This is a genomic window from Pseudomonas sp. USTB-Z (assembly GCF_019691255.1).
Lineage (GTDB): Bacteria > Pseudomonadota > Gammaproteobacteria > Pseudomonadales > Pseudomonadaceae > Aquipseudomonas > Aquipseudomonas alloputida.
In genome coordinates this window covers 1-53,672 of record NZ_JAECZP010000006.1, presented here as the reverse complement: position 1 = coordinate 53,672, position 53,672 = coordinate 1, and the positions used below count along the sequence as shown (strand labels likewise).

The following is a 53,672-nucleotide window of genomic DNA, read 5'->3' as shown; positions in this document are numbered from 1 at the left end:
GCGTGTCGCGCAGGGCGTGGAGCATGGCGTTGAGGAAGTACACGGCGACTGAATCGCTTTCGCGCATGGCGGTTTTCGCTGTCTATGCTGAGTGGCAAAAAGTGCCAGGTTGTTTGAACAGATCCGGCATAGGCGGCAACAGAGCCTTTGCCTAGACTCGATCCCACTCCGGGGCCGCCCACCATTCTCGCAGAGCCTGGCCCGGTCCCGCCACGCCTTCGCAATCGGAGCCCTCATGAGCAGCGCAGAAATCTACGTCGTCAGTGCCGTCCGTTCAGCCATTGGTGGCTTCGGCGGTTCCCTCAAGGACCTGCCACTGGCCGACCTGGCCAGCGCCGTGACCCGCGCCGCCATCGAGCGTTCGGGCCTGGCCGCCGAGCAAGTCGGCCACCTGGTGATGGGCACGGTGATCCCCACCGAACCGCGTGACGCCTACCTGGCACGGGTAGCGGCAATGAACGCTGGCATCCCCAAGGAAACGCCGGCATTCAACGTCAACCGCCTGTGCGGGTCTGGCCTGCAGGCTATTGTCTCTGCGGCCCAGGGCCTGTTGCTGGGCGACACCGATGTGGCCGTCGCAGCCGGCGCCGAATCCATGAGCCGTGGCCCTTACCTGCTGCCACAGGCGCGCTGGGGTGCACGCATGGGTGACCTGCAAGGCATCGACTATACCGTCGGCGTGCTGCAGGACCCGTTCCAGCACTTCCACATGGGCATCACCGCCGAGAACGTTTCGGCCAAGCACGGCATTACCCGCGAAATGCAGGACGAACTGGCCTTGACCAGCCAGCGCCGCGCCGCGCGTGCCATTGCCGAGGGCCGCTTCGCCAGCCAGATCGTTGCGCTGGAACTGAAAACCCGCAAGGGCAGCGTGCAGTTCAGTGTCGACGAGCATGTGCGTGCTGATGTGACCGCCGAACAACTGGCCGGCATGAAGCCGGTATTCAAGAAAGACGGCACCGTCACCGCCGGCAACGCCAGCGGTATCAACGATGGCGCCGCCGGCCTGGTGTTGGCCACCGGTGACGCGGTGCGCCGCCTGGGCCTGAAGCCACTGGCACGCCTGGTGGGCTACGCCCACGCCGGGGTGGAGCCCGAGCTGATGGGCCTGGGGCCGATTCCGGCCACCCGCAAAGTGCTGGAAAAAACCGGCCTGAACCTGCAAGACCTGGATGTGATCGAGTCCAACGAGGCCTTCGCCGCCCAGGCCTGCGCCGTGGCCCGCGAGCTGGGCTTCGACCCGGAAAAGGTCAACCCCAACGGTTCGGGCATTTCCCTGGGCCACCCGGTGGGTGCCACCGGTGCGATCATCGCCACCAAGGCCATCCATGAACTGCAGCGCATCCAGGGCCGCTACGCCCTGGCCACGATGTGTATCGGCGGTGGCCAAGGCATCGCCGTCGTGTTCGAGCGCGTCTGAGGGAGACTGACACATGAGCATTGAACAGATCGCCGTGATCGGCGCGGGCACCATGGGCAACGGCATTGCCCAGGTGTGCGCCATTGCCGGCTACCAGGTGCTGCTGGTGGATGTTTCCGACGCAGCGCTCGAGCGCGGCGTGGCCACCTTGAGCAAGAACCTCGAGCGCCAGGTCAGCAAAGGCACCCTCGACGCCGATAAGGCCGCAGCCGCCAAAGCACGCATTCGCACCAGCACCGACTACACCCAGCTCAGCGCTGCACACCTGGTGATTGAAGCGGCGACCGAGAACCTGCAGCTCAAGCAGCGCATCCTGCAGCAGGTGGCAGCCAACGTTGCCGCCGACTGCCTGATCGCCACCAACACCTCGTCGCTGTCGGTGACCCAACTGGCCGCCAGCATCGAGCACCCCGAGCGCTTCATTGGTGTGCACTTCTTCAACCCGGTGCCGATGATGGCGCTGGTGGAGATCATTCGTGGCCTGCAGACAAGCGACCATACCTACGCCAAAGCGCTGGTGGTGACCGAAAAAGTCGGCAAGACCCCGATCACCGCCGGCAACCGCCCGGGCTTCGTGGTCAACCGCATTCTGGTGCCAATGATCAACGAGGCGATCTTTGTGCGCCAGGAAGGCCTGGCCAGTGCCGAGGACATCGACACGGGCATGCGCCTGGGCTGCAACCAGCCGATCGGCCCGCTGGCCTTGGCCGACCTGATCGGCCTGGACACCCTGCTGGCGATCATGGAGGCCTTCCATGAAGGCTTCAACGACAGCAAGTACCGCCCTGCTCCGCTGCTCAAGGAAATGGTCGCGGCCGGCTGGCTGGGGCGCAAGAGCGGTCGCGGTTTCTTCACCTACTGAGGACCAAGCACCATGCCCCCGGTCAATGCCGCAATGCGCTGTGCCAACTTTGAGGAGCGACGTGACCAGGCCATGGCATTGTTTGCCGAAAAGGGCTTTGGCCAGGTCAGCATGCGCGAGCTGGCGGCCCATGTGGGGCTGACCGCCGGCTCGCTGTACCATCACTTTCCCAGCAAGCAGGACCTGCTGTACGACTTGATCGAAGAGTTGTACGAAGAGCTGCAGGCCACCCTGGACCAGGCCCGCCGGGCCATGGCCCGGGGGACATCGGCATTGAGCTGCCTGATTGCTGCGCACTGGCAGTTGCATGCCGAACGGCCGCTGCAGTATCGGCTGGCCGAGCGGGATCTGTGTTGTTTGAGTGAGGCGCAACAGGCGCACCTGGCATCGTTGCGCAAGCGCTATGAGGCGGGTTTGCTGCGCTTGATCGCACCGCAAGCGAAACTGCCGGGGCAAGCGTTGGACGCTACAGCGCATGTACTGGCGACGTTTCTCAACCAGCTGCCGGGGTTGCTCAAAGCACTGCCTGAAGCGCAAGGGTTGGAGCTGATGGAAAACTTGCTGGTCGGCGGAATTGAGCGGACGCTGCGATAGCCTGCAACGGCCTCCTCGCGGGTTTGCCCCGCGAAAAGGCCGGATGCCTCAGCGCAACAGCGACTGGATCTGCTCGTGCAAGGTATCCAGGTCAAACGGCTTGGCCAGGATAGGTGCCTTGCGGGTGATCGGGCTGCCAGATTCGAGAATCTCCGCCGGGTAGCCGCTGATGAAAATCACCTTCAGGTCAGGCCGCAATTTCACCGCGGGCTCGGCAATATCCACCCCCGAGATCCCCCCCGGCAAACGGAAGTCTGTCACCATCAGGTCCAGGTGCGGTTTGCTGGCCAGGATGGCAAACGCCTGCTCGCCATCCTCAGCCACCAGGACGTGGTACCCCTCACCCGCCAGGTAATCGCGCAAAATCATGCGAATCGCCGGTTCATCCTCGACGACCAGAACCACATCTTGTGCATCTTCACTCATGTTAACGCCTTGAAATACTTACAGTTGGCCATCAGACCCCAGGCTTACACAGAGGTTGCCCGCGCCTGGTCGTTTTGTTCTTTGAATATTGCCATCGGCAATTGCAGGGTGAATGTGGCACCCTTGCCCTCCTCGCTTTCAACCTGTATCCGGCCACCGTGCGCCTGGACGATCTGCTCGGAGATGTACAACCCCAGGCCCAACCCTCCGCTGGCCTGCTGGGCAGAGACCCGCTCGAACTGCTGGAAGATCCGCTGCTGGTTGACGGCGCTGATACCGATGCCGTGGTCCTGCACCTGCACCCAGGCCATGCCGCCCTGCTCGAACACCCGTACCTGCACCGGTTTGCGCTCGCCGTAACGCATTGCATTGGACAACAGGTTGGCCACTACTTGTTCAATCCGGAATTCGTCCCACTCCCCCTTCAGCGCTTCGCAACGCTGCAATTCGATGTGTGTTTCCAGGGCCATGGCCTGCGCCGTGAAGTTTTCCACCAGCCCACGCACCAGTTGGCCCAGGTCAAACAGTTTGGGCCGCAGCGACAGTTTACCGGTACGGATGCGCGAAACATCGAGCATGTCCTCGACCAACCGGATCAGGCTGTTGATCTGCCGTTCGTCGCGCTCGACCATGGCCTGCAGCTTGTCGACACTGAAGGCGTCCAGGTTGCCCCGTGCCAGGTGCATCTTGCGCAACTGGGTTTCCAGGATCAGGCCATTGAGCGGCGTGCGCACCTCGTGGGAGACGATCGACATGAAGTCGTCACGCATGCGCACGGCGTGCTCCAGCTCACACCGTGCCACCTGCAACTGGCTGAGCAGCAGCTCCTGTTCCTGGCGGCTCTGCTCCAGGGCTTCCAGCTGCCGGCCAAGCACCTTGCGCTGGCGGAACAGGTCGACGAACACCGAGACCTTGCTTTTCACCGCCAGGGTGTCGAGCGGCTTGTGCAGAAAGTCCACGGCCCCGCTCTCGTAGCCCTTGAAGGCATAATTCATCTCGCGACCCGCCGCGCTGACGAAGACGATCGGGATGTGCTTGGTCTTGTCGGTACCGCGCATCAGCTCGGCCAGTTCAAAACCGTTCATGCCCGGCATCTGCACATCGAGAATGGCCAGTGCGAACTCGTGCTCGAGCAGCAACGACAAGGCAGCCTCGGCAGACTGTGCCTGGTGCACCTCGCGGTCCTCGCCCTGGATCAGGGCATCGAGCGCCAGCAGGTTTTCCGGCAAGTCGTCGACAATCAGCAGTTTGGCGATGGTGTGGCTTAGCATGCGCTGTATTCCAGGGTCGCGAGCAACTGCCCGATACCGCTCAGAGTAAGAATATGGTCGGGCTGGTGCAGGGCCAGGGCGGCCTCCGGCATCAGGGCAACCTGTGCGTCACGAGGGTCCTGGACAATCGTGCGCCCCCCATTGTTCTTGATGTAGGCAAGGCCCCTGGCGCCGTCTTCGTTGGCGCCGGTAAGCAGCACACCCAGCAGGCTGTCGCCATAGGCATCGGCCGCCGAGATGAACAGGAAGTCGATCGCAGGGCGCGAGAAATGCACCGGTTCTTCCTGGCTCAGCGACAGCGTCAGGTCGCGCTCCACCGACAAGTGGTAACCCGGCCCTGCCACATAGATCTGCCCGCTGCTGATCCTCTCCTTGTCACGTGCCTCGCACACCGGCCGATGCAGCCGCCGCTGCAGCACGCCGGCCAGCTGGCTGTGGCGATCGTCCGGCAGGTGCAGCACGCAGAGCACCGGTATGGCGAACGTCGACGGCAGCGCGCCGAGCACCTGGAACAATGCCGCCACGCCACCGGCGGAGGCGCCGATCACCACTGCACGTACACCGCTCATGATTTACGGAAGATCCGTTGAGGCTTGACCAGCGGCTCGAAACGATCGCTGTAGGCCGAAAAGTCCACCGACTCCTTGCTACCCAGCACCAGGAAACCACGGTGGCAGAGCGACTCATGGAACAGGCCCAGCGCCCGATCCTGCAGGTCCTTGTTGAAGTAGATCAGCACATTGCGGCACGACACCAACTGGGTCTCGGAGAACACGCTGTCGGTGGCCAGGCTGTGGTCGGCGAAGGTGACATTGTCGCGCAGGCTGCTGTCCATGATGGCGTTGCCATAGGCGGCGGTGTAGTACTCGGCGAAGTCTCGGCGGCCACCGGCCAGGCGGTAGTTTTCCTCGTATTCGCGCATGCTCTGCATCGAGTAGATGCCCTGCTTGGCCTTGTCCAGCGAATGCGGGTTGATGTCGGTGGCGTAGATGATGGTGCGCTCAAGCAGCCCTTCCTCACGCAACAGGATGGCCATGGAATACACCTCTTCCCCCGTGCTGCAGCCCGCGATCCAGACCTTGATCGAGGGCCAGGTACGCAGCAACGGCACCACTTCGTTGCGCACGGCAAGGAAGTGGTCAGGGTCACGGAACATCTCGCTGACCGGGATCGTCAGGTACTGCAGCAGTTGCATGAACATGCCCGGGTCGTGCAGCACACGCTCCTGCAGCGCAGACACCGTCAGGCAATCGAACTGACGCAGCGCGTGGAGGATCCGACGCTTGATCGAAGCGCCGGAATAATTGCGGAAATCGTAGCTGTACTTGAGGTAGATCGCCTCGATCAGCAGTCGGATCTCGATGTCGGTGTTGCGTTCGCTAGTCAAATTCGCTCCAGTTGCGGCAGCCAGACACGGATCAACGAGAACAGGCGGTCCAGGTCGATCGGCTTGGCCAGGTAGTCATTGGCACCGGCTTGCAGGCAACGCTGCTGGTCATCCTTCATGGCCTTGGCGGTCACGGCGATGATCGGCAGTTTGCGCCAGCGCGGTTGCTGGCGGATCAGCCGCGTGGCCTCGAAGCCGTCCATCTCCGGCATCATCACGTCCATCAGCACCAGGTCGATGTCGTCGTGCTGCTCCAGGCGCTCGATGGCTTCGCGCCCGTTGCGGCCGATTTCGACAATGGCGCCCTTGTGCTCCAGGGCACTGGTCAGGGCGAAGATATTACGCACATCGTCATCCACCAGCAGCACCTTGCGGCCCTCGAACACCTTGTCGCGGCTGCGCGCGGTCTTGAGCATGCGCTGACGCTCGTTGGACAGCTGCGATTCGACCTTGTGCAGGAACAGCGTCACTTCGTCGAGCAGGCGCTCCGGCGAACGTGCGCCCTTGATGATGATCGAGCGTGAGTACTTGAGCAGATCGGCTTCTTCCTCGCGGGTGAGGTTGCGGCCGGTATACACGATCACCGGCGGGAAGGCGCGGATATCCTCGGCGGTCATGCGCTTGAGCAGCTCGTTGCCGAGCATGTCTGGAAGCTTGAGGTCGATGATCATGCAGTCGTAGATGTTCTGGCGCAACAGCGCCAGTGCATCCTGGGCCATGGCGACGGCCGTGATCTCGACATCGTCGTCGCCGATCAGCCGGGCGATGCTCTCGCGCTGCAGGTCGTCGTCTTCCACCAGCAGGATGTGCTTGAGCTTTTGCGTAAGCTTGGCTTCCAGGCGAGCGAACACCTCCTTGAGCTCCTCGCGGCTGGTGGGTTTGACCGCATACCCCACCGCCCCCATGTGCATGGCCGCCTCGACGCGGTCTTCCACCGAAATGATGTGCACCGGGATATGGCGGGTGCTGGCCTGCTCCTTGAGGCGCTGCAGGACGGTCAGGCCCGAGTGGTCGGGCAGGCGCATGTCCAGCAGGATCGCATCCGGAATGTACTGGGCTGCCAGCTCGAAGCCTTCGTCGGCGCCATGGGCCACCAGGCAGCTATAGCCCAGCTCATGGGCCAGGTCGAAGAGGATGCGGGCAAAGTTGGGCTCGTCTTCGATCACCAGAATGCAACGGGTATCGAAAGGGGCCCGCTCGCGGTCGTCGGCAAAGGCCGGCGCCGGGCGCATGACAGCGGCGGCCAACGGCGCTTGCGGTGCGGGCGGCAACGCATCGACGGCCGGGCGCAGGCTTTGCGGCTCGACGTCTTCGGCCTCGGCGGCGTAGCGCTCCGGCAGAATCAGGCTGAACACGCTGCCTTGCCCAGGGCTGCTGTCGACATTGATCTGGCCACCGAGCAAATGCGCCAGGTCACGGGAGATCGACAGCCCCAGGCCAGTACCACCATAGCGGCGATTGCTGGTGCCATCGACCTGGTGGAAGGCGCCGAAGATCGCCTGCTGCTGATCGGCCGCAATGCCGATGCCGGTGTCACGGACTGCGAACACGATACCGCTGCCAGCCTGGAAGCTGACGTTCATGCTGACCTGACCACGCTCGGTGAACTTGATGGCGTTGGACAGCAGGTTCTTGAGGATCTGCTCCAGGCGCTGACGGTCGGTGAACAGCGTGACCGGTACCTGCGGCTCGACCTTGACCTCGAAGGCCAGCCCCTTGTGACCGGCAAGCGGCTGGAACATGCCGCGCAAGCCTTCGACCAGGCGCTCGACCTGGGTGGTCTCGGGCCGTACTTCGAGCTTGCCGGCCTCGACCTTGGCGATATCGAGAATGTCGTTGATAAGGTTGAGCAGATCGTTACCGGCCGAGTAGATGGATTCGGCGAACTTGACCTGCTCCTCACTGAGGTTGCCTTCACCGTTCTCAGCCAACAACTTGGCCAGGATCAGCGAGCTGTTGAGCGGCGTGCGCAGCTCATGGGACATGTTGGCGAGGAATTCGGACTTGTACTTGCTCGATCGCTGCAGGTCGTCGGCACGGGCCTGCAGCTCCAGCTGCGCCTGGCTCAGCTCATCGTTCTTGCGGTCCAGCGCATCGGTGCGTTCCGACAACTGCTCGTTGGTCTGCTCGAGTTCGGCCTGTTGGGTTTCCAGATGGGCTTGAGACTCCTTGAGCACCCGTGACTGCTCTTCGAGCTCTTCGTTGGCAGTCTTGAGTTCTTCCTGCTGCACCTGCAGCTCTTCATTGAGTTGCTGGGTTTCGGCCAGCACTTCCTGCAGGCGCTGGCGATAACGGGCGCTCTCGATCGACATGCCCAGGTTGCCGCCGACCCGCTCCAGCAGCTCTTCATCCCGTTCTTGCAAGGGGCGCAGGAAACCCAGCTCGATCACCCCGTTGATCTGCCCGTCTTCGGTCGCCGGCATCAGCAATGCACTGCGCGGCAAGCCACTGCCCAGGCCGGAACTGAAGCGATAGAAATCTTCGGGCAGTTCCTCCAGGCGCAGCAAGCGGCCTTCGCGGACCGCCTGGGCCAACAGGCCATGGTGATCCGACTCGATCTGCTCACGGGCCTGCTCTTCGGTACTCAGGCCATAACAGGCCACGCGCACCAGCCGGCCATGCTCGTCGCGCACGTACACGGCGCCCACCACGCTGCCCAGATAAGAGGCAAAGAAGCGCAGGATGTTCTCGCCAAGCATGGGCAAGGTCAGTTGCCCGAGCACCTGCTGCGCCAGCTGGGTCTGGCCGGTGCGCAACCAGGCCTGGTGCTCCAGGCGCTGCGCCGAGCGTTGCTGGGCTTGCAGGTTTTCAGCGTAGTTGGCCGAAAGTGCCAGCAGGTCACGACGGCCCAGGTAGGCCAGCAATGCACTGAGGCCGACAATGAACAGCACGAAAGCCGAAATCGCCGTCACGGTGACGGCACTGACTTTTTCGTTACGGGCCATGCGCAGTTGTTGTTCGGTAATGATCAGGTCATCGAACTCCTTGCGGATTTCATCGGTGATGCGCTTGCCCCGGCCATTGCCGATCGAGGCCTGGTAATCGCCCTGGCTGCGGCGCAGGCTGATCATCTCGTTACCGAAGTCGTTCCAGGCCCGCTGCAAGGCCATCAGCCGGTCAATACGGTCAACCTGCTGCGGGTTGTCCTCGACCATGCTGCGCAGGCTTTGCAGGCTGCCGAGAATGCGTGGCTTGGCCACCTCGTAAGGGTCAAGGAAGCGCTCGTCGCCCGTGATCAGGAAGCCGCGCATGCCCGTTTCCATGTCGATCGAGAGCTTGACCGTTTCGTTGGCGTTGCCGATCACCCGGTCGGTGTGCTCGACCCACTGCATGGCCGAAAGCAGGTAGTTGATCACCGCGACGAAGGCCACGGCCCCGAGCAGGCCAACCCCCAGGGGGAGGCCGATGTTACGGCTCAACAGCTTGCGAAAGCTTCGCTGGTCCATCGAGGCTGCTTGAATCATGAGAAAACGCCCGAGCTAGAAAAGTCCATTGAAAAGAGTGGCCGATCAGTCGTTATTGTTATCTGCCACTGCGCTGTCCTGATAAGCGAGTCTAACCAGCTTTCACGGGTCTGGCAGGGCATTTAGCCAGTATTTGAAGGTTGCATTCGGCAATCGTTCCATCTATTTGCATGGAGCGGTATCCTCGGGAACTTCTGATGCCGCGCGGTGCACAGATTAAAGACACTCATTTGTACAGGATTTGAACCATGCACCTTCTGGTAGTCGAAGACGACGACATCGTACGCATGCTGACGGTCGAAGTGCTCGACGAGTTGGGCTACAAGGTCATCGAGGCAGAAGACGCCGCAGCCGCCCTGCGTGTACTTGAAGACCCAAGCCAGACGCTGGCACTGATGATGACCGATGTGGGGCTGCCGGACATGCGAGGTGAGGTGCTGGCGGGCAAAGCGCGCGAACTGCGGCCGCTATTACCGGTGCTGTTCGCCAGCGGCTACGCCGACAGCCTCACTGTACCGGAGGGCATGCACCTGATCGGCAAGCCGTTCAGCATCGATCAGTTGCGGGACACGGTGGTGGGCATTCTGGGTAACCCTTGAGCACGGCGTTGCCTGTTTCGCTTGCCGGAGCGGGCCTGCCCGCGAAGAGGCCGACACAGGCAACCCACCTCACAGCTCTCTGCGCAGCAGATAGGTATCCATGATCCACCCTTTGCGCGCCCGCTCCCGCTCGCGCACTTCCAGTATCCGTGCCTTCACCGCCTGCAACGGCCCGGCGATCAGCACTTCATCCTCGGTCCCCAGGTACGCGCCCCAATAGATGGTCAGCGCCGGGTCATCGAGCCCGGCAAAGACGCACTGCCCGTCGAGCATCACCACCACGTTGTCGATAGCCCCCTGCCCGGCCAGGCGTCGCCCCGGCAGCACGGTCAGGGGCTCGCCGATGCGGTTGAGCGGCACCTGGTGCCGCGCCGCCAGCGCCTGCACACTGCTGATGCCAGGGATGACCTGCAAGCGCAACGTCACGCCCTGTTCGCGGACCAGGTCGAGAATGCGCAGGGTGCTGTCGTACAAGGTCGGCTCGCCCCACAGCAGGAAGGCACCTGTTTCCCCGTCGCCAATTTCCTCCTCGATCAGGCGCGCATACAGCGCAGCACGCTGCCGGTGCCAGTGCTGCACCGCGCCCAGGTAGTCATCCGCCTGCACATCGCGCAACGGGTCGACCACCGGCACCAGGCGATAGCCACCTTCGGGGCGGTAGCGCTGCAGAATGGCCATGCGCAGGCGTACCAGTTCATCTTTGTCGTCGCCCTTGTCAAGCACGAAGAACACGCTAGCGCATCGCAGCGCATCGACTGCTTCATAGGTGACCTGGCGCGGGTCACCCGCGCCGATGCCGATCAACAACAGGTCTTTCATTGCCCTGCCCTTTGCGGGAACCCGCCACCATTGTCAGGCGGCTACCGGTATTTGGCAAAGCAGCCGCTTAGAAGATCGAGAAGTTGTAGCTGACAATGACCCGCGTCTCATCCATGTCACGCGCCCACTGTTCATAGTTGCTGCGGTAGGTGGAATTACGCAGGCGTACGCTGACATCCTTGAAAGAGCCACTTTGCACCTGGTATTTGAACTCGGTGTCGCGTTCCCACTCCTTGCCTTCGGCACGGCTGCCCGGCACCTTGATATTGTCGCCGTTGATATAACGGGTGAAGAAGGTCAGGCCGGGTACACCCAATGCCTTGAAGTCGTAGTCATAGCGCACTTGCCAGGAGCGCTCCTGTGCAGCGGCGAAATCATTGACCTGGGCATAGTTGACCAGGTACGGGTTGCTACCATCCAGGTACGGCATGGCGCTGTTGCCATACATGCGCTGCCAGCCGGCGCTGAGCTTGTGGCCACCGAGGCTGTAGCCAAGCATGCCGCTGAAGGCGCGATGGTCGATTTCACCGGCACGGGCATTGCCGATGTCATCACTCTTGATCAGGCGCATGTCAGCTGACAGGCTGCCCACCGGCAGCGGCTGACTGGCCACCAGGCCGAGAAAGTGCTGACGGTAGATATTCTCCAGTTTGGCCACTTGGTACTGGGCGCTGAAACGCTCGTTGAAACGGTAGTCGACACCAGCCAGGTCGAAGTGGTCGGCTTCGGTATCGCAGGCATAACGCTTGTTCTTGCAGTGCACGCGGATGTCCTGGCGGTCGGTGGAATCCCGAGCGGTGTAGTTGTCCAGGCGAGCCAGGGTGAACTTCAGGTCGTGCAGTTCTTCAGAGGTGAGCATGGCACCCTGGAACAGAGTCGGCAGCAGACGGCCATCGTTGTACTTGAGCAACGGCACATCAGGCATCATTGAGCCGTACTTGAGCACGGTATTGGAGACCTTGACCTTGGCCGCCAGGCCCATCTTCGCATACTGGTCGGCCGAGTGCCGGGGGTCGTGGCCAGACGAGGGCAGCAATCCACTGTTACTGTCGGCCGGGCTGGAATCCAGTTTGAAGCCGAACATGCCCAGCGCATCCACACCAACACCTACCGGGCCTTGCGTATAACCGGATTGCACATTGAGGATGAAGCCTTGTGCCCACTCTTCGCGCTTGGATGCGCCCTGGCTGGAACTGCTGTAACCGTCCCGGAAGTCCCGGTTGAAATAGACATTGCGTGCTTCGATCTTGGCACTGCCGTCTTCAAGAAACCCGGCAGCCTGGGCGTTGACACCGGCACACAATAGAACCAGGCCGGTTACACGGCGCCCGGGGGCGAGGGGGAAAGGGGAAAACATGCGAGGAAACATCCAGAATGAAGACGAGTTAACAACCTGTGGCACGGGTTGGCCACGGCACTGCGGCAGGTCCGAACATGAGTCGGCCATCATCTGAAATGATCGCGCAAAGGCTCTGGCGCGGGCCATTGGACCATGGTCTAGCCCCCCTGTCGCGCAACCGCAGAAACACCGCAAAATAGCGCACGCAAAACTAGGAAAGTTCCCGGCTTACTTGCAAAAAGTTAGCAGTTTACCCAGTAGCCATGAATGACTACACTCGATATCAGCGAACAGTGGAACCCACCTGCGTGGCCGGCGTTTTTACTCTTCTTCAATGTTCGTCACGCCCTGCCACGACCGACGTACAGGAGTGATTACAGTGTCCAGACTTGCAGAGTTTCGTGCTGCCGAAAAAGCGCTCCAGGAACAGATGGCGCAACTGGAAGCGTTGAAAAAGGATGCCGGCCTCAAACGCGAAATCGAATTCGAGCAGAAACTAGTCGGCCTGATGAAAAGCTATGACAAGAGCCTGCGCGATATCATCGCCATCCTCGACCCGAAGGCTGTGGCCCGCGCTTCCAGCACACCCCCCAAGCAACAACGCCGCCCGCGGGTGGTCAAGGTCTATCAGAACCCGCACACCGGCGAACGCATCGAGACCAAAGGCGGCAACCACCGCGGCCTCAAGGCCTGGAAAGAACAATATGGGGCCGCCACGGTAGAAAGCTGGGTACGCTGATGAAATGCCCACAAAGGCTTCACGCTTTTTTCACAAGGCAAGGCTCAGTATCGAAACAGCTAAAGGATTAGCGACCCCATCACGCGCCCGCACATGCGGGCCTCTAATTTCAGCGCCCTGCCTTTGCAGGGCGCTTTCATTTGCGCAATCGGCGCACTGCCGTATCATGGCCAGCCTGTCTGTTTTGCCGGCGCCCTGCGCCCGGCCCCGTCTCAGGAGTTCCCATGAGCCTGCACGATCTGCAAACCCTGCCTGGCGTCACCGCGCAACCTGACGCCGCCACCGCCCAGTTCGTCTTCAACCACACCATGCTGCGGGTCAAGGACATCGAGAAGTCGCTGGACTTCTACACCCGCGTGCTGGGCTTCCGCCTGGTGGACAAGCGTGACTTCCCTGAAGCCGCTTTCAGCCTGTACTTCCTGGCCCTGGTCGACCCTGCCCAGATCCCCGCTGATGACACCGCACGCCACCAGTGGATGAAGGCGATCCCCGGCGTGCTGGAGCTGACCCACAACCATGGCACCGAAAACGATGCCGAGTTCGCCTACCACAATGGCAACACCGACCCGCGCGGCTTTGGCCACATCTGCATTTCGGTACCCGACGTACGCGCCGCTTGCGCGCGCTTCGAGGAACTGGAAGTACCGTTCCAGAAACGCCTGCAGGACGGCCGCATGAACCACCTGGCCTTCGTCAAGGACCCGGACGGTTATTGGGTCGAAGTGATCCAGCCAACCGAGCTCGAAGGCTAAGCGTTCGTCGCGGCGCGCTCGTCGGGCCGGGAACTCCCGGCCTCTTGCTGTGGTATATGAAGGTAACTGCTTCACATGCCACAGCGAGGTAAGGACGATGCAATCTCTTCACTGTGAATACCGCGAGCACACCATCACTGCCAGCGTGATGCCCCATCCCGACTCCCCCCTGCCCTATGCCGCCGGCTGCCTGATCACGGCACCTGACGGGCACACCAGCAAGCGCATGTCGATGCCAATGCAGTTCTTCTCCGACCTTGAGAATGCGCAGCGTGTGTCGCTGGCCCATGGCCGGGCACTGGTCGACAAACAGCTGGATAACGGGCACGAGGTGTTCTGATCCGGGTTTCGCCTGTACCCCCTTCGCCGCCGAAGCTGTGAAGGGGGTGGCATTAACTAGCTAGCCCGCGCGTATGCCACCGCCGCATCCACCTGCGCCTGCGTCGGCCTTACCCCGGTGTATAACACGAACTGTTCCAGCGCCTGCAGCGCAATGACCTCCAGCCCAGTGATCACCGGCTTGCCCAACGCCTGAGCCCGGAGAATCAACGGCGTCTGCGCCGGCATTGCCACCACATCGAACACCCGCTCCGCCGCCGCGATGGCGTGCTCGGGAAACGCCAGCTCTTCTGCCTCCTGCCCGCCTGCCATACCGATCGGCGTCACGTTCACCAGCATCGGCGGGCAGAGGTCGCCTGGCTCAGGCACCCAGCGATAACCACAGACATCCGCCAACTGACGCCCGGCCTGCTCGTTGCGTGCAACGATGATGCCTTCGGCAAACCCGGCATCGCGCAAGGCGCTGGCCACGGCCTTGGCCATGCCCCCACTGCCTCGCAGGGCAAAGGCAGTGCCCGGGTCGACCTGATGCTGAACCAACAATTGGCGCACAGCCAGGTAATCGGTGTTGTACGCCTTCAGGTGGCCATTGCAATTGACAAGGGTATTGACCGAGTCGATGGCCGCCGCCGAGGGATCAATTTCGTCGACCAAGGCCATGCAGGCTTCCTTGTACGGCATCGACACCCCGCAGCCGCGAATACCCAAGGCGCGGATCCCTGCCACCGCCGCCGGCAGGTCATCGGTGCGCATGGCCTTATAGTAGAAGTCCAGGCCCAACTGCTGGTACAGGTGGTTGTGAAAGCGCACGCCGAAGGTGCCGGGGCGACCGGCCAGAGAGATGCAAAGCACGGTGTCCCGGCTGGGAGTTGTCGGCATAACAGGCTCCTTGGTCATAACTGAAACGTTTATTCAGCGTAACAGAGTCAACCACTGGTCGTCCCTTACACAACCTTTACCGTTCCCCTGTGCTCAGCTGACAGAGACCGGAGTCATAGTAACAGTGCCCCGGACGTGGGGTTTTCCTGCGAGGTTGCTTTATGAACCGTCTCATTCCCGGAATCGTCCTGCTGGTCGGTGCCCTGGCCATCAGCGGGCCTGCAGCAGCGCACGGCGGCTATGGCGGCCATGCGCACGGTGGTTGGTACGGGCCGGGTCCACTGCTGGGTGCGGCTGTGGTCGGCGCCGTGGTTGGGGCGACGGTTTATGGCGGCCATGACCGCACAGTGTATGTCGAACGCCAGCCGGTCTATTACGCGCCGCCGCCGGTGTACGTACAACCGCCACCACAGCCGGTGTACTACCAGCCCTACTACGCACCACCCCCACCGCCACCGGGCTACCGCACCTATTATGGGCCGCCACCGGTGTACTACGGGCCACCGCGCTGGTAATGGTTGATAGGAGCAATGATCACTATCGAGGAGGTTGATTTCAAACATATCCGGCTGCTGCGTATGGTAGAGCCATGTTTCACAGGAGGTCCCCATGGCCACTATCCAGATCATGTCCGTTGTCGGTAGCGCCGTTCCCGCCTCACTGCGTGAGCAGGGCCTGCTGGCGTGCTGGTATCTGGTTCGCAACGGCGAAGCCGTGAGCGGCCCGATGCCGACCCGCGCCTCAGCCCAGGCACTGGCCGAACAGTTGCAACCAAGTACTCTGGTTGCCTGAACCGAATTTGTTGTGCGTTGCTCCCTACGCCCTTGTCGCCCGCCAATTTGGCGGGCTTTTTTTCTTCACGGATCGCCCGGGCTGCCACCTCATGTTTGGCCGCTACTGCCCAGCTTGCTGGTCAGCACCATGACCTTGCCTTGCAGCTGGCCTACGGTCATCACCAGCTCGTTTCGTTCCTTGGCGAGCAGTTCAGCTTTTGCCTGCGCCTCCCTTCGGGCATCCCGTTCGATGTCCAGCAGCTCTGTCAGGTGGCGGATGACGGCAATTTCAGCGTTGTCCATCGCGCGGTCGACTGCATCCCTGGACAACCATTTACGCAGCCACAGAAACACACCCAGCAATACAGTCCCCGTACCGCCCAGCCAAGTGACGGTACCCGGGCCGAGGTCGGTCGGATCCATGTGAACCTCATTACAGATGATGATGTGATCAGCCCTGGAGAAAAATGTCTCGTCAGCTTTCCTTGTTCGCGCGCTTAATTTAGCCTACGGCTAACAACACGACAAGAGCAGATTTAGCCATGCGCACATTTAGCAGCAAGCTAAACACTGGCATGCTTTACCCCATGGACATCTACCAAATTCGCAAGCACAACCTGGTGAAGCTGATCGGCAGCCAGAGAAAGGGCACCTGCGCAGAGCGCTGGGGGATGGCGCCTGCACACCTTAGCCAGATCCTTTCCGACAAGACAGTGAAAAACTTGGGCGATGACGTGGCCCGCCGCATCGAGGGCATCGAAGGTTTGCCACGGGGCTGGTTCGACGCGCTGTCGCCAGGCGAACACGCACAGGCGGCTGTCGAGCCAGGTGACAACAAGCTCTCTGCAGCCGACCTGGTCAAACAGATGCTTGCCCGAAGCGGCAAAGGTATCGCTGAAGAAACCCGGCAAAGGCTGCTGGCTGCGGCGCAAGAGCCTGCAGATGCCACGCTGCTGGAAGCCGAGCCGCTGCGCCCCGGCCTGGTCGGTGACGAAGTGTGGATTGCCCACTATGACGTGCGGGCAGCCATGGGCGGCGGCCAGATCCCCCACGACTACCCCGAGATGTTCAAGGACGTTCGCGTCAGCCCCAGCCACCTGCGCGAACTGGGCGTGACGTTCAGCGAGCACCATCACCTGAAGATGGTGACCGGCTGGGGCCAGTCGATGGAGCCGACCATCAGGCACCGCGACCCGCTGATCGTCGACGTCAGCATCCGAGAGTTCGTCGGCGATGGCATCTACTTCTTTTCCTGGGGCGACCACATCTACATCAAGCGGCTACAGATCGCAGACGAGGACCACTTCGAGATGATCTCCGACAACTCGCGGCACAAAGACCGCATGATTCGTCGGGAAGAGACCTACATACAGGCCAGGGTCCTGCTGGTGTGGAATGCCCACCTTGTATAAACCGAAGCCCGCCCTGACCGGCGGGCTTTTGCTGAAGCTCAGAACGGTGCAGCTTCCTCGACCTGAGCCTCGCAGTCGCGCTCGACGATAAAATCATCACGCTCTTCCACGCTACTGCGCGCCCATCGCACCGTCACGCTGGCGTCATCATTGAACGTAAGCTGCAACTCGGGCATTTCCAGCAGTTGGCCCATCACCTCCTCCCATTCCGCTTCACCGTCGGTATCCAGACGGTGCACGACTACCCAGCGCTGCGTCTGTGCGAGCGGGTGGTTGATCATTGACGATACCCGCAGGCTAAGCCGCTCTATTCCGGTCATTTCCTGGCGCTGTTGGGTTTCCGACTTCATGTGGCGTGCCATATTCTCATCCTGATAGCTGTATATTCGTACAGTACTCAGCAAAAGCTTAGCTCACTGCCAAATCCTGCGTAAAGCCCCCACTGCGGAAAAATTTCGCCAACAGGTAATTTTACGTAAAGCGAAATTAATTTAGCGATAAGCTATTGACCATGATTTAGCTTGCGGCTAACTTTGTGTTCAGCCGTCACTTGCACGGCTGCTCTGTCACTCAAACCTTTTCGCCAGGAGTTCCCCATGGCCGTAGATATCAGCCACCTCACCATCGCCACGCCGGTAGCCGTCTCCTCAACCAACCCCGTTGCTCTGGAGCTGAACGGTGCTGAAGCGATTGCCCGCTTTCCCAGCATCGTGACGGTGCTCAGCGATGGCTCGATCCAGTTCTCAGCCCCAACCAAAGGTGCTTCGAGCAAAAGTACCCACAGGACACGCTGCGAATGGACAGAAACGCAAGACTGGACGCTGGCCAGCGCCCAGGATCACTGGAATCGCCAGACCATGACGCTGACCAAGGTCAACTCGGCGCAGAAGGTGGTCATCGCCCAGATGCACGTACGCGGGGACGACGGCCCGCCGGTAAAGGTGTTCTGGAACAAGGGCAACATCACCCTGGGGTTTCGGCGCACCTTCAACCAGACCGACCCGGTGAATTCCACAGTCCTGAAGGGGGTGCCACTGGGTGCGACGTTCCACATCAGCATTCACACCACGTCTGAAGGCGTGGTAACCGTGACGGCCGAATGCAACGGGGTATCCGCCTCGTCGGGCGATTTGCAGCTCGACAGTACCTGGGCTTCGCACCTGTTCGAGTTCCACGGCGGGGTTTACAACCAGGTCGACTACACCGACGCAACCCCCGCCGAGGACGGCTCGATCTGCATCATCAGCGAGCTCTCGCTTATCCACCGCTGAACGTCGATGCCCAGCCCTGCTATCACAAGCCCTCATGGCGTCTCATGAATGCAAAAAGCCCAGCGCGGGGCTGGGCTTCTATTAGCTGGGCTGAACAGTACTTCCGCCAGCCTTTACACACTGTACTGGCAATTACTCCAGTGGGCGCTTGTGATAACTATAACGCTCGGCATTGGATGCCCGCGATGGGTCCGGCGGGCCTGGTCTCTGCTTGCCTCGAAAGGGCCGATTATGTGCGGAGTCGTCGCGATCCTCGGGCTGCTCCCGTTTACCTTCCGAGTCTTGACCGCCTGGCGGACCATTGTTTTCAGCCGGCCTGCTAACCTGCTGATCACAATCCATTCCATCCCTATCTATGGTCATACGCACCTCTCAATGCTCAGAAGCTCTGAGCTACATCAAGTGTGCGCTTACCCTGTCCAGAAAGGTTTTATATCAGATCACCGGACACGGGCGAGAACCTCAATACCGGGACCTTTCGCTGAACTGCATCCCACTATTGGTACAAAAATTGGTACGCGCCGGCTGTACGTCCATCCAGCACATCCCGGCAATGCAGCAGTAGCGTGGGAATCTAGCCTCAGACCGCACCGCAAGCGGCCTGAGCATCTGGCCTGTCTAATAGGGTTCAGCCAGTTTCAGCGACTTTGGCCCAATAAAACCGAGACGCTTTCGGGCGGTTTTAGACAGCTTTATTCCCCCATCCAGGCGTTCAGCCAACCAAGATCCGTCCTGGGTCGTCAGCTACACCCACCTCCCACAGTCCGCTGTCGACCCAAAGCGGTCTCTCGCTAAGGACAGCAAACGGTCAATAGCAGCCAGCAGCTTGAAGGAGTCTCCGAGTCTATGGTCGATTCAGGCTGCGATGCTGAGCACTTGCGTCAGTACTGCGTAGTTATCGGACGCAGCCTGTGATTCCGCTGCGAACCCTGAAGCGTAAAACCAAGCCTAGGCCAAGCTGCCCTGGAGCAATTAAATGCTTATCCACTTGCGCGGTCGCTGCGACCGTGCGCGGCTATGAACATGGCGACGGCCGACCGGCAGTAGGATTCGATTTCGTTTTCGTCCTCTGCTCTCGCCTGATCGAAGCGGGCGATCATCAGTAGATCGGACCCTTTGAAGAGCGCAGCAAACAAGCGGGCGGCTTGGAGGGAATCGGGCACGTTGAGAAGCGCCTTCGCGTGAAGTTGGCGCAGCAGGATCTCGATGTCGGCGATGACATGGGCGGCGCCTGCTTCGTAGTGGCGCTTGCTCAAGGCGTTTTGACTCGTTTTATCGGCCATGACCATGGCTTCGATACTGCTGACGTCTGGTCTCAACAGCGTGCGCAGCAGTGATGTTCCCACCGCCATAAGTTGGTCTTCGACCGAACCTTCGGCACCTTCAAGCAGGGCCTGTGGTGCAAACGACTTCTGGCAACCAGCCGTGATGGCTGCGCTGAACAGCGCCTCTTTGTTCTCGAAGCGCCTATAGATGCTGAGCTTGGATATCTTCGCCCGCTGGGCGACCTTGTCCAACGTCGTCGCTTGAAAACCCAATTCCACAAAAAGTTCGCTCGCGGCGTTGAGTATCGTTTGGGCAAGCGCCTCGTTGGTGGGCCGGCCGCGCCGGCCCTGTATGGTCTCAGTCATGATATTGGTACTTTGCAGTATCTTAATTCAAGGTATACGATACCACTCGGTATCTTAAATTTGCAATCCAAAGCCTAGGTTTGAACCTGCCCTCCAGCGGAGCCCATCACCATGAATGACGTCATCATCATCGGCGGAAGTTTTGCCGGTCTCGCCGCCGCTTTACAGCTCGGCCGTGCCCGTCGCAAGGTCATCGTTCTCGATACCGGCTGCCCGCGTAACCGTTTTGCCGGCCGTTCACATGGTCTGCTTGGTCACGATCACACACCGCCGCTGGAAATCCTGGCCGCGGCGCGGCAGCAGTTGGCGCGCTATCCAACGGTCAGGCTGGTCAATGCCCGGGCGGAGAAAATTTCTGGCGTAATCGACGATTTCTGCGTTGTCACTGACGATCACAAAAGCCTCAAGGCCCGCCGCGTAATCCTAAGCTATGGCGTCGCAGATCAGATGCCTGATGTTCCAGGCTTTGCCGAGAGCTGGGGCACGTCCATCGTCCCCTGCCCCTATTGCGACGGCTTTGAAGTCGCCGGGCAACATTGGGGCCTCGTGTGGTCCGGCCCGCAATCTCACAACCAGGTCAGGCTGTTCCTCGATTGGACCGACAGGTTGACTGTCTTTGCCGATGGTCACGACATTGCGCCTGATATCCAGGCCGATCTGGCTCACCGCAACATATCTGTCATCGACGGGCGGATCGTTGAGATCGCCCATCACCAAGGGCATATCGCTACTGTCAATCTCGACACTGGCTCCACTGTTGCGGTCGACATCCTGTTTGCTCATCCGCGCAACAAGCCATCCGCAAACCTGCATGAATCGCTGGGCCTCGCCACGATGGATACGCCAACCGGCGTCGTCCTCAAGGTCGACGAACGCCGCCAAACCAGCACACCCGGCGTCTACGCCGCCGGCGATCTCACCACGCCCATATTGCCCTCGGTCACCCAGGCATCATCGCAGGGCGCGATGGCGGGTATTTTTGCCCAGCAGTCGATGCTGGCTTGAGCGCTTAGAGAGGAAATGAACATGGCCGTCGAACCGGACAGCGCGGGGGTGCGCTTACCTCCGCCCTTCATCTATCTAGGAGCGTTGCTGTTGGGGCTGGCGGCGGATCGGTTCCTCGCCCTGAGCTACTTCGGCATCGACCGGTGGTTGCTGGTCGCGACGGGCGCGCTGCTGTTCGCTGCCGGCGCGGTGATGATGCTTGCGGCGGCGGGGCTGTTCCGGCGTCTGGGCACCAACATTCCGCCGTCGCGACCAACGACCCTCATCGCAACGACCGGCCCTTATCGGTGGACCCGCAACCCCATGTATCTCGGCATGGCGCTTGTCTATGCCGGCATTGCGGTCGGCTTCGACGGAGCAATCGCCTTGGCTTTGCTTCCATTGGTGCTGATTGTGATCCAGAAACAGGTAATCGCCCGCGAGGAGCGCTATCTCGAATCCAAGTTCGGCGACGACTACCGCCGCTACAAGGCCGAGGTTCGCCGCTGGCTCTGACTATTCCGCAACTGTTGCCTGCAGGATTTTCTGATAACCAACACCGACTTTCTTTCCACGGCTACTGAATGGGCCCTGATTTCGTAGATAATCAAGGGCCGCTTTTGGCCGGTAGCTGCCTTTCGCGAAGGGCAGCTATGGGTCGATAGCGGTCAGTCGTGAGCGGCTGCAATCGACCCAAAGCGGACGTAGTCAACCCTGATAATTTGCCGCTCGGCGAGCGACATCTTCACTTATGGAAGAGCAAGCTCTTACCCTAATGCGGCGGCAAATGCTTCTGGCGTGGGGCTCTCCTGCCATTGTGCGATTGCTCCCGGCAGCACCAGCCATGGCTGCTTGCGCCGAGTCCAGATATGCGCAACCGGCTCGAAGCGCTCAGCCCCTTCCAGGATGCCGGCCCGTACCACTCGCATGCCGGGTGCTGCCGTCGTCTCGTTGAACAGCCGGGTATGACATGTACCGCAGGCATGTTGGGTAGACGTTTGACCTTGGTGTTCATGCTCAAAGATCGCCGTTTCGCCAGACACCTGAACAGCCGAAGCCGCGCTCAGCATGTGCAGACCAAACGCACTGCCGCTCCAGCGCTGGCAGTTCAAACAGTGGCAGGCATACAGCGGCGGCAATTGCCGCGCCACGATCTCAAGGGTGACTTGCCCACATCGGCACTGACCGGTGATTCTCATGCGTTAGTTCCTTACAATGACGCCCGGAAAAATGTGGGCGAATGATCGCTTTTCACGGGCTCGGGCAGAAGATCAAATTAGGAGCAACTGTTGGCCAAGAATGTATGAGCGGTATTGAATGGGAAAGCCAGCGTGTATTTCTCGCCGTGTTGCGCTCTGGTAGCCTGAGCGGCGCGGCGAAGCTGCTGGGTATCGCCCAGGCCACTGCGCGCCGGCGCCTCGACTGTCTTGAACACGCTCTCGGTGTGAGTCTGTTCACCCGCACACCTCAAGGACTGACGCCTACTGCCGGAGCGCAGCGCCTGATCGAACATGTGGAGGCCATGGATCTGGCCGCGCAAACCTTCAACCGCATGGCCAGCTCTGAAGCGTCGATGGATCACGGTACAGTCCGGCTGACCTGTGGCGAGTTGCTTGGCGTCGAAGTCTTGCCCGACCTGCTGCGCCCTTTCCATTACGAACACGTCGGACTCAAACTTGAGCTGAGCATAAGCGATGCCCTTGAAGACATCGCCAGGCTGCAATCGGATATTGCGGTGCGGCTGATGCGGCCCAATGAAGCGGATATCACGGTGCGGCGTGTCGGCAGTTTGCAGATTGGCATCCATGCCAGTGCCGGGTGCCTGGAGCGCTACGGTAACCCAACCTCCCTGCTGTCGCTGCGCCAGCGACCGCTGATCGGGCCAGACAGACGCTCAGCGGATTTGCGTCGGTTTATCGACTCTGGTCTGTGCGATGCCGACCAGCATTTCGCCATTGCCTCTGATCATCACCTTGCTCAGCTGGCCGCTCTGAGAGCGGGCTTAGGCTTCGGGCTCTGCCCGACTCAAATCGCAAAATCGCACGGACTGGTACATGTGCTACCACACGATTTTGGCTTTGAGGTTGAGGTGTGGATCGCAATGCACAATGACCTGCGCAAAATTAACAGGATCGCTCAGGCGTTCGAGGTTCTTGGAGAGCAGTTACATCAGTATCTATGCTTAGCCGATCAGTGAGCAGCGTAGGTCGTGGCATCCACTGCTTTGTCTAAACGGCTGCAATGGGTCGAATCGCGACGGTCATACCTCGACCGTCGCTGGACGCTGTCAGACCTCCGTCTGCTCTGCCATCTCCAATGCGTCATCGACTTCAATGCCCAGGTATCGCACCGTGCTTTCAAGCTTTGTATGGCCGAGCAGGAGCTGAACTGCTCTCAAGTTCTTTGTCCTACGATAGATCAGCGATGCCTTTGTACGTCTCATCGTGTGGGTGCCGTACATAGCAGGATCTAGCCCAATAGACTTTATCCACGCTTTGACGATTCGGGCGTACTGCCGGGTGGAGAGATGCACTGAGGCGTGTAGCCGGCTTGGGAAAAGACAATCCTCGCTGTGGAGTTGGGCTTGATGTATCCAGGCCTGTAGGGCCAGCCGCATTTGCTCTGTAATTTCAAACTGTACGGGACATTGGGTTTTCTGCTGCATCACTATCGCCCGCGATGACACGTGCTCCCCATGAGCAACGTCGCGTACGCGAAGCTTGGTCAGATCGCAGGCTCGTAGTTTGCTATCGATGGCCAGATCGAAAAGGGCTAAATCACGAGTTTCCTCCGCGATTTGGAGCCTTACCCGAATGGCCCAGATATCTTTCAGTCGGAGCGGAGCTTTCTGCCCGACCAATTTTCCTTTGTTCCAAGGCTGATGGCTGCTGGTCGTAATGGCGTTCATGGCTTGTCCTCCATGTGAGGTAGGACAAGGATGGTCAACCCAATCCAGAGGCGCTAACCGACCCATTGTTGTCCTTCGTGGAGAACAGTTATCGGCCAAAAGCGGTCACTGACTGAAGACAAAGTCTGAGGAGCTCACTAAATGCCCCCGGCGGTCTGGAGTCAATTGCGTGTTATCTAAGATGCGTCAGCTTCGCTTTCGCCCTCATAATCGTAGTCAATCAAGCTTGCCGACACTTGACAAATTTCAAATTGCCCTAAGGCCCTGGTGCCAGCAGCACAGTATTCTTAATTTCGATATTGAATCCAATATCGCGACCGGGAACATCATCCTCCCTTCCTATGAGCACCGCTAGCTGAACCTTGATGTCTGTTTGAAGCCGCCGTACGCTATCGGCATTCATGGAGGAATCTGGCTGATGGCACGCGTGGGTTTGATACTGACACCGGGTTTTGCTGACTGGGAATACGCATTCATTGCTGGAACTGCGTCTCCATTTTATGGGATCGACGTCAGGTTTTTCGCACCTACTACAGGGCCGCTCCACTCGCAGGGCGGATTGGCTGTAACTGTCGATAGTGGCTTGCAACAATGCCTGGACTGGAAACCGGACGTTGTTGTCGTGATTGGAGGAATGGTCTGGGAGCGTACAGAAGCTCCGGATATTCGAGACTTTCTTCATGCTAGTCGTTCAAGTGGAGCGACAATTGCTGGCATCTGTGGTGGAACGCTGGCACTTGCGAGAGCCGGGCTACTCGACACGGTTCCTCATACCTCGAACAGCGCTGACTTTCTGCAAAAAAATGCCGTAGGTTATGACGGGCGCACGCGCTATCGAAGCAGTGCAGTAGCTGTGGTCGCAGACCGCATCATAACTGCTCCAGGCCCTGCACCCGTTAGCTTCACCTGCGCAGTGTTCGAAGGTGCCGGATTATCTTCAGCGCTCATTTCTCAGTTCAGATCAATGCTAGCAGCGGAACATGGATGACCGCCTCGTTCCACAAATCAGCCCATCAGGTAATGTCTTCGACGGTCCTCTTCTGGCCGTTAGCTGTCCTTTTTTAAAGGCAGATGTAGGTCGAATGCAGCCACTCATTGCTTGAGCGCAAACAAGTCCTCTGCCAACTCACCGGGTTGCCGCAAGTCCATCAGCAGCACCTCTGCCTTGCTGTACCGAAAACCGGGCCTGAAGATACGGTCGACCGCCTTTGAGGCAAATCGGGTCATCCGCAGCGTGTCGCAGGTTGGGTATGCGCACGGGCGAGATTATGTCGCTGCGCCGGGATGAGGTCGACGTCGAGAAAAAGACGGCTCACATCTGCCGGATCGTGGTTGAAAAGCAGGCAGTCGAGCGGACCAAGACGAAATACACCCGCACCGTAATGTTGAACAGCCGGGCTCTTGGCGCACTGGCAAGGGCCAGAGAGATCGCGCAATACCGCTCGAAGCAGAAGCGCCGCGTCTCGACGGAGTCGCCATTCATCTTCCAACCTTCTGGCTCGTCACCACGAATCCAGCGTTCATTGCTAGGTAGCTTGGGCGCTCGGTGCAGGTGCTTCTCTCGACCTACGCCAAGTGGTTGAATTCTGCCAACGATTGGACGGAACTGGCGAAGCTGGAAAAGAACGTAATGGGTACAGGATTAAATATCGTTCACCTTGCGCCCTTTAGTCATAAGGCATTCGACAGCAATTCAGCCATACTCCAAAATGCATCGGTTTTAGGGGGAAAACCCTTGCACAGCCAACGACATACCAACTTTTAGTGAGCCTCAACGTGAAAACATCCCTGTCCATCCTCAGCCTGCTGCTGTTGCTCACAGGTACCGCGACCCTTCCGTCGACTGCTGCTGCACAACCCCCGGCCCAGGTTCAACGTGACCCCTCCAAACTGCATCTGGCTTCAGGCAGCGCTCTGCTGATCGACCTGAACAGCAACCAGGAGCTGTATTCAAGCCATGCCGACCGCGTGGTGCCAATCGCTTCGGTGACCAAACTGATGACGGCGATGGTGGTGCTGGATGCCAAGCTGCCCATGGATGAAATGCTCACCATGACCATTGCCAACAACCCGGAGATGAAAGGTGTGTACTCGCGCGTGCGCCTGGGCAGCCAGCTGGACCGCCGCGAAACCCTGCTGATTACCCTGATGTCGTCGGAAAACCGTGCGGCCAATAGCCTGGCCAACGCCTACCCCGGCGGCTATCCGGCGTTCATCAAGGCAATGAATGCCAAAGCCCGCAGCCTGGGAATGGCCCACACCCGTTATGTTGAGCCGACCGGCCTGTCGACGCAGAACGTATCCACTGCCCGCGACCTGGCCAAGCTGCTGATGGCCTCGCGCAAGTACCCCATGCTGAGCGAGCTGTCGACCACCCGCGAAAAGACCGTCGCCTTCCGCAAGCCCAACTACACCCTGGGCTTCCGTAACACCGACCACCTGGTGAACAAAAGCAACTGGGATATCAAGTTGACCAAGACCGGCTTCACCAACGAGGCCGGGCACTGCCTGGTATTGCTGACCCGTATGGATAACCGCCCGGTGGCCATGGTCATTCTCGATGCCTTCGGTAAGTACACCCACTTCGCCGATGCCAGCCGCATGCGTCAATGGCTGGAAACCGGTGCCGCCAAGCCGGCACCGGCAGTGGCCATGCAGTACAAGGCCGACCGGCAGAACAAGGGGCGGTTGGCGGCCGAATGACCGCCATTTCCTGGCGCGTGCGGGCTTGTTGGCGAAACAGACAACGCGGTGGATAGTACGGGCTTCGCCCGTGTTCGCGGGTAAACCCGCGCCTACGACGGCCTGCGCCCGATCACCAATGTGTGTGTGTCCAACCCTGATCAGGTGTAGGAGCGGGTTTACCCGCGAATACGGTCGCGGCGGCAACGCTGAACGGCGGGTGGAAATTGGCCAGCAGGGCCGGCCCATTCGCGGGTAAACCCGCTCCTACAGCGGCCTGTGCATGTCCAGTCAGGCCGTAGCGCTGACCATCCCGCCCGCACTGCTGCCGCCCTCTTGCTGCAACAGTTCCAGCAACTGCGCCGTGGCCGCCATGATCTGCCCATTGAGGGTAGCAATGCTCGCCTGCTTGGCACCAACCGCTGCTGCTTTCGCAGCCTCGTCCATCTTGCTGTTCTGCAATGCAGCCAACTGTTTCTGTTCCTCTGCCAATTGCTTCTGCAGATCCTTGATCAGTTGACGCAGCTCGCTCACAGCCCCCGACTCGCCACTGCCTTCTGCGTCGATGGATTGCGCCTGGCTACCCGCCGACACCTTCATGCTGTCACTGCTGATGCTCAACGGCCCCACCGCCTCATCGGCCTGTTTCGCCTGTTCACGCTCGGTTGCTGCGTTCGCGCTCAGCGTCTGCGCTGAAACACCATTGATCATCAGGTTGCTTGCCGTGATACCGCTCATGTCGATTCCCTGCCTGAAAGATTGGTCCTTGCCGTAACCAACACATCGGCCGCCTCACGCTGTTCTTTAGCCCGCTTAAATTCCCCCTCGGCTGGCTCGTTCCAACTCATGTACTTGCGCAGGAGCCGGAGCCCCGGCGGGCGTCCATATTCGACCATTCAGGGAATCGCAGCCATGAGCCAGTCTTCACAGCAGGAAACCATCAAAGACATGATCGGCGTGGGCTTCGGCCCCTCCAACCTGGCCTTGGCCATCGCCCTGGAAGAACTCGCCGAATCCCGGGGCCATGCACTCGACGCACTGTTCATCGACAAGCAGCAAGACTACCACTGGCACGGCGAGACCTTGGCTACCCAGAGCGAGTTGCAGATCTCGTTCCTCAAGGACCTGGTGTCGCTGCGCACCCCGACCAGCCCTTACAGCTTCGTCAACTACCTGCACCAGAAGCAGCGCCTGGCCGACTTCATCAACCTCGGCACCTTTTACCCCTGCCGCCTGGAGTACAACGACTACCTGCGCTGGGCCGCCGAGCATTTCGCCTCCCAGGCGGTGTATGGGCAGGAAGTGTTGCGCATCGAACCGCACTTGCATGCAGGCCGGGTCCAACACCTGTGCGTGATCACGCGTGACAAACAAGGCCGCGAATACAGCCGCGCCACCCGCTCAGTGGTGGTGGGCAGCGGTGGCACGCCGAAAATCCCGGAAAACTTCGGCGCCTTCAAGGACGACCCGCGAGTCTTCCACCACTCGCAGTACCTGAGCAGCCTGACCAAACTGCCGTGCACGGCTGGCACACCCATGCGCATTGCCGTGATCGGCTCAGGCCAGAGCGCCGCCGAGGCGTTCATCGACCTCAACGACAGCTACCCGTCAGTCAAGGTCGACATGATTCTGCGCGGCTCGGCCCTCAAGCCCGCCGACGACAGCCCCTTCGTCAACGAGATCTTCTCGCCCGACTATACCGACCTGGTCTACAACGAACCGGCCGAACAGCGCAGCAAACTGCTGGGCGAATACCACAACACCAACTACTCGGTGGTCGACCTCAACCTGATCGAGCGCATCTACGGCATCCTCTACCGGCAGAAGGTTGCCCATCAGCACCGCCACAACGTGCTGTGCCGGCGCCAGGTGGAAGCGGTGGTGGCCACCCGCGAAGGCCTGGAACTGACCCTGCGCGACCTCGCCACCGGCCAGCAGCAAACCCACCGCTACGATGCCGTTATCCTCGCCACCGGTTACGAGCGCCGCTCGCACCGCGAATTGCTCGCGCCGCTGGCCGATTACCTGGAGGACTTCAGCGTCGACCGCAACTACCGCGTACTGGCCAGCCCGGACCTGCAAGCCTCGGTGTACCTGCAGGGCTTCTGCGAAAACAGCCACGGCCTGAGTGACACCCTGCTTTCGGTCCTGCCGGCACGCGCTGCGGAAATTGGCCGAGCGCTGTACCAGGACCTGGAGCAGTTGCACGAAAAGCCCCAAGCAGCCGTGGCACTGACCCGCGCCTGACCCCTCTCTACAACCAGCCATCAAGGCCGGACTGGTGCCTCGTGCGCAGTCCGGTGTTTGTGCTTTGAAACATTTGCTTTCATTTTAACCTGCAGGTTTTCGATTCTCATTCGTCCTTATCAGTACAGCACTCTTTGGTTGGCACATGCTCGACCACCCATAGCAGAAGACCGTCTGATGGCCCAAACACCGAAAAAATCCAAATCCAAGCTGTGGTTCCTGGTCCACAGCTGGCTCGCCTTGCCGATCTGGTTCTTTGTCCTGATCGTCTGCTTCACCGGCATGCTCGCCGTGGTCAGCCAGGAAATCGTCTGGCTCGCCGATCCGGCTGTGCGCGCCAACAAGCCAGACGCGGACACCGAGCGCATGAGCTTTCAGCAGGTACTGGAGGCCTTGAACAAGGCCGAGCCGGACATGGTGGTGGAACGCCTGAGCCAGCCAGATGGTTCGCACTTCGCGGTGAAAGCCAATGTCACACTGCCTGACGGCACCAGCCCGACGCTGTATGTAAACCCCTACACCGGAACCATTCAGGGCAAGACCCCGGACTTCAACTTCGAAGCCTTCACCCGCGCCCTGCACGGTTGGTGGCTGGTGCCGTTCACCAACGGTTTCAGCTGGGGCTGGTACCTGGTCTCGCTGCTCGGCCTGCCGATGCTCGCCTCGCTGGTCACCGGCCTGGTAGTTTACAAGAAGTTCTGGAAAGGCTTTTTCAAACCCGTGCGTACCGGCCATGGTTCGCGAATTTTCTGGGGTGACCTGCACCGTCTGTCCGGGGTGTGGTCAATCTGGTTCATTGCAGTCATTTCCGTCACCGGCACCTGGTTCCTGATCCAGGCGATCCTGTCCGACAACCACATCACCCTTTCCAGCCAGCCCATCGTGCCGGTGATCGCCCGTGAGGAAGTGCCACAAACGCCAGATGGCAGCCCCGCCTCGCGCATCGACCTGGATGAGGCGGCACGCCTTGCCGGGCTGGCGATCCCGGGGCTGGAAGTGACCTCCATCTCGCTCCCCGCCACTGCCTACAGCCACGTCATGCTGTCTGGCCCGGGCTGGTACCCGTTGATGTTCCAGAGTGCGTCGGTAAATCCGTACACACGCAATGTCGACAGCCAGTTCCTGATCAGCGACCGTTCGGCCCTGGAGTTCGTCACCGAGTCCATGCGCCCGCTGCACACCGGCGACTTTGGCGGTTTGCCGATCAAGCTGGTGTGGTTCTTCTTCGGCCTGATCCTCACCCTGATGGTGCTCAGCGGCCTGCTGATCTGGACCAAGCGCACCGCCCAGGCCACCGCCGCGGCCCTCAAGCGCAGCGAGCGCGCTCCGCGTGCAGTACACAGTGAAACCACCGTGGAGATCCATTCATGAGCCAGGCCCAGGCCCTGCCCGCCAGCCCGCTGAAGCAGCTTTGGCTGAAGTGGCGTTTTCACCTGAACATCCTGCTGATCCTGATCCCGCTGGGCTTCATGCCCAAGTACTTCGCCGACGCCAGGCTGTTCCGCGGCGACGCCGGCCTTGGCGCCAACGTGATCAGTGACATCCAGGTCGGCCCTTACAGCCTCGACCTTGCTGAACTGCGTGACGAGGCGCCACGCGCCGACGGCCCCGCCGGCTACTTCAAATCGTTCAATGCATCGCTGTGCAAGGCCTGCATAAAAAACGTCAAGGCAGCCTACCTGCGCATCGGCAAGCCAAGAAGCCTGCGCGCCGCCGGCACCATTTTCTTCGGCGCACCTTACAACATGGGCACCTCGTTGCCGATTCCGCCGCGTACCAAACCCGACGCGCACATCTGGATCACCCTGGAAGGCTGGGACGGCAGCATGCACCAGGCGTCGATCCCCCTGGCCAAGGCATCGCCAGCCACTGTGGCATGGCTCGAGAAACAAGGAGAAAACAAATGAATCACCGGATGCGCACCCTGGCGCTGCCCTTGCTGGTACTGGTCGCCGGCCCTGCGCTGGCGCACAACCCGATGTGCGAATGCGAAGAACTGGCCAGCGGTCAGGTCAAGTGCACCGGCGGTTTCTCGGACGGCAGCGGTGCCCCCGGAGTGACCCTGGACGTGATTGGTTATGACGAACAGGTGCTGGTCGGCGGCAAGCTTGGCGACGACTCGACGCTGACCTTCAAACGCCCGGACGGCGAATTCTACGTGCTGTTCGATGCTGGCCCCGGGCACGTGGTGGAAGTGGACTACGCCGATATCGCCCAGCCATGAGCCGCGCCCACGTCATTCGCCCGGCCGGTGCCGGGCACGAAACCCTGTACGTGCTGCTGGCAAGCTTGCTGATCGTGGTGCTCGCCGCCAGCGTGGTGCTGCTGCGCGGTGAGCGCGAGGACGAACAGGCCATCGCCAGCCACCAGATCGACGCCCGCCGCGACCTCACCGCCGCCGAGCAAGGCCTGTACACCGACCTGCGGGTAGCCTTCGACGAGATCCAGCTCCTGCGCGAAGAAAACGCCGTCACGCCCAGCGTAAAGGCCCTGGTCGAAGAAGGCCTGCCGCCGTTCGTGGTCGATGCCGGCAGCCAAAGCCGTGGCAGCCACCAATGGTCATGGCTGGAACCCGGCGCTTACCTGGGCCGCAGCCAGGCCCCGGAAGTGGCCGCCAGCCTGCTGCTGATCCTGCCACCCGACAGCACAGGCCAAGCCGATATCTGGCTGCGCCGCGACAGCGCCGCCGTGATCCCGGACGACCTCGGCCAGGCCGCCCTGATCGCAGCTGGCTGGCAACAGGTGGTCAGCCACTACGACGCCGGGGTCACCCGCGAACACCGTCACTGAACCCAAGGACCCGCCCATGTTTCGCTCCGCCCTCGCCCTGCTCCTGTCCCTTGCCCTGCCGGCAATGGCCCTGGCCGATAACAGCAAGCCGCTGCGAATCGGCATCACCCTGCACCCCTACTACAGCTACGTGAGCAATATTGTCGGCGACAAGGCCGAGGTGGTTCCCCTGATTCCGGCGGGCTTCAACCCGCACGCCTACGAGCCGCGGGCCGAGGACATCAAGCGCATCGGCACGCTGGACGTGGTGGTGCTCAACGGTGTTGGCCATGACGATTTCGCAGACCGCATGATCGCCACCAGCGAAAAACCCGACATTGCCACTATCGAAGCCAATCAGAACGTGCCGCTGCTGGCGGCCACTGGCATCGCCGCGCGCGGTGCCGGCAAGGTGGTCAACCCGCACACCTTTCTGTCGATCAGCACCACCATCGCCCAAGTGAACAACATCGCCCGTGAACTGGGCAAGCTCGACCCGGACAACGCCAAGTTGTACACGCAAAACGCCCGTGCCTACGCCAAGCGCCTGCGCGCCCTGCGTGCCGAAGCCCTGGCCAAGGTCACCGAAGCCCCTGGCGCAACGTTCCGGGTCGCCACCATCCATGCTGCCTATGACTACCTGGTGCGCGACTTCGGTCTGGAGGTGACCGCCGTCGTCGAGCCGGCCCATGGCATCGAGCCCAGCCCGGCGCAGCTGAAAAAAACCATCGACCAGCTCAAGGTACTGGACGTGCGGGTGATCTTCTCGGAAATGGACTTCCCGTCGGCCTATGTCGAAACCATTCAGCGTGAGTCCGGCGTACGCCTGTATCCGTTGACGCATATCTCCTACGGCGATTACACCAAGGACAAGTACGAGGTGGAAATGAAGCGCAACCTCGACACGGTGGTCCGCGCCATTCAGGAGAACCGCGCATGACCGCTGCCGCCAACCTGGCGACAGCCTGCGGGCCGCGCATCGAGTTCACTGGCATCGACCTGACCTTGGGGCGCACGCGTATCCTCGAACAGGTCAGTTTCAGCGTGGCAGCAGGCAGCGTGCACGCCATCGTCGGCCCCAACGGCGGCGGCAAGAGCTCGTTGATCAAGACCCTGCTCGGGCAGATGCCACACCAGGGCCAGTTGACCTTGCATTGGCCTGGTGAGCGCGAAGTGATTGGCTACGTGCCGCAGGCACTGGAGTTCGACCGCGGCCTGCCCATGACCGTGGACGACTTCATGGCCGCCATGTGCCAGCGCCGCCCGGCCTTCCTCGGCCTGTCGCGGCGCGTGAAGCCAGCCATTGATGCAGCCTTGGTTCAGGTTGGCATGCTCGACAAGCGCACGCGGCGCATGGGTGCATTGTCCGGCGGTGAGCGCCAGCGCGTGCTGCTGGCCCAAGGCCTGATCCCCGAGCCGCAGTTGCTGGTGCTGGACGAACCGATGTCGGCCCTCGATGAAGCCGGAATCCAGGTGTTCGAACAGTTATTGCAGGGCTGGCGCCAGGCCGGCACTACCGTTCTGTGGATCGAGCATGACCTGGAAGCCGTGTTGCGTCTGGCGGACCGGGTAACAGGCCTTAACCGCCAGGTGCTGTTCGATGCACCGCCTGCCCAGGCCCTGACTCCGGAGCGTCTGCTCGGTCTGTTCTCCGTTCACCCGCGTAGCGAGAGCCTTGCCTGATGAGTTTTGAAATCTTTCGCCAAACGGTCCAGGACTGGGCCACTGCCGGCTATCTGCCCGAGGCGCTGGCCTACGGCTTCGTGGTCAACGCCCTGTTGGCCGGCCTGATGATCGGCCCGGTGTTGGGCGGCCTGGGTACCTTGGTGGTGGTCAAGCGCTTTGCCTTCTTCTCCGAAGCGGTCGGCCATGCGGCGCTGACCGGCGTGGCCATCGGTATCCTGCTGGGTGAGCCCTATACCGGCCCGTACGGCAGCCTGTTCGGCTACTGCCTGCTGTTCGGCATCCTGCTCAACTTCCTGCGCAACCGTACCGGGCTGTCGCCGGACACACTGATTGGCGTGTTCCTGTCGGTGTCGCTGGCGCTGGGCGCCAGCCTGCTGCTGATGCTGGCAGGCAAGATCAACGTGCACATCCTCGAGAACGTGCTGTTCGGCTCGGTGCTGACCGTTAGCGCCCAGGACTTGCTCGTGCTGGGCATCGTCGCGGCGCTGGTGCTGGCCTTGGCGCTGCCGCTGTACAACCGCATCATGCTGGCCAGTTTCAACCCGCAGCTGGCGGCTGTACGCGGGGTAGCGGTGAAGACCCTGGACTATCTGTTCGTGGTGCTGGTGACGTTGGTGACCGTGGCTGCGGTGAAGGTGATCGGGGCCATCCTGGTCGGTGCGCTGCTGGTCATCCCGGCTGCCGCCGCTCGCCTGGTCAGCCAGTCGCTCAAGGGCTTTTTCTTCCTGTCGGTGCTGATTGCCACCATCAGTACCCTGCTCGGTATTTTGCTGCCGATTGTTTTCGACCTGCCGGTGCCGTCAGGGGCCGCGATCATCCTGGTCGCCGGCATCTGCTTTGCCCTGGCCGCCCTGGCCCGCGCCCTCGTTCCCCGCCTGCAAGGAAACCCGGCATGAACTTCAAACACCTGACCCTGACGCTGGCACTGGCCGGCCTGCCGTCCCTGTCTTTCGCCACGCAAGTGCTGACGACCCTGCCCGTCACCCACAGCCTGGCCAGCGCCCTGCTCGACGGCACTGCGGTGCAGCTTCAGCAGGCAGCACCGGCCAACCTGCCTGCCAGCCGCCAACCGTCGTATTTCAGCGGGCGTGGTGGCGCAGGCCTGCACAAGGCCGCCCAGCAGGCAGATGCGGTGATCGGGGTGCGTTCGATCTGGCGTGACGACCCGCTGTACCCGATGGCCCGACGCAGCAATATCCGCATTGTCGAGATCGATGCCGCGCGACCGGTGGATGGCGCACTGCCGGGCATTGCGGTGAACGGTGACGATGCCTATGGTGCTTACCCCTGGCTCAACCCGACCAACCTCGGACGCATGGCCGACGTGGTGGCCAATGACCTGGAGCGCCTGGCGCCGGACGACAAGGCAAAGATCCAGGGCAACCTGGCAGGGCTCAAGCGCCAATTGCTGGAGCTCTCGGCCAGCAGCCAGACGCGGCTGGCCAAAGTCGACAACCTGACTGTGGTGAGCCTGTCGGAGCGGCTGGGGTATCTGGTCAACGGGTTGAACCTGGATGCGGTCGAGCAGCCACTGCCGGCCGAATGGGATGCGGCCGCCCTCAAGGCGCTGGGGGAGAACCTGAAGGCGCAGGACGTGGCGCTGGTGCTGGACCATCGTCAGCCTGAAGCGGCAGTGGCCGAGGTGATCAAGGCGGCCGGGGCCAAGCTGGTGGTGGTGGAGAGTGACCCTGAAGATGCGATTGCGGGGCTCAAAGCCAGCGTTGACCAAGTGGTTGGGGCATTGGGCGGGCGCTGATCGGACAAGCCCGCGCGGTGGATGGCACGGGCTTCGCCCGTGTTCGCGGGCAAGCCCGCTCCTACATTGGACACGCGTCGGTGGTTGGGCACAGGCCGTCGTGTAGGAGCGGGTTTACCCGCGAAGAGGCCGGGCCTGCTGGCCAAGCTCCACCCGCCGATCACCGTTGCCGCCGCCACCGTATTCGCGTGCAAGCCCGCTCAAGGATCGCGGTTGCTGCCAGGCTAACGCTTCATGCACCGCTGATAGCGCTCATCCACCCGCCCGGCAAACCAGGCCGTGGTCAGCTTGCGGGTAATCTTCGGGCTCTTCAGCTCGATGCCCGGTAACACTGCGCGGGGCACCGGTTTGCCGGCTTTGGCATCCGCCAGGGCGAACACCCCGCTGTACAGCTTGCTGTCCTCGAACGCCAGGCTGTCGGCCTCCTCCAGCTGGCTTCGGATCTGCGGGTTACGCAGCCCCAGCTTCACCCCCAGCTTGCGCGCGGCCAGTTCAGTCGTCCCCGGCATGATCGCCCCTGGCGCCACCAGGTCGCCGTCCAGTGCCAGCTTCACCCCCGTGACCTTGCTCAATGCCGCCTGGAATGCCGCATTGCGGCTGGCGTACCAGCCTGCGTTGAAATCGGCGAAACGGTAAAGCTGGCGCTCGTAGTTGGCCGGGTAGCCCAACAGGTGGGCAATACCGAAGTACATGCCGCCGCGCCGGCTGAACACTTCCTGGCGAATCGTGCCTTCATGGCTGTAGGGATAATCCCTCGCATGCTTTTCGGCAAAATCGATGCTGACTTGCATCGGCCCGCCGGTGTGCACCGGATTCAGCCCGCCCAGCAAGGTCTTGCCCAGCGGCACGCGAGCAACGACTTCGTCGTACAGTTCGCTCAACTGCTTTTCGCTGCGCACCGTCTGCAACCGCTGCTGGTAGCTCTTGCCGTTGACCGACGGCGTCTTCAGCGCACCGTCGACCAGCAATTTGGGAATATGCAGGCGCGCAGCGCGGCGGTCGATCTCCTGGCGAGCGATACGCCCAAGGTTGGGCACCTGCGGGTCCGCAGTGAAGGTCGACTCCTGTTCGGTCACCGCCAGCACTGCGCACAGGTTACTTTTACTGGGCGCTATGCGCTGGGCTTCGAAGGCTGCCTGGATATCGTTGGCCCAACCCTCGCGGTCCTTGACCTGGGCGGGTAACAGCCGCAGGAGCTGCGCACGGATTTTGGCCGGGTCCGCTTCGGGTGCTTCTTCGCGGCGCCCGGCGCAGCCTTGCAACAGCACCAGGGCCATCACCGAAATGGCCAGTAACCGGCCGTTCAGGGCTGTTCACCGACCAGATAGGTTTTGCTGATGTGGCGGAACTGCGGGTGCCCGGCACTGCCCATCAATTCGAACAGCACCATCTCGCGGGTCACTACCTGCGCACCGGCGGCACGCATGCGCGCCAGGCCTGCGGCCTTGCTGGCCGGGGTGCGGCTGTCGCAGGCATCCTCGACCACGAATACTTGCTTGCCCAGCGCCAGCAGGCCGAGCACGGTCTGCAGCACACAGACATGGGTTTCCATGCCGCAGACGATCACCTGCTCGCGCGCCATCAAACTGGCCGGCAGGCACTCGGCGGCCACGCAGGAAAAGTGACTTTTTTCCACCACTTCGGCTGCCGGCGCTGCGGCCAGCAGTTCGGCCAGGGTATGGCCCAGGCCTTTGGGGTACTGCTCGGAAATCACCGTCGGCAGCGCCAGCTCGGCAGTCGCCGCCAGCAACCAGCGGGCCCGTGCCCGAGTGCCTTCGGGGTCGCTCATGGCACCGATCAGTTTTTCCTGGATGTCGACGACCAGCAGCGTGGCCTTGAGTGGATCGATCAGCATTGTCTGCCTCTTGCCTGGGAAAAACCCTAGCCTCCCCCAGGCAAGCGGTGACGTCAATCAGGCGGACAGCCGAAGCGGTTGCAGCGACGCGGTCAGCGCAGCGAGCACACGGTCTTCCTGCTCATGGATGAAGAAATGGCCACCCGGGAACATCTGCAGCGAGAACGCGCCTTGGGTTTCACTGCGCCATGCCCGCAGTTGCTCATCGCTGGCCCGGTCTTCCACGCCGCCCAGCACATGCAGTGGGCACTGCAACGCCGGTCGCTGCCGGTATGTGTAAGTGCCGCACAGCAGAAAATCGGCGCGCAAGGTCGGCAAGGTCAGGCTCATCAGCTCAGCGTTGACCAGCACTTCCTCAGGCGTGCCCTGCAGCGCGCGCAACTCGCTGATCAGCTCGGCGTCGCTCTTGGGCTCGCGCCAGTTGTTGCCGTCGTAGTCCTCACGCCGGGTAGGTGCCGCGGTGCCGCAGGCGAACAAGGCCAGCGGCGCCGGGCAGCCCAATGCCTGCAGCTCATGGGCCAGCTCGAAGGCCAGCAGCGCACCCAGGCTGTGACCGAGCAACGCATAAGGAGCGCTTGCCGTCAGGCGCTGCTCGCTGGCCAATTGCCGAGCCAGCACTTGCATGTCGGTGTGCAGCGACTCTGCCATGCGCGCCCCCCGCCCAGGCAATTCCACCGGGCGCACCTGCAACCAGGCCGGCAGCTTGCGCCGCCAGCGGCTGTAGACCATGGCGCTGGCCCCGGAGTACGGCAGGCACAGCAGGTTCAGCACGGTCACTGGGCGGCAGCTTCGGCCATTTTCTGGCGCAGGCTCAGCGGGCGCATGTCGGTCCAGACTTCATCGATGTAGGCCAGGCAGTCCTTCTTCAGGCCGCTTTTGCCCACGGCTCGCCAGCCGTTGGGGATGGCTTTGTAGTCCGGCCAGATCGAGTATTGCTCTTCGTGGTTGACCACTACCTGGAACTGGATATCGTCGCGGTCGAAAACGGAAGTCATTGCCTGTCTCCTTAAATGATGATGCCGCTGCGCGCCTGGCGCAGGGTGGCTTTCAAGTAGACGTAGCAAGCGTTGTAAAAATTAAAGGAACTGACGCGCCCCTGTGTGGGAGCGACCGGTGCTGGTATCAACGCTCAGGTATCACGCAACAGGTCATGCGTATCGAGCAACCGGAACGCAACCTGCGGATTACGCTCCAGCCCGCGCCGGATTGCCGCCGGGATAGACTGCCGGGTCTTGCGACACAGCCCGGGTTGCTCGTCCAGCTCGATGACGATGCCGCGCATGGTCCGTACCTCGTTGTAACCGGGGGCGATGTGCACGCGGATGCCGAGGTTTTCGTACAGGCGCTGCTGCAGACGTTGAAGGTCTTCCAGGTCCCTCAGGTTTTCCAGGCGTTCGAGCAGGCGTTTTTCTTCCTGCCGGGTCAGCAAGAGGATGCGCTGGGCGGCCTGCGGATGGTCGGCCAATTGCTCGCGGCCGCAGACGCAGGCGCCAGGGGGGCAAGGTTGGCGTAAAGGAACGGGCGTACTCATAGGGCAAGCATAGCCTGTACCGACCGTCAGAGCTGCGCCAGCCGCGCACGCAGGAAGCTGACAAAACCCTGCACCGGCCGCGCCACCTGCCGGTGCTGCGGATACACCGCCGAAAGCTGCAGCGCGGGCGGGCGCCACTCATCCAGAACCGTCACCAGTTGCCCCTCCGCCAACGCCTGCCCAACGATAAAGGTCGGCAGGTAAGTGACCCCCATCCCGGCAATCGCAGCCCCCCGCAGCAACTCGCCATTGTTCGCCCGCATGCGCCCGGTCACCTGAATTGCCTGGGTTTTGCCACCTTTGTGGAACTGCCACTGCACCTGCCGCGAATGCCCATAGGGCAGGCAGTCATGTGCGGCGAGCTCATCCGGTTTTCCCGGCGCTCCTCGTGCTTGCAAATACGCAGGGCTCGCACAGTAGACCCGCTCGACACTGGCGATACGCCGGGCAATCAGGCTGGAGTCCTCCAGTGCACCAATCCGCAGCGCCAGGTCATAGCCTTCACCAATCAGGTCCACGGCGCGGTCGCTCAGGTCTACTTCTACATCAACCTGGGGGTGCAACTGCAGAAACTCGGTCAGCAGGCAACCCAGGTGCGCCATGGCAAACGACAGCGGCGCGCTGAGGCGCAAGGTGCCGCGCAGGACCTGGGCCTGGCCGCTGATGTCGTGTTCGACCTGCTGCACTTCACCCAGCAGGCGCAGGGCCGACTGGTAGTAGTGCTGCCCCAGTGGCGTGGCATCGAGGCGCCGGGTGGAGCGGTTGAGCAGGCGCACGCCCAGGCGCTCTTCAAGTTGCATCAGACGCCGGCTGACCGATTGCTTGGACATGCCCAGACGGTCGGCGGCAGCGGTGAAACTACCGGCCTCCATCACCTGGGCAAAGATGCGCATGTCTTCGTAAGGGTTCATTGTCTCGCTCTTGCTGACAGTCAAACACTTTATAGCGGCTTTTTCCCACGAGTGCATCTGCCTAATCTACGCACAAGTCGCAGCGATGGCCCCTCAGGCCAGGCAAGACGCCCACTACCAACACTTGCACAGAAAAGGATTCGCTCATGAACATTGTCCACAAAGCCCTCACCGCCTCCCTCCTGGCCCTGTCCGTTTCCAGTGCCTTCGCCGCAGGCAGCCCTGGTGTCGAACAACACACCCAGGCCTTCCTCGAAGCCCTGGAGAAAGGGGGTGGCAAGCCGCTGGAACAGCTCACACCAAACGACGCCCGCGCGGTACTGACCGGCGCCCAGGCCTCGGTAAAGGTCGACCTCTCGGGGATCGAAGTGAAGGAACGCACGATTCAGGCCAATGGCCAGTCGATCAAGCTGCAAGTGGTACGCCCGACTAACGTCAAAGGTGATCTGCCGGTGTTCATGTTCTTCCACGGCGGCGGCTGGGTGCTGGGCGACTTCCCGACCCACCAACGACTGATCCGCGACCTGGTGGTCGGCTCGGGTGCAGTGGCGGTCTATGTGGACTACACCCCGTCACCGGAAGCGCACTACCCGACGGCGATCAACCAGGCGTACGCCGCGACTCGCTGGGTGGCCGAGCATGGCAAGGAGATCGGCGTGGATGGCAAGCGCCTGGCTGTGGCCGGCAACAGCGTTGGCGGTAACATGGCGGCGGTGGTTGCACTCAAGGCCAAAGAGGCCGGCACCCCTGCCCTGCGCTTCCAGTTGCTGCTGTGGCCGGTGACCGACGCCAGCTTCGAGACAGCGTCGTACAAGCAGTTTGCCGAAGGACACTTCCTGACCACCGGGATGATGAAGTGGTTCTGGAACAACTACACCGTTGATGCAAAGGCGCGGGCGCAGATCTACGCCTCGCCGCTGCGGGCGTCCGCCGAACAGCTGAAGGGCTTGCCACCGGCCCTGGTGCAAACGGCTGAGTTCGATGTGCTTCGGGATGAAGGTGAGGCGTATGCCCGCAAGTTGAATGCGGCGGGCGTGACAGTAACCTCGGTGCGCTACAACGGTATGATTCATGACTATGGGCTGCTCAACCCGTTGAGCCAAGTGCCGGCAGTAAAGGCGGCGCTGCGGCAGGCGGGCAACGAACTTAAAGTGCATCTGCAGTGAGGCAATGAGCAATAGACCCGCCTGGGCGGGTCTTTTGCTTCTATTTGCGGAAACGGCCCGCAGGCTTCAATGAATCTGCCATCGGTGCGGCAGGTCCGGCCCTTTCGCGGGTAAACCCGCTCCTACACAGGCCACCACAAACGTCAAATTCTGTGGTGGCCTGTGTAGGAGCGGGTTACCCGCGAAAGGGCCGGCAAATCCTGCTCAGGGCTCAAACCCTTCCACAATGATCACCTCAGCCTTCGCCACCCCTTGGCGATGACTGCATGCCTCTTGGTACAGCGCGGAGCGGTAACAGGCGACGGCCTGCGCGTACGAATCGAACTCGATCACCACACTACGCTGAGGCGTAGCTCTCCCTTCCATCGCCTCGCTACGCCCGCCACGGGCCAGGAAGCGCCCGCCGAATGCCTTGAAGGCAGCCGGGGCGCGCTGGGTGTATTGCTGGTACTGCTCGGGGTCGGTCACATCCACATGGGCGATCCAGTAGGCCTTCATGTGCAGCTCTCCTGTTACGGCGATATTTGTGTATGATGGTATACCATAAAATTCACCCCACCACAGTGAGCGTGCACCATGGCTTTCAACACCATCGAGGAACTTCTCGAGGACTACCGGCAAGGCAAGATGGTCCTGCTGGTGGATGACGAGGACCGGGAAAACGAAGGCGACCTGTTGATCGCCGCCGAGCGCTGCGACGCCCAGGCCATCAACTTCATGGCCCGCGAGGCACGCGGCCTGATCTGCCTGACCTTGACCGACGATCACTGCCAGCGCCTGGGCCTGGAGCAGATGGTTCCGGCCAACGGTAGCGTGTTCAGCACCGCGTTCACCGTGTCGATCGAGGCGGCCACCGGGGTCACCACCGGCATTTCCGCCGCAGACCGGGCACGCACCGTGGCAGCGGCCATGGCCCCCAACGCCCGCCCCGAAGACCTGGTGCAACCTGGCCACATTTTCCCCCTGCGGGCACGCGAAGGCGGCGTGCTGACCCGTGCCGGCCACACCGAAGCCGGCTGCGACCTGGCACGCCTGGCCGGCTTCAGCCCGGCCTCGGTCATCGTTGAAGTGCTAAACGACGACGGCACCATGGCCCGTCGCCCCGACCTGGAAGTGTTCGCCGCCCGGCATGGCATCAAGATTGGTACCATCGCCGACCTGATCCACTACCGCCTGAGCACCGAGCAGACCATCAAGCGCATCGGCGAGCGCGAGCTACCGACCGTGCATGGCACCTTCCGGCTGGTCACGTATGAAGACCGCATCGAAGGTGGCGTGCACATGGCCATGGTCATGGGCGACATTCGCCGCGAACAGCCGACCCTGGTGCGGGTGCATGTGATTGACCCGCTGCGCGACCTGGTGGGTGCCGAGTACGCCGGCCCCGCCAACTGGACGCTGTGGGCGGCGCTGCAGAAGGTGGCTGAGGAAGGTACTGGCGTGGTGGTGATCCTGGCCAACCACGAATCCTCCCAGGCCTTGCTTGAGCGTGTGCCACAACTGACCCACCCTGTGCGGCCCTATCAACGTGGCCAGTCCAAGGTGTATTCCGAAGTGGGTACCGGGGCGCAAATTCTGCAGGACCTTGGCGTGGGCAAGCTGCGTCACCTGGGGCCACCGCTGAAATACGCGGGGCTGGCGGGGTATGAGCTGGAAGTGGTGCAGAGCATCCCGTTCGAGCCCGGGATTGCAGGTTGATATACGGTCCCTGTGGAAACGGGCAAGCCCACGAAGCAGACACCGCGGGGCATGGCACGGGCTTCGCCCGTGTTCGCGGGCCCGCCCGCTCCCACAGAGACCGCGCAAGCTTTTAGACCCTGTTCAAATCAATTTCCCCGATCAGCAACGGGCCCGTGCCTGAAGGCAGAGTGATGGCCGGTCGCCCCATACCTCTTGCCAAAATCTTGGAATACCATAATATGATATCCCGTAGACCTTGAGTCTTCAGGCCGGCACCTACAATTAAAAACGGCCATCAGAACACTTTGTTTTAGCTGCTCCCCGAACATTATTGGCGGGCGCACCAAAAACCCCGCCTCGAATAACAAAAGCAACGAGGGCGTAACCATGCTGTTAAGCAAACGTGTAACCGCAGTGCTGTCCGCCAGCCTGCTGACCCTGGCATGTCAGGCCGCCCAGGCCGCCGACAGCCTCAACTTCGTCAGCTGGGGCGGTACGACCCAGGACGCCCAGAAAGAAGCGTGGGCAGTACCGTTCACCAAAGCCACGAACATCAAGGTCGTGCAGGACGGTCCCACCGACTACGGCAAGCTCAAGGCCATGGTCGAGAGCGGTAACGTGCAGTGGGACGTGGTCGACGTCGAAGCCGACTTTGCCCTGCGTGCCGCCAGCGAAGGCCTGCTCGAACCCCTGGACTTCAACCAGATCAAGCGCGACAAGATCGACCCACGCTTCGTCTCTGATCATGGCGTCGGCTCATTCTTCTTCTCCTTCGTGCTCGGCTACAACGAAGGCAAGCTCGGGGCCAACAAGCCGGTGGACTGGGCCGCGCTGTTCGACACCAAGGCCTACCCCGGCAAGCGAGCCCTGTACAAATGGCCCAGCCCCGGCGTGCTGGAACTGGCCCTGCTGGCCGACGGCGTAGCCCCTGACAAGCTGTACCCGCTGGACCTGGACCGCGCCTTCAAGAAGCTCGACACCATCAAGAAAGACATCGTCTGGTGGGGCGGTGGCGCCCAGTCACAGCAGTTGCTGGCCTCGGGTGAAGCCTCGCTCGGCCAGTTCTGGAATGGCCGTGTCTACGCCCTGCAGCAAGACGGTGCACCGGTGGGTGTGAGCTGGAAGCAGAACCTGGTCATGGCCGACTTCCTGGTCATCCCCAAAGGCGCCAAGAACAAGGAAGCGGCCATGAAATTCCTGGCCAACGCCAGCAGCGCCGAAGGCCAGGCCGAATTCGCCAACAAAACCGCCTATGCGCCGGTCAACGTCGACAGCGTGGCCAAGCTGGACAAGGACCTCGCGCCAAACTTGCCAACTGCCTACGCCCAGGACCAGGTCACCCTCGACTTCGCCTACTGGGCCAAGAACGGTCAAGCTATCGCGGCCCGCTGGAATGAGTGGTTGGTCAAATGAAAGTCGCCATCAACGCCCTGCAAAACGCGCAAGGTGCCCCCACGGGCGCCGGCGCCCCGGGCACCGCACCGCGCCGTGCCAGCCTGAGCCAGCGCTGGAAAGGCAGCCGCAACCTGCTGCCCGCCCTGCTGTTCCTTGGCCTGTTCTTCTTCGCCCCGCTGGTCGGCCTGTTGCTGCGCGGGGTGCTGGAGCCAACGCCAGGGCTGGGTAACTACGAGCAGCTGTTCGCCAACTCGGCCTATGCACGGGTGCTGTTCAACACCTTCTCGGTGGCCGGCGTGGTTACCCTGATCAGCGTGCTGCTGGGCTTCCCGCTGGCCTGGGCAATCACCCTGGTGCCCAAGGGCTGGGGCCGCTGGCTGCTGAACATCGTGCTGCTGTCGATGTGGACCAGTCTGCTGGCGCGCACCTACTCGTGGCTGGTGCTGCTGCAGAGCTCGGGGGTGATCAACAAGGCGTTGATGGCCATGGGCATCATCGATGCCCCGCTGGAAATGGTGCACAACCTCACCGGCGTGGTAATCGGCATGAGCTACATCATGATCCCGTTCATCGTGCTGCCACTGCAGGCGACCATGCACGCCATCGACCCGATGGTGCTGCAGGCCGGTTCGATCTGTGGTGCCAGCCCGTGGACCAACTTCTGGAAGGTGTTCCTGCCGCTGTGCCGCTCGGGGCTGTTCTCCGGGGCGCTGATGGTGTTCGTGATGTCGCTCGGTTACTACGTCACCCCGGCGCTGCTGGGGGGCGCGCAGAACATGATGCTGCCTGAATTCATCATCCAGCAGGTGCAGTCGTTCCTCAACTGGGGCCTGGCCAGCGCCGCTGCCGCACTGCTGGTGGCGATCACCCTGGTGCTCTTCTACCTGTACCTGAAGCTGCAGCCGGAATCCCCGGTTGGCAACGCGAGGTAAACCGCCATGCTCCTGTCTCCCAATGCCATGGGCCGCCCGCTGCGTACGGGCCTGTACCTGACCACCGGGGTCATCGCGGCCTTCCTGCTGCTGCCGGTGGTCTTCATTGTGTTGCTGTCATTCGGCTCGTCACAGTGGCTGGTGTTCCCGCCACCGGGCTGGACCTTCAAGTGGTACGGCCAGTTCTTCTCCAACCCGGAGTGGATGGACGCCGCACTGGCCAGCCTGAAGGTGGCCGTGCTGACCACCATCGCCGCCGTGTTGCTGGGCCTGCCCAGCGCATTCGCCCTGGTGCGTGGCCGCTTCCCGGGCCGCGAGCTGCTGTACGGGCTGTTTACCATGCCGATGATCGTGCCACTGGTGATCATTGCCGTGGCGGTATACGCACTGTTCCTCAAGCTAGGTTACACCGGCACGCTGTTCGCCTTCGTGGTCAGCCACGTGATCGTCGCCCTGCCGTTCACGATCATCTCGATCATCAACTCGCTGAAGCTGTTCGACCAGTCGATCGAAGATGCTGCGGTGATCTGCGGTGCATCACGCCTGCAGGCCATTTTCAAGGTCACGTTCCCGGCCATCCGCCCCGGCATGATCGCCGGTGGCCTGTTCGCTTTCCTGGTGTCCTGGGATGAGGTGGTGCTGAGCGTGATGATGGCCAGCCCCGACCTGCAGACCCTGCCAGTGAAGATGTGGACCACCTTGCGCCAGGACCTCAGCCCGGTCATCGCCGTGGCTTCGACCTTGCTGATCGGCCTGTCGTTGCTGGTCATGTTCATTGCCGCCGCCTTGCGCCGGCGCACCGAAAACGCCTGAGCGCGGAGAAAACAACAATGAGTGCAGTGATCAAAGACAACGCGCACGGCAAAACCCTGGTCAGCCTGCGCGGCCTGAACAAGCACTACGGCGACTTCACCGCCGTGGACAACCTCAACCTGGAGATCCAGGACGGCGAGTTCCTGACCTTCCTCGGTTCCAGCGGCTCGGGCAAGTCCACCACCCTGTCGATGCTGGCCGGCTTCGAAACACCCAGCAGCGGCGAGATCCTGGTCGACGGCCAGTCGTTGGTCAATGTGCCGCCGCACAAGCGCGATATCGGCATGGTGTTCCAGCGCTATTCGCTGTTCCCGCACCTGAATGTGCGTGACAACATCGCCTTCCCACTGGCCATTCGCAAACTCGGCGCTGCCGAAACCGCCAAGCGCGTCGACGCCATGCTCAAGCTGGTGCAACTGGAGCCGTTCGCGCACCGCAAACCCTCGCAAATGTCGGGCGGCCAGCAGCAGCGCGTGGCGATTGCCCGGGCGCTGGTGTACGAGCCGCGCATCCTGCTGATGGACGAGCCGCTCGGCGCGCTGGACAAGAAGCTGCGTGAAGACCTGCAGGACGAACTGCGCCAGCTGCACCGCCGCCTGGGCATTACCATTGTCTACGTGACCCACGACCAGGAAGAGGCCATGCGCCTGTCGCAGCGCATCGCCATCTTCAGCCACGGCAAGATCGTCGGCCTGGGCACCGGGTACGACTTGTACCAGAATCCGCCGAATGCCTTTGTTGCGTCGTTCCTGGGCAACTCCAACTTCCTGCGGATCAAGGCCAGCAGCAATGGCGCAGGCAGCTTCGAGGGCCAACCAGTGGCCATCCGCCTCACCCCAGGCCTGGCCGCCGAGCAGGATGCGCTGATCATGGTGCGTCCGGAAAAAGCCCTGGCCCTGACCGCCGAACAAGCGGCGCGCGAGCCATTGCCGGCGGGCTGGAACGAGGTCAGTGCCAAGGTGGGCGAAGTGCTGTTCCTGGGTGAAAGCCAGACCTGTCATGTGGTGACTGCAGGGGGTACCGAGCTGACGGTGAAGGCCCTGTCGGCCGCGGGCATGCCGATGCAGCCGGGCGACAGCGTGAAGGTGCGTTGGGCAGTGGCCGACGCTTGCATTTATACCGAATGGGCCGAGAGCGACCTGAGCAAGTCGGCCGGGGCACATTAACCTCTTCAGCGTTGCAGCGCCTGCCAGATCGAGCGTCGCCCGCGCGGCGCACGATCGGGCAGGCGCTGCACGCTTGAAGGTGTACGCTCCCGTCACATTATCATCACGCCACTGTCGTAATCTGCCGGCCAACACTGTGCCATAGGCCACCCGGCATGCTCCGCCTGCTTGTCTTGCTGCTCACCTTGCTTCCACTAGCGACCTTGCCTGAGCCCCTGCACCTGCGTGTCCAAGGCTCCAACACCATCGGCGCGGCCTTGATGCCGGCGCTGGTGCAGGGGCAATTGCGCGCGCAGCAGGCCACCGCCATCGCACAACAGCCAGGCAAGGTCGCCAACGAGCGGGTGATTACCGCCCGCGACGTGCATGGTCAGCCCTTGCGCATCGACATTGCCGCCCACGGCTCAAGCACCGGCTTTGTCGCGCTGGGCCGTGGCGAGGCTGACCTGGCCGCCGCCTCGCGGCCGATCAACGACAGTGAAGTGCGCCAGTTGCAGGCGCTGGGCGACCTGCGCGCAGCCGGCGCAGAACAAGTGATCGGCCTCGACGGCGTCGCGGTCATCGTCCACCCCGACAACCCAATACCCCAACTGAACACCCGGCAACTGGCGGAAATTTTCTCTGGACAGATCCAGCGCTGGGAACAACTGGGCATACCTGGCGGGGCCATTCACCTGTATGCCCGAGACGACCGTTCCGGCACTTTCGAGACCTTCAAGGCACTGGTGCTGGAACCTCAGCACGCCGAAATTTCGGTCAAGGCCAGGCGCTTCGAGTCCAGCGACGAACTGGCGGTACACGTGGGTACCGACCGCCAGGCCATCGGTTTCAGCAGCCTGGCCGCCGTACACGGGGCCAAGGTGCTGGCGGTGGCCGAGGGCGACGCACCGGCCATGCTGCCGGAGCGCGCACGGGTGGCCAGTGAGGACTACCCGCTCTCGCGGCGCCTGTATTTTTACTTGCCAGCCAACCCCAAGCCCCAGGCCAAGGCCCTGGCCGATTTCGCTCAGAGCCCGGCCGGCCAGGCGATCATCGCCCAGCAGGGTTTCGTTTCGCAGCAGATCAAGGCCCTGTCTGTCGCCCCCCAAAGCGACATGCCACCGCGCTATCGCATCCTGGCCCTGCAGGCGCAGCGGCTGAGTGTGAACTTCCGCTTCCAGGAAGGAAGCGCGAGGCTGGACAACAAGGCCTTGCGCGATGTGCAGCGGGTGGCAGATTACCTGCGCCAGGCCGGGAAGCTGCAGGGCAAGGCAGTGCTGGTGGGGTTCGGCGACCCCAAGGAAACGCCCGGGCGCGCAGCCCTGCTCTCCCGCCTGCGTGCGCAAGCGGTGCGCCGCGAACTGGCGCGCGGTGGCGTGGAGGTGCTGCAGGTGACCGGGATGGGCGATGAATTGCCAGTGGCCGGCAATGAACAGGAGCAAGGCCGGCTGCGCAACCGGCGGGTCGAGGTGTGGGTGTATTGATCCGGCCTTGTACCCCCCCCTGAAGCAGCCTTGTGCTGCAACGAGGCCCGAATGACAGAAACATTCCGGTGTCAGCAAGGACCTCGTAGCAGCACAAGGCTGCGTCTACAGGCTGTACAGCAGGCTCCGCGTCATCAGCGAGTGACGGTGCGCATGGTCACGAACTCTTCGGCCGCCGTCGGGTGCACGCCGATGGTTTCGTCGAACTGCTGCTTGGTGGCACCGGCTTTAAGCGCAATGCCCAGGCCCTGAATGATTTCGCCAGCGTCAGGACCGACCATGTGGCAACCCAGCACCTTGTCGGTCTCGGCATCGACCACCAACTTCATCAGGGTCTTTTCCTGAATGTCGGTCAGGGTCAGCTTCATGGCCCGGAAGCGGCTTTCGAATACCTGCACCTTGTGCCCGGCCTCCAGCGCCTGCTCTTCGGTCAAGCCTACGGTACCGATGGGTGGCTGGCTGAACACCGCGGTGGGGATGTTCTGATAATCCACCGGGCGGTACTGCTCGGGTTTGAACAGGCGCCGCGCCACGGCCATGCCTTCAGCCAAGGCCACTGGGGTCAACTGCACGCGGCCGATCACATCGCCAATGGCGAGAATCGAGGGCGCGGTGGTCTGGTACTGCTCGTCAACCCGGATGTAGCCGCGCGCATCCAGCTCGACGCCGGTGTTCTCCAGGCCCAGATTGTCCAGCATCGGGCGCCGGCCGGTGGCATAGAACACACAGTCGGCGACCAGCTCGCGGCCGTCCTTGAGCGTGGCTTTGAGGCGACCATCTTCAAGCTTGTCGATGCGCTGGATGTCGGCGTTGAACTGCAGGTCGAGGCCGCGTTTTTCCAGCTCTTCCTTCAGGTGGGTGCGCACCGAGCCGTCGAAGCCGCGCAGGAACAGGTCGCCACGGTACAGCAGTGTGGTGTCGGCCCCAAGGCCCTGGAAGATGCCGGCGAATTCGACGGCGATATAACCCCCACCCACCACCAGCACGCGGCGCGGCAAGTCCTTGAGGTAGAAGGCTTCGTTGGAGGTGATGGCCAGTTCCTTGCCGGGAATGTCCGGTACCTGCGGCCAGCCACCGGTAGCGATGAGGATATGCTCGGCGGTGTAGCGCTGACCGTCCACTTCCACTTCGTTGGCACCCGTCAGCCGCGCGTGGCCCTGCAACAGGGTCACCCCGCTGTTGACCAGCAGGTTACGGTAGATGCCGTTAAGGCGCTCGATTTCCCGATTCTTGTTGGCAATCAGGGTGCCCCAGTCGAAATGCCCCTCTTCCAACGTCCAGCCGAAACCCGCGGCTTGCTCCAGTTCGTCGGCAACGTGCGCGCCGTATACCAGCAGTTTTTTCGGCACACAACCGACGTTGACGCAGGTCCCCCCCAGGTAGCGGCTTTCAGCCACTGCCACTCTTGCACCAAAACCGGCAGCAAAACGCGCTGCGCGCACACCACCGGACCCGGCGCCAATCACGAACAGATCAAAATTGAAGGCCATGTATTCACTCTCCCAGGCAGGCGTCCAGCATACCGCCGTTGGCCGCCGCAAACAAAAAAGCCACCCCGAAGGATGGCTTTGAGGCCAGCAGGGCTTATCAGTAAGCCTTGCCAGTCTTGTAGTAGTTCTCGAAGCAGAAGTTGGTCGCGTCGATGTAGCCTTCGGCGCCACCGCAGTCGAAACGCTTGCCCTTGAACTTGTAGGCAATCACGCAGCCATCCTTCGCCTGCTGCAACAGGGCATCAGTGATCTGGATTTCACCGCCTTTGCCTGGCTTGGTATTGGCGATGATGTCGAAGATATCCGGGGTCAGGATGTAACGGCCAATGATCGCCAGGTTCGAAGGCGCGTCTTCCGGGGCCGGTTTTTCGACCATGTTGGTCACACGGAAGATGTCGTCGCGGATCATCTCACCGGCGATCACACCATACTTGTTGGTTTCCTGCGGGTCGACTTCCTGGATGGCGACGATCGAGCAGCGGTACTGTTTGTACAGCTTGACCATCTGAGTCAGCACGCCGTCACCTTCCGGGTTAACGCACAGGTCGTCCGCCAGCACCACCGCGAACGGCTCGTCGCCGATCAGTGGGCGGCCAGTGAGAATGGCGTGGCCGAGGCCCTTCATTTCGGTCTGGCGCGTGTACGAGAACGAGCACTCGTTGAGCAGACGACGAATACCGACCAGGTATTTTTCCTTGTCGGTGCCCTTGATCTGGTTTTCCAGCTCGTAGCTGATGTCGAAGTGGTCTTCCAGGGCGCGCTTGCCGCGCCCGGTAACGATGGAGATCTCGTTCAGACCCGCATCCAATGCTTCTTCAACGCCATACTGGATCAGTGGCTTGTTGACCACCGGCAGCATTTCCTTGGGCATGGCTTTGGTAGCAGGCAAGAAGCGTGTGCCGTAGCCGGCTGCCGGGAACAAGCATTTTTTGATCATATACGTCCTTACAAAAGGCTAGGCCTGTGGAATTCGGCGCAGTCTAATCAGGCGGCAGTCACCTTACAATGCCCCCGATAACGACCGTTGCCATCATAGAGATATCCCAGTGTAGATAGTTCCGGGGGATCGTAAATATTGCTGTCATACATGACCGTTGGATGACAGGGAAATCAGCGTGCCGGTGGCGGCCTCTTCTACGGGCTCACCCGCGAAGAGACCGCCACTGGCTGACCTCAGCTACCCGTTCCTTGTCCGATCAGCACCCCATCAACCTGCTGACCATACAGGTTCACCCCATCATTGGCATGAAATTTCACCCGCGTTTTCTCGATGGATCCCTCTACCAAACGCGGGTCCTGTGGCCGCTCGTGGCGGTTGATCCACGCCGCCACATCCCAGGCCTGTTGATCGCTGAGGCTGCCCGGCTTGCCCAGCGGCATGTTGTACTTGATGAACGACGCAGCGGTATTGATGCGGTGCATGCCAGCCCCCCAGTTGTAGGAGTCCTTGCCCCAAAGCGGAGGCATTACGTACTCGCCGGCGACCTTTTGCCCTTCACCGTTATCGCCATGGCAAATCGCGCATTGTTCACGGTAAACCTGCTGGCCGCGCTTGAAGTCATAACCACCCTTGGGTTGTGCCACCTCCGGATAACCACGTCCGGCAATCTCCACGCCGGTCGGCGCCTTGGTCGACAGCCAGTATGAATACACCGCCAGGGCCGTCATCTGCGGGCTGTCAGCGGCCGGCGGCTTGCCGTTCATGCTGAACTGAAAACACCCTTGGATACGCTCGGCGAAGGTGTTGACCTTGTCATTTTTCTTGCGATAGGCCGGATACATCGGGTAGGCACCCCACAGCGGCGCCGAATGCGCCAACCGCCCCTGATCGAGGTGGCAGTTACTGCAATTCATGCCGTTGCCCACCGCCTCGGGCATCAATCGGCGGGTGTCGACGAACAAGGCATGGCCTTCACGCACCATCTTGCCAAAGGCATTATCGGGCAACTCACGCTCAGCGGGCGGCACGAACTGCGGTGCAGCCTGCACACCGGGCACCTTCAACTGCGACTGGTCTTCCATGGCGATCGGTGTGGCCTGGGCGCTGCCCACGGCCAGCAGCAACAAGACGGGAATCAGGGTTTTCATGGCGTGACCTCCTGGCGGACGGGGCGGGCAAAGAACTCGGCAACAGCCTTGATCTCCTCATCGGTCATGGCCTTGGCCACGCCGACCATCAGCTGGTTGGGGTCATTGCTGCGGCTGCCGTCGCGCCAGGCATTGAGCTGTGCCACCAGGTAACTGGCGGGCTGGCCGGCCAAGGGCGGGAAGTGTTCGCCCACCCCGCCGCCACCCGGCCCGTGGCATTGCACGCAACCTGGAATCTGCCGGCTCCAGTCGCCGTACAGGGCCATGCGGGTGGTTGGGTCATCGGCAATCTGCTGGCGGTGCAGGTCGCCAGCGGGCGCTGCTGGCAGGCTGGCCAGGTAAGTACTGACGGCCTTGATTTCGTCGTCGCTCAGGGCCTTGGCCAAAGGTTCCATCACCGGCTGCTTGCGGCTGCCGTTGCGCCAGTCCTGCAACTGCTTGGCAAGGTAACCGGCCGGTAGCCCGGCCAAACGTGGAAAGCCGGCAGCCGCAATGCCCTTGCCGTCCGGGCCGTGGCAACCCAGGCAGGCCATGGCGGCGGGGTTGGCCCCACCCTGGGTGAAGACCTTCTGACCGTCAGCGGCATGTGCCGCGGGCCAGGCCAGGATCAGCAAGCTGCCGATCATCAAGCGTCTCAACGGTGTCATCACGAATCTCCTTTTCTTTTGTTATATGTTTAGGCTTAAAACATATAAGCAGAGAAAGGAGGAGCCGTTGCTTCAGATCAACTTCCGGAGATGCACTGCGTTGCCGCAGTGCGCACATCCCCAAGGCGCAGCGGGAAGTTATTCAGCCGCTCGTGCAGTTTGATGCTGCTGCCGCTGCCCCGCTTGTCGATATCCACCAGCGCCGCCGGGCCAGCACCTGAGGTGACTTTCTGCGGTACGATCAGCCGCAGGCCGTCGCCACGCTGCTCTTCGGTCAGCGGGTCACGCGTATCGGCAAGCTTCTCCTTTACGCAATCGGCATAGGCGCGCGGGCTCTTGCCAGAGATCACATCCATCGTTTCACGCGATTGCTCCAGCTCCGCGACGCTCACACAGCCACCGAGCGTCACCGACAACGCCGCCACCATCCACTTCATTTGCTGCACCTCTGCCTTCAAGAATTCGCTTCGACCACATCCAGGCGGTTTTGCTCCCTGCTTTGGCAGAATTATCTACGCCCGGCGATCAACGCGGCAGTGTAACGGCACATCGTGGTATCTTTTGCTTTTGCAGATCCAAACCTTGCGGAGCATCACATGAAATTCGTACACCAGCGCGAGCACCTCAACGAGGACGATATCGTCGTCATCGAGTGCTCCCAGCGCTGCAATATCCGCCTGATGAACGACGCCAACTTCCGCAGCTTCAAGAACGGCGGCCGTCATACTTACCACGGCGGCCATTTCGAGAAGTTTCCGGCGAAGATCACCGTACCCAGCACCGGCTTCTGGAACATCACCATCGATACTGTCACCACTCGCCCGATCTCGGTCACCCGCAAGCCAACGCTGACCCACAAGATCAAGATCATCCGCCGCTCGTCGTCGAAACTCAGATAAGGCCACCATGACCCAGACCATCAAGTACGTCATCAAATACAAGCTCGACGGCCAGCGTCGCTGGGATTTCGCGCTGATGCCCGATGCCTCGCAAGAGCAGGCCCTCGAGGCCCTGCGCAAGATCCATGGCGAGGACGCCGAGAAAATCAGCGACATCCAGGTCAGCAAGGCCCTCTAAGACTTGCCGCAAGCCCCCGCCGCATCGCTCGCCCCACGCAAGGAGAATCGCATGAGCCATTGGCCCGACCGCCGTATCCTCGATCTGCTGGGCATCGAGCTGCCCATTCTGCAGGCACCCATGGCGGGGGCGACCGGCTCGGCCATGGCCATCGCCGTGGGCCTGGCAGGTGGCTTGGGCGCCCTGCCCTGCGCCATGCTCAGCGGCGAACAGGTGCGCGCCGAGATCGCTGCATTCCGCGCCGGCTGCCCGGGGCGCCCGCTGAACCTGAACTTCTTCTGCCACCAGCCGCCAGCGCCCGATGCCGAGCGCGATGCGCGCTGGAAGCAGGCACTTGAGCCTTATTACAGCGAAGTGGGGGGCGACGTCGCGGGGCCCCCCCCGGGGGGCAACCCTGCGGCGTTGGTCGAGGAGTGCTGGCGGGTGGGGGGAGGGGTGGGGCCGGGGGG

Annotated in this window: 63 protein-coding genes and 1 pseudogene (1 of these 64 running past the window's edge); 36 read left to right on the top strand and 28 right to left on the bottom strand. The window is 61.7% G+C overall.

What is annotated here, in order from left to right:
• Positions 1-67, bottom strand: the start of a protein-coding gene (locus tag I8746_RS09110) for an AraC family transcriptional regulator (RefSeq protein ID WP_047603083.1). The gene continues 1,022 nt to the left of window position 1, outside the view; only the first 67 of its 1,089 coding nucleotides appear in the window; the start codon lies at positions 65-67; the stop codon falls past the left edge of the window.
• 168 nt (positions 68-235) lie between these two features.
• Here I8746_RS09110 and I8746_RS09105 point away from each other — a divergent pair, with 168 nt between their 5' ends.
• From I8746_RS09105 to I8746_RS09095, 3 genes are read left to right on the top strand one after another with little or no spacing between them, the layout of a single operon-like run.
• Complete coding sequence (locus I8746_RS09105; protein WP_003256172.1) at positions 236-1,420, top strand: acetyl-CoA C-acyltransferase family protein; 1,185 nt, start codon at positions 236-238, stop codon at positions 1,418-1,420.
• Positions 1,421-1,433: 13 nt separating this feature from the next.
• Positions 1,434-2,282, top strand: a complete 849-nt coding sequence (locus I8746_RS09100) for a 3-hydroxybutyryl-CoA dehydrogenase (protein WP_221100472.1) — start codon at positions 1,434-1,436, stop codon at positions 2,280-2,282.
• Between the two features lie 12 nt (positions 2,283-2,294).
• The gene (locus I8746_RS09095) at positions 2,295-2,876 is read left to right on the top strand and encodes a TetR/AcrR family transcriptional regulator (RefSeq protein WP_221100471.1); all 582 of its coding nucleotides are present in this window, start codon (positions 2,295-2,297) and stop codon (positions 2,874-2,876) included.
• A 48-nt stretch (positions 2,877-2,924) separates the two neighbouring features.
• Here I8746_RS09095 and I8746_RS09090 read toward each other — a convergent pair whose 3' ends face one another.
• The 5 genes from I8746_RS09090 to I8746_RS09070 are packed head-to-tail and all read right to left on the bottom strand — an operon-like array spanning position 2,925 to position 9,424.
• The gene (locus I8746_RS09090; protein ID WP_003256176.1) at positions 2,925-3,302 is read right to left on the bottom strand and encodes a response regulator; all 378 of its coding nucleotides are present in this window, start codon (positions 3,300-3,302) and stop codon (positions 2,925-2,927) included.
• Between the two features lie 44 nt (positions 3,303-3,346).
• Entirely contained in the window at positions 3,347-4,573 is a 1,227-nt protein-coding gene (locus I8746_RS09085) for a hybrid sensor histidine kinase/response regulator (RefSeq protein ID WP_088512342.1), read from the bottom strand.
• Positions 4,567-5,142, bottom strand: a complete 576-nt coding sequence (locus tag I8746_RS09080; RefSeq protein ID WP_221100470.1) for a chemotaxis protein CheB — start codon at positions 5,140-5,142, stop codon at positions 4,567-4,569. Before I8746_RS09080 ends, I8746_RS09085 begins: the two co-directional genes overlap by 7 nt.
• Positions 5,139-5,960 (bottom strand): protein-glutamate O-methyltransferase CheR, encoded by an 822-nt coding sequence (locus I8746_RS09075; RefSeq protein ID WP_003256179.1) that lies wholly within the window; start codon positions 5,958-5,960, stop codon positions 5,139-5,141. The genes I8746_RS09080 and I8746_RS09075 overlap by 4 nt, the downstream gene beginning before the upstream one ends.
• The gene (locus tag I8746_RS09070; RefSeq protein WP_221100469.1) at positions 5,957-9,424 is read right to left on the bottom strand and encodes a response regulator; all 3,468 of its coding nucleotides are present in this window, start codon (positions 9,422-9,424) and stop codon (positions 5,957-5,959) included. Before I8746_RS09070 ends, I8746_RS09075 begins: the two co-directional genes overlap by 4 nt.
• 248 nt (positions 9,425-9,672) lie before the next feature.
• Here I8746_RS09070 and I8746_RS09065 point away from each other — a divergent pair, with 248 nt between their 5' ends.
• Positions 9,673-10,023: a response regulator gene (locus tag I8746_RS09065; RefSeq protein ID WP_003256181.1), complete on the top strand. Its 351-nt coding sequence runs from the start codon at positions 9,673-9,675 to the stop codon at positions 10,021-10,023.
• 69 nt (positions 10,024-10,092) lie between these two features.
• On the opposite strand, the gene cobF is transcribed toward I8746_RS09065, so the two are convergent.
• Entirely contained in the window at positions 10,093-10,842 is a 750-nt protein-coding gene (gene cobF / locus I8746_RS09060) for a precorrin-6A synthase (deacetylating) (RefSeq protein WP_014756213.1), read from the bottom strand.
• A 67-nt stretch (positions 10,843-10,909) separates the two neighbouring features.
• Complete coding sequence (locus tag I8746_RS09055) at positions 10,910-12,199, bottom strand: OprD family porin (RefSeq protein WP_017148255.1); 1,290 nt, start codon at positions 12,197-12,199, stop codon at positions 10,910-10,912.
• Positions 12,200-12,560: 361 nt separating this feature from the next.
• Here I8746_RS09055 and I8746_RS09050 point away from each other — a divergent pair, with 361 nt between their 5' ends.
• From I8746_RS09050 to I8746_RS09040, 3 genes are all read left to right on the top strand, one after another.
• On the top strand, positions 12,561-12,920 hold the full coding sequence (locus I8746_RS09050; protein WP_010954596.1) for a histone-like nucleoid-structuring protein, MvaT/MvaU family: 360 nt from the start codon (positions 12,561-12,563) through the stop codon (positions 12,918-12,920).
• Between the two features lie 224 nt (positions 12,921-13,144).
• A complete protein-coding gene (gene gloA, locus I8746_RS09045) occupies positions 13,145-13,672 on the top strand; it encodes a lactoylglutathione lyase (RefSeq protein ID WP_003256188.1) in 528 nt (175 codons plus the stop codon).
• Positions 13,673-13,769: 97 nt separating this feature from the next.
• Positions 13,770-14,012, top strand: coding sequence for a hypothetical protein (locus I8746_RS09040; RefSeq protein ID WP_003256190.1), 243 nt, complete (start codon positions 13,770-13,772; stop codon positions 14,010-14,012).
• A gap of 56 nt (positions 14,013-14,068) precedes the next feature.
• Here the strand turns inward: I8746_RS09040 and I8746_RS09035 are convergent, their stop codons facing one another.
• Positions 14,069-14,890, bottom strand: a complete 822-nt coding sequence (locus I8746_RS09035; protein ID WP_003256191.1) for a shikimate 5-dehydrogenase — start codon at positions 14,888-14,890, stop codon at positions 14,069-14,071.
• A gap of 161 nt (positions 14,891-15,051) precedes the next feature.
• Here I8746_RS09035 and I8746_RS09030 point away from each other — a divergent pair, with 161 nt between their 5' ends.
• Both I8746_RS09030 and I8746_RS09025 read left to right on the top strand, forming a co-directional pair.
• Positions 15,052-15,405, top strand: coding sequence for a hypothetical protein (locus I8746_RS09030; protein WP_019751053.1), 354 nt, complete (start codon positions 15,052-15,054; stop codon positions 15,403-15,405).
• A gap of 94 nt (positions 15,406-15,499) precedes the next feature.
• On the top strand, positions 15,500-15,682 hold the full coding sequence (locus I8746_RS09025) for a hypothetical protein (protein ID WP_221100468.1): 183 nt from the start codon (positions 15,500-15,502) through the stop codon (positions 15,680-15,682).
• A gap of 89 nt (positions 15,683-15,771) precedes the next feature.
• On the opposite strand, the gene I8746_RS09020 is transcribed toward I8746_RS09025, so the two are convergent.
• The gene (locus tag I8746_RS09020) at positions 15,772-16,086 is read right to left on the bottom strand and encodes a chemotaxis protein (protein WP_221100467.1); all 315 of its coding nucleotides are present in this window, start codon (positions 16,084-16,086) and stop codon (positions 15,772-15,774) included.
• A gap of 164 nt (positions 16,087-16,250) precedes the next feature.
• Between I8746_RS09020 and I8746_RS09015 the strand changes: the two genes are divergently transcribed.
• Positions 16,251-17,075 carry a S24 family peptidase gene (locus I8746_RS09015; RefSeq protein ID WP_019751052.1) on the top strand — a complete coding sequence of 275 codons (825 nt, stop codon included), beginning with the start codon at positions 16,251-16,253 and terminating at the stop codon, positions 17,073-17,075.
• A 38-nt stretch (positions 17,076-17,113) separates the two neighbouring features.
• On the opposite strand, the gene I8746_RS09010 is transcribed toward I8746_RS09015, so the two are convergent.
• Positions 17,114-17,437 carry a DUF1654 domain-containing protein gene (locus I8746_RS09010; protein WP_012051940.1) on the bottom strand — a complete coding sequence of 108 codons (324 nt, stop codon included), beginning with the start codon at positions 17,435-17,437 and terminating at the stop codon, positions 17,114-17,116.
• 234 nt (positions 17,438-17,671) lie between these two features.
• Between I8746_RS09010 and I8746_RS09005 the strand changes: the two genes are divergently transcribed.
• Complete coding sequence (locus tag I8746_RS09005) at positions 17,672-18,346, top strand: polysaccharide lyase family 7 protein (RefSeq protein WP_003256199.1); 675 nt, start codon at positions 17,672-17,674, stop codon at positions 18,344-18,346.
• 980 nt (positions 18,347-19,326) lie between these two features.
• Here the strand turns inward: I8746_RS09005 and I8746_RS09000 are convergent.
• Complete coding sequence (locus I8746_RS09000; protein ID WP_014756205.1) at positions 19,327-19,977, bottom strand: TetR/AcrR family transcriptional regulator; 651 nt, start codon at positions 19,975-19,977, stop codon at positions 19,327-19,329.
• Between the two features lie 111 nt (positions 19,978-20,088).
• On the opposite strand from I8746_RS09000, the gene I8746_RS08995 reads away from it, so the two are divergent.
• Complete coding sequence (locus I8746_RS08995; RefSeq protein WP_014756204.1) at positions 20,089-20,982, top strand: NAD(P)/FAD-dependent oxidoreductase; 894 nt, start codon at positions 20,089-20,091, stop codon at positions 20,980-20,982.
• Between the two features lie 21 nt (positions 20,983-21,003).
• Positions 21,004-21,477: an isoprenylcysteine carboxylmethyltransferase family protein gene (locus tag I8746_RS08990; RefSeq protein ID WP_041167306.1), complete on the top strand. Its 474-nt coding sequence runs from the start codon at positions 21,004-21,006 to the stop codon at positions 21,475-21,477.
• A 251-nt stretch (positions 21,478-21,728) separates the two neighbouring features.
• Here I8746_RS08990 and I8746_RS08985 read toward each other — a convergent pair whose 3' ends face one another.
• Positions 21,729-22,160: a GFA family protein gene (locus I8746_RS08985; protein ID WP_012051932.1), complete on the bottom strand. Its 432-nt coding sequence runs from the start codon at positions 22,158-22,160 to the stop codon at positions 21,729-21,731.
• A gap of 41 nt (positions 22,161-22,201) precedes the next feature.
• On the opposite strand from I8746_RS08985, the gene I8746_RS08980 reads away from it, so the two are divergent.
• Positions 22,202-23,158 carry a LysR family transcriptional regulator gene (locus I8746_RS08980; RefSeq protein WP_012051931.1) on the top strand — a complete coding sequence of 319 codons (957 nt, stop codon included), beginning with the start codon at positions 22,202-22,204 and terminating at the stop codon, positions 23,156-23,158.
• A gap of 90 nt (positions 23,159-23,248) precedes the next feature.
• Here the strand turns inward: I8746_RS08980 and I8746_RS08975 are convergent, their stop codons facing one another.
• Positions 23,249-23,869, bottom strand: a complete 621-nt coding sequence (locus I8746_RS08975; protein ID WP_104886209.1) for a tyrosine-type recombinase/integrase — start codon at positions 23,867-23,869, stop codon at positions 23,249-23,251.
• A 418-nt stretch (positions 23,870-24,287) separates the two neighbouring features.
• On the opposite strand from I8746_RS08975, the gene I8746_RS08970 reads away from it, so the two are divergent.
• Positions 24,288-24,857: a DJ-1/PfpI family protein gene (locus tag I8746_RS08970; RefSeq protein ID WP_161774573.1), complete on the top strand. Its 570-nt coding sequence runs from the start codon at positions 24,288-24,290 to the stop codon at positions 24,855-24,857.
• 107 nt (positions 24,858-24,964) lie between these two features.
• Here I8746_RS08970 and I8746_RS27110 read toward each other — a convergent pair.
• Positions 24,965-25,120, bottom strand: a pseudogene (locus I8746_RS27110) (DNA polymerase V subunit UmuC); the annotation flags it as partial.
• On the opposite strand from I8746_RS27110, the gene I8746_RS27105 reads away from it, so the two are divergent.
• Positions 25,120-25,452 (top strand): tyrosine-type recombinase/integrase, encoded by a 333-nt coding sequence (locus I8746_RS27105; protein ID WP_080756726.1) that lies wholly within the window; start codon positions 25,120-25,122, stop codon positions 25,450-25,452. The pseudogene I8746_RS27110 and the gene I8746_RS27105 overlap by 1 nt on opposite strands.
• A 193-nt stretch (positions 25,453-25,645) precedes the next feature.
• The gene (gene pbpG / locus I8746_RS08960; protein ID WP_012051929.1) at positions 25,646-26,572 is read left to right on the top strand and encodes a D-alanyl-D-alanine endopeptidase; all 927 of its coding nucleotides are present in this window, start codon (positions 25,646-25,648) and stop codon (positions 26,570-26,572) included.
• Between the two features lie 270 nt (positions 26,573-26,842).
• Here the strand turns inward: pbpG and I8746_RS08955 are convergent, their stop codons facing one another.
• Positions 26,843-27,289 carry a hypothetical protein gene (locus tag I8746_RS08955; RefSeq protein ID WP_221100466.1) on the bottom strand — a complete coding sequence of 149 codons (447 nt, stop codon included), beginning with the start codon at positions 27,287-27,289 and terminating at the stop codon, positions 26,843-26,845.
• Positions 27,290-27,463: 174 nt separating this feature from the next.
• Here I8746_RS08955 and I8746_RS08950 point away from each other — a divergent pair, with 174 nt between their 5' ends.
• From I8746_RS08950 to I8746_RS08910, 9 genes are all read left to right on the top strand, one after another.
• Complete coding sequence (locus I8746_RS08950; protein ID WP_221100465.1) at positions 27,464-28,798, top strand: lysine N(6)-hydroxylase/L-ornithine N(5)-oxygenase family protein; 1,335 nt, start codon at positions 27,464-27,466, stop codon at positions 28,796-28,798.
• Positions 28,799-28,975: 177 nt separating this feature from the next.
• Positions 28,976-30,169: a PepSY domain-containing protein gene (locus I8746_RS08945; RefSeq protein WP_221100464.1), complete on the top strand. Its 1,194-nt coding sequence runs from the start codon at positions 28,976-28,978 to the stop codon at positions 30,167-30,169.
• Entirely contained in the window at positions 30,166-30,705 is a 540-nt protein-coding gene (locus I8746_RS08940; protein WP_014859351.1) for a hypothetical protein, read from the top strand. The genes I8746_RS08945 and I8746_RS08940 overlap by 4 nt, the downstream gene beginning before the upstream one ends.
• A complete protein-coding gene (locus tag I8746_RS08935) occupies positions 30,702-31,022 on the top strand; it encodes a hypothetical protein (RefSeq protein ID WP_003256211.1) in 321 nt (106 codons plus the stop codon). The genes I8746_RS08940 and I8746_RS08935 overlap by 4 nt, the downstream gene beginning before the upstream one ends.
• On the top strand, positions 31,019-31,588 hold the full coding sequence (locus I8746_RS08930) for a DUF6162 family protein (RefSeq protein ID WP_221100463.1): 570 nt from the start codon (positions 31,019-31,021) through the stop codon (positions 31,586-31,588). The genes I8746_RS08935 and I8746_RS08930 overlap by 4 nt, the downstream gene beginning before the upstream one ends.
• A gap of 16 nt (positions 31,589-31,604) precedes the next feature.
• On the top strand, positions 31,605-32,507 hold the full coding sequence (locus I8746_RS08925) for a metal ABC transporter substrate-binding protein (RefSeq protein ID WP_014756191.1): 903 nt from the start codon (positions 31,605-31,607) through the stop codon (positions 32,505-32,507).
• A complete protein-coding gene (locus tag I8746_RS08920) occupies positions 32,504-33,250 on the top strand; it encodes a metal ABC transporter ATP-binding protein (protein WP_012051924.1) in 747 nt (248 codons plus the stop codon). The genes I8746_RS08925 and I8746_RS08920 overlap by 4 nt, the downstream gene beginning before the upstream one ends.
• On the top strand, positions 33,250-34,149 hold the full coding sequence (locus I8746_RS08915; protein WP_003256215.1) for a metal ABC transporter permease: 900 nt from the start codon (positions 33,250-33,252) through the stop codon (positions 34,147-34,149). Before I8746_RS08920 ends, I8746_RS08915 begins: the two co-directional genes overlap by 1 nt.
• Positions 34,146-35,009, top strand: a complete 864-nt coding sequence (locus tag I8746_RS08910) for a metal ABC transporter solute-binding protein, Zn/Mn family (protein WP_221100462.1) — start codon at positions 34,146-34,148, stop codon at positions 35,007-35,009. The genes I8746_RS08915 and I8746_RS08910 overlap by 4 nt, the downstream gene beginning before the upstream one ends.
• 224 nt (positions 35,010-35,233) lie before the next feature.
• On the opposite strand, the gene I8746_RS08905 is transcribed toward I8746_RS08910, so the two are convergent.
• The 6 genes from I8746_RS08905 to I8746_RS08880 form a co-directional block, all read right to left on the bottom strand.
• Positions 35,234-36,286 carry a DUF1615 domain-containing protein gene (locus I8746_RS08905; RefSeq protein WP_144000228.1) on the bottom strand — a complete coding sequence of 351 codons (1,053 nt, stop codon included), beginning with the start codon at positions 36,284-36,286 and terminating at the stop codon, positions 35,234-35,236.
• A gap of 26 nt (positions 36,287-36,312) precedes the next feature.
• Entirely contained in the window at positions 36,313-36,864 is a 552-nt protein-coding gene (locus I8746_RS08900) for an isochorismatase family protein (protein WP_003256219.1), read from the bottom strand.
• 57 nt (positions 36,865-36,921) lie between these two features.
• Positions 36,922-37,641 carry a thioesterase II family protein gene (locus I8746_RS08895; RefSeq protein ID WP_012051920.1) on the bottom strand — a complete coding sequence of 240 codons (720 nt, stop codon included), beginning with the start codon at positions 37,639-37,641 and terminating at the stop codon, positions 36,922-36,924.
• Positions 37,638-37,859, bottom strand: a complete 222-nt coding sequence (locus I8746_RS08890) for an MbtH family protein (RefSeq protein WP_003256222.1) — start codon at positions 37,857-37,859, stop codon at positions 37,638-37,640. Before I8746_RS08890 ends, I8746_RS08895 begins: the two co-directional genes overlap by 4 nt.
• Positions 37,860-37,993: 134 nt before the next feature.
• Positions 37,994-38,395, bottom strand: coding sequence for a hypothetical protein (locus I8746_RS08885; protein WP_003256224.1), 402 nt, complete (start codon positions 38,393-38,395; stop codon positions 37,994-37,996).
• 26 nt (positions 38,396-38,421) lie between these two features.
• Positions 38,422-39,306, bottom strand: a complete 885-nt coding sequence (locus I8746_RS08880; RefSeq protein WP_014860410.1) for a LysR family transcriptional regulator — start codon at positions 39,304-39,306, stop codon at positions 38,422-38,424.
• A 146-nt stretch (positions 39,307-39,452) separates the two neighbouring features.
• On the opposite strand from I8746_RS08880, the gene I8746_RS08875 reads away from it, so the two are divergent.
• Complete coding sequence (locus I8746_RS08875; protein ID WP_014756183.1) at positions 39,453-40,472, top strand: alpha/beta hydrolase; 1,020 nt, start codon at positions 39,453-39,455, stop codon at positions 40,470-40,472.
• Positions 40,473-40,676: 204 nt separating this feature from the next.
• Here the strand turns inward: I8746_RS08875 and I8746_RS08870 are convergent, their stop codons facing one another.
• Positions 40,677-40,970, bottom strand: a complete 294-nt coding sequence (locus I8746_RS08870; protein ID WP_003256229.1) for a DUF1330 domain-containing protein — start codon at positions 40,968-40,970, stop codon at positions 40,677-40,679.
• 78 nt (positions 40,971-41,048) lie between these two features.
• Here I8746_RS08870 and ribBA point away from each other — a divergent pair, with 78 nt between their 5' ends.
• The 6 genes from ribBA (at position 41,049) to I8746_RS08840 (ending at position 47,921) form a co-directional block, all read left to right on the top strand.
• Entirely contained in the window at positions 41,049-42,170 is a 1,122-nt protein-coding gene (gene ribBA, locus I8746_RS08865; protein WP_019751007.1) for a bifunctional 3,4-dihydroxy-2-butanone-4-phosphate synthase/GTP cyclohydrolase II, read from the top strand.
• A gap of 369 nt (positions 42,171-42,539) precedes the next feature.
• The gene (locus I8746_RS08860; RefSeq protein WP_019751006.1) at positions 42,540-43,565 is read left to right on the top strand and encodes an ABC transporter substrate-binding protein; all 1,026 of its coding nucleotides are present in this window, start codon (positions 42,540-42,542) and stop codon (positions 43,563-43,565) included.
• Positions 43,562-44,479 (top strand): ABC transporter permease, encoded by a 918-nt coding sequence (locus I8746_RS08855; RefSeq protein ID WP_004576592.1) that lies wholly within the window; start codon positions 43,562-43,564, stop codon positions 44,477-44,479. Before I8746_RS08860 ends, I8746_RS08855 begins: the two co-directional genes overlap by 4 nt.
• A 6-nt stretch (positions 44,480-44,485) precedes the next feature.
• Positions 44,486-45,292, top strand: coding sequence for an ABC transporter permease (locus I8746_RS08850; protein ID WP_003256236.1), 807 nt, complete (start codon positions 44,486-44,488; stop codon positions 45,290-45,292).
• 17 nt (positions 45,293-45,309) lie between these two features.
• Positions 45,310-46,458 carry an ABC transporter ATP-binding protein gene (locus I8746_RS08845; protein WP_012051916.1) on the top strand — a complete coding sequence of 383 codons (1,149 nt, stop codon included), beginning with the start codon at positions 45,310-45,312 and terminating at the stop codon, positions 46,456-46,458.
• 155 nt (positions 46,459-46,613) lie between these two features.
• Positions 46,614-47,921, top strand: coding sequence for a substrate-binding domain-containing protein (locus I8746_RS08840; RefSeq protein ID WP_014756182.1), 1,308 nt, complete (start codon positions 46,614-46,616; stop codon positions 47,919-47,921).
• Positions 47,922-48,055: 134 nt separating this feature from the next.
• Here I8746_RS08840 and gorA read toward each other — a convergent pair whose 3' ends face one another.
• The 5 genes from gorA to I8746_RS08815 form a co-directional block, all read right to left on the bottom strand.
• Positions 48,056-49,411, bottom strand: a complete 1,356-nt coding sequence (gorA, locus tag I8746_RS08835) for a glutathione-disulfide reductase (protein ID WP_221100461.1) — start codon at positions 49,409-49,411, stop codon at positions 48,056-48,058.
• A 97-nt stretch (positions 49,412-49,508) separates the two neighbouring features.
• Positions 49,509-50,348: a UTP--glucose-1-phosphate uridylyltransferase GalU gene (galU, locus tag I8746_RS08830; RefSeq protein ID WP_010954649.1), complete on the bottom strand. Its 840-nt coding sequence runs from the start codon at positions 50,346-50,348 to the stop codon at positions 49,509-49,511.
• 236 nt (positions 50,349-50,584) lie between these two features.
• A complete protein-coding gene (locus tag I8746_RS08825; protein WP_012051913.1) occupies positions 50,585-51,499 on the bottom strand; it encodes a c-type cytochrome in 915 nt (304 codons plus the stop codon).
• The gene (locus tag I8746_RS08820) at positions 51,496-52,146 is read right to left on the bottom strand and encodes a cytochrome c (RefSeq protein ID WP_012051912.1); all 651 of its coding nucleotides are present in this window, start codon (positions 52,144-52,146) and stop codon (positions 51,496-51,498) included. Before I8746_RS08820 ends, I8746_RS08825 begins: the two co-directional genes overlap by 4 nt.
• Positions 52,147-52,223: 77 nt before the next feature.
• On the bottom strand, positions 52,224-52,583 hold the full coding sequence (locus I8746_RS08815; protein WP_012051911.1) for a hypothetical protein: 360 nt from the start codon (positions 52,581-52,583) through the stop codon (positions 52,224-52,226).
• Positions 52,584-52,742: 159 nt separating this feature from the next.
• Between I8746_RS08815 and I8746_RS08810 the strand changes: the two genes are divergently transcribed.
• From I8746_RS08810 to I8746_RS08800, 3 genes are all read left to right on the top strand, one after another.
• A complete protein-coding gene (locus tag I8746_RS08810; RefSeq protein ID WP_003250918.1) occupies positions 52,743-53,045 on the top strand; it encodes a DUF1883 domain-containing protein in 303 nt (100 codons plus the stop codon).
• 7 nt (positions 53,046-53,052) lie between these two features.
• Positions 53,053-53,223 (top strand): hypothetical protein, encoded by a 171-nt coding sequence (locus I8746_RS08805; RefSeq protein ID WP_012051910.1) that lies wholly within the window; start codon positions 53,053-53,055, stop codon positions 53,221-53,223.
• A 51-nt stretch (positions 53,224-53,274) separates the two neighbouring features.
• The coding region (locus I8746_RS08800) for a nitronate monooxygenase (protein ID WP_259674103.1) at positions 53,275-53,672 on the top strand (398 nt) is incomplete at its 3' end.

Bases quoted from the DNA above. Each gene is read 5' to 3' on its own strand.
- I8746_RS09105 (WP_003256172.1), top strand. From the start codon at position 236: ATGAGCAGCGCAGAAATCTACGTCGTCAGTGCCGTCCGTTCAGCCATT.
- I8746_RS09100 (WP_221100472.1), top strand. From the start codon at position 1,434: ATGAGCATTGAACAGATCGCCGTGATCGGCGCGGGCACCATGGGCAAC.
- I8746_RS09095 (WP_221100471.1), top strand. From the start codon at position 2,295: ATGCCCCCGGTCAATGCCGCAATGCGCTGTGCCAACTTTGAGGAGCGA.
- I8746_RS09090 (WP_003256176.1), bottom strand. From the start codon at position 3,302: ATGAGTGAAGATGCACAAGATGTGGTTCTGGTCGTCGAGGATGAACCG.
- I8746_RS09085 (WP_088512342.1), bottom strand. From the start codon at position 4,573: ATGCTAAGCCACACCATCGCCAAACTGCTGATTGTCGACGACTTGCCG.
- I8746_RS09080 (WP_221100470.1), bottom strand. From the start codon at position 5,142: ATGAGCGGTGTACGTGCAGTGGTGATCGGCGCCTCCGCCGGTGGCGTG.
- I8746_RS09070 (WP_221100469.1), bottom strand. From the start codon at position 9,424: ATGATTCAAGCAGCCTCGATGGACCAGCGAAGCTTTCGCAAGCTGTTG.
- I8746_RS09065 (WP_003256181.1), top strand. From the start codon at position 9,673: ATGCACCTTCTGGTAGTCGAAGACGACGACATCGTACGCATGCTGACG.
- cobF (WP_014756213.1), bottom strand. From the start codon at position 10,842: ATGAAAGACCTGTTGTTGATCGGCATCGGCGCGGGTGACCCGCGCCAG.
- I8746_RS09055 (WP_017148255.1), bottom strand. From the start codon at position 12,199: ATGTTTTCCCCTTTCCCCCTCGCCCCCGGGCGCCGTGTAACCGGCCTG.
- gloA (WP_003256188.1), top strand. From the start codon at position 13,145: ATGAGCCTGCACGATCTGCAAACCCTGCCTGGCGTCACCGCGCAACCT.
- I8746_RS09040 (WP_003256190.1), top strand. From the start codon at position 13,770: ATGCAATCTCTTCACTGTGAATACCGCGAGCACACCATCACTGCCAGC.
- I8746_RS09035 (WP_003256191.1), bottom strand. From the start codon at position 14,890: ATGCCGACAACTCCCAGCCGGGACACCGTGCTTTGCATCTCTCTGGCC.
- I8746_RS09030 (WP_019751053.1), top strand. From the start codon at position 15,052: ATGAACCGTCTCATTCCCGGAATCGTCCTGCTGGTCGGTGCCCTGGCC.
- I8746_RS09025 (WP_221100468.1), top strand. From the start codon at position 15,500: ATGGCCACTATCCAGATCATGTCCGTTGTCGGTAGCGCCGTTCCCGCC.
- I8746_RS09020 (WP_221100467.1), bottom strand. From the start codon at position 16,086: ATGGATCCGACCGACCTCGGCCCGGGTACCGTCACTTGGCTGGGCGGT.
- I8746_RS09015 (WP_019751052.1), top strand. From the start codon at position 16,251: ATGGACATCTACCAAATTCGCAAGCACAACCTGGTGAAGCTGATCGGC.
- I8746_RS09010 (WP_012051940.1), bottom strand. From the start codon at position 17,437: ATGGCACGCCACATGAAGTCGGAAACCCAACAGCGCCAGGAAATGACC.
- I8746_RS09005 (WP_003256199.1), top strand. From the start codon at position 17,672: ATGGCCGTAGATATCAGCCACCTCACCATCGCCACGCCGGTAGCCGTC.
- I8746_RS09000 (WP_014756205.1), bottom strand. From the start codon at position 19,977: ATGACTGAGACCATACAGGGCCGGCGCGGCCGGCCCACCAACGAGGCG.
- I8746_RS08995 (WP_014756204.1), top strand. From the start codon at position 20,089: ATGAATGACGTCATCATCATCGGCGGAAGTTTTGCCGGTCTCGCCGCC.
- I8746_RS08990 (WP_041167306.1), top strand. From the start codon at position 21,004: ATGGCCGTCGAACCGGACAGCGCGGGGGTGCGCTTACCTCCGCCCTTC.
- I8746_RS08985 (WP_012051932.1), bottom strand. From the start codon at position 22,160: ATGAGAATCACCGGTCAGTGCCGATGTGGGCAAGTCACCCTTGAGATC.
- I8746_RS08980 (WP_012051931.1), top strand. From the start codon at position 22,202: ATGATCGCTTTTCACGGGCTCGGGCAGAAGATCAAATTAGGAGCAACT.
- I8746_RS08975 (WP_104886209.1), bottom strand. From the start codon at position 23,869: ATGAACGCCATTACGACCAGCAGCCATCAGCCTTGGAACAAAGGAAAA.
- I8746_RS08970 (WP_161774573.1), top strand. From the start codon at position 24,288: ATGGCACGCGTGGGTTTGATACTGACACCGGGTTTTGCTGACTGGGAA.
- I8746_RS27105 (WP_080756726.1), top strand. From the start codon at position 25,120: ATGCGCACGGGCGAGATTATGTCGCTGCGCCGGGATGAGGTCGACGTC.
- I8746_RS08955 (WP_221100466.1), bottom strand. From the start codon at position 27,289: ATGAGCGGTATCACGGCAAGCAACCTGATGATCAATGGTGTTTCAGCG.
- I8746_RS08950 (WP_221100465.1), top strand. From the start codon at position 27,464: ATGAGCCAGTCTTCACAGCAGGAAACCATCAAAGACATGATCGGCGTG.
- I8746_RS08945 (WP_221100464.1), top strand. From the start codon at position 28,976: ATGGCCCAAACACCGAAAAAATCCAAATCCAAGCTGTGGTTCCTGGTC.
- I8746_RS08940 (WP_014859351.1), top strand. From the start codon at position 30,166: ATGAGCCAGGCCCAGGCCCTGCCCGCCAGCCCGCTGAAGCAGCTTTGG.
- I8746_RS08935 (WP_003256211.1), top strand. From the start codon at position 30,702: ATGAATCACCGGATGCGCACCCTGGCGCTGCCCTTGCTGGTACTGGTC.
- I8746_RS08930 (WP_221100463.1), top strand. From the start codon at position 31,019: ATGAGCCGCGCCCACGTCATTCGCCCGGCCGGTGCCGGGCACGAAACC.
- I8746_RS08925 (WP_014756191.1), top strand. From the start codon at position 31,605: ATGTTTCGCTCCGCCCTCGCCCTGCTCCTGTCCCTTGCCCTGCCGGCA.
- I8746_RS08920 (WP_012051924.1), top strand. From the start codon at position 32,504: ATGACCGCTGCCGCCAACCTGGCGACAGCCTGCGGGCCGCGCATCGAG.
- I8746_RS08915 (WP_003256215.1), top strand. From the start codon at position 33,250: ATGAGTTTTGAAATCTTTCGCCAAACGGTCCAGGACTGGGCCACTGCC.
- I8746_RS08910 (WP_221100462.1), top strand. From the start codon at position 34,146: ATGAACTTCAAACACCTGACCCTGACGCTGGCACTGGCCGGCCTGCCG.
- I8746_RS08905 (WP_144000228.1), bottom strand. From the start codon at position 36,286: ATGGCCCTGGTGCTGTTGCAAGGCTGCGCCGGGCGCCGCGAAGAAGCA.
- I8746_RS08900 (WP_003256219.1), bottom strand. From the start codon at position 36,864: ATGCTGATCGATCCACTCAAGGCCACGCTGCTGGTCGTCGACATCCAG.
- I8746_RS08890 (WP_003256222.1), bottom strand. From the start codon at position 37,859: ATGACTTCCGTTTTCGACCGCGACGATATCCAGTTCCAGGTAGTGGTC.
- I8746_RS08885 (WP_003256224.1), bottom strand. From the start codon at position 38,395: ATGAGTACGCCCGTTCCTTTACGCCAACCTTGCCCCCCTGGCGCCTGC.
- I8746_RS08880 (WP_014860410.1), bottom strand. From the start codon at position 39,306: ATGAACCCTTACGAAGACATGCGCATCTTTGCCCAGGTGATGGAGGCC.
- I8746_RS08875 (WP_014756183.1), top strand. From the start codon at position 39,453: ATGAACATTGTCCACAAAGCCCTCACCGCCTCCCTCCTGGCCCTGTCC.
- I8746_RS08870 (WP_003256229.1), bottom strand. From the start codon at position 40,970: ATGAAGGCCTACTGGATCGCCCATGTGGATGTGACCGACCCCGAGCAG.
- ribBA (WP_019751007.1), top strand. From the start codon at position 41,049: ATGGCTTTCAACACCATCGAGGAACTTCTCGAGGACTACCGGCAAGGC.
- I8746_RS08860 (WP_019751006.1), top strand. From the start codon at position 42,540: ATGCTGTTAAGCAAACGTGTAACCGCAGTGCTGTCCGCCAGCCTGCTG.
- I8746_RS08855 (WP_004576592.1), top strand. From the start codon at position 43,562: ATGAAAGTCGCCATCAACGCCCTGCAAAACGCGCAAGGTGCCCCCACG.
- I8746_RS08850 (WP_003256236.1), top strand. From the start codon at position 44,486: ATGCTCCTGTCTCCCAATGCCATGGGCCGCCCGCTGCGTACGGGCCTG.
- I8746_RS08845 (WP_012051916.1), top strand. From the start codon at position 45,310: ATGAGTGCAGTGATCAAAGACAACGCGCACGGCAAAACCCTGGTCAGC.
- I8746_RS08840 (WP_014756182.1), top strand. From the start codon at position 46,614: ATGCTCCGCCTGCTTGTCTTGCTGCTCACCTTGCTTCCACTAGCGACC.
- gorA (WP_221100461.1), bottom strand. From the start codon at position 49,411: ATGGCCTTCAATTTTGATCTGTTCGTGATTGGCGCCGGGTCCGGTGGT.
- galU (WP_010954649.1), bottom strand. From the start codon at position 50,348: ATGATCAAAAAATGCTTGTTCCCGGCAGCCGGCTACGGCACACGCTTC.
- I8746_RS08825 (WP_012051913.1), bottom strand. From the start codon at position 51,499: ATGAAAACCCTGATTCCCGTCTTGTTGCTGCTGGCCGTGGGCAGCGCC.
- I8746_RS08820 (WP_012051912.1), bottom strand. From the start codon at position 52,146: ATGACACCGTTGAGACGCTTGATGATCGGCAGCTTGCTGATCCTGGCC.
- I8746_RS08815 (WP_012051911.1), bottom strand. From the start codon at position 52,583: ATGAAGTGGATGGTGGCGGCGTTGTCGGTGACGCTCGGTGGCTGTGTG.
- I8746_RS08810 (WP_003250918.1), top strand. From the start codon at position 52,743: ATGAAATTCGTACACCAGCGCGAGCACCTCAACGAGGACGATATCGTC.
- I8746_RS08805 (WP_012051910.1), top strand. From the start codon at position 53,053: ATGACCCAGACCATCAAGTACGTCATCAAATACAAGCTCGACGGCCAG.